The 57,671-nt window shown below is 49.5% G+C and carries 47 protein-coding genes and 1 pseudogene (2 of these 48 only partly in view); 36 read left to right on the forward strand and 12 right to left on the reverse strand.

All coding sequences use genetic code 11. From position 1 onward, the window contains the following. A protein-coding gene (locus EKM96_RS01270; protein WP_125638636.1) for an alpha/beta hydrolase crosses the window boundary here: on the forward strand, nucleotides 1-464 show its 3' portion. 358 nt of this gene lie to the left of the window's left edge; only the last 464 of its 822 coding nucleotides appear in the window; the start codon falls outside the window, past its left edge; the stop codon is at nucleotides 462-464. Between the two features lie 52 nt (nucleotides 465-516). Here EKM96_RS01270 and EKM96_RS01275 read toward each other — a convergent pair whose 3' ends face one another. After that, nucleotides 517-1,335 carry a Cof-type HAD-IIB family hydrolase gene (locus EKM96_RS01275; protein WP_125638639.1) on the reverse strand — a complete coding sequence of 273 codons (819 nt, stop codon included), beginning with the start codon at nucleotides 1,333-1,335 and terminating at the stop codon, nucleotides 517-519. A 247-nt stretch (nucleotides 1,336-1,582) separates the two neighbouring features. Here EKM96_RS01275 and EKM96_RS01280 point away from each other — a divergent pair, with 247 nt between their 5' ends. From EKM96_RS01280 to EKM96_RS01290, 3 genes are all read left to right on the forward strand, one after another. After that, nucleotides 1,583-1,966 (forward strand): MarR family winged helix-turn-helix transcriptional regulator, encoded by a 384-nt coding sequence (locus EKM96_RS01280; RefSeq protein WP_125638642.1) that lies wholly within the window; start codon nucleotides 1,583-1,585, stop codon nucleotides 1,964-1,966. Between the two features lie 151 nt (nucleotides 1,967-2,117). Then, complete coding sequence (locus tag EKM96_RS01285) at nucleotides 2,118-3,932, forward strand: GW dipeptide domain-containing protein (protein WP_125638645.1); 1,815 nt, start codon at nucleotides 2,118-2,120, stop codon at nucleotides 3,930-3,932. A 522-nt stretch (nucleotides 3,933-4,454) separates the two neighbouring features. Continuing rightward, nucleotides 4,455-4,886: a Spx/MgsR family RNA polymerase-binding regulatory protein gene (locus EKM96_RS01290; protein WP_061776585.1), complete on the forward strand. Its 432-nt coding sequence runs from the start codon at nucleotides 4,455-4,457 to the stop codon at nucleotides 4,884-4,886. Between the two features lie 58 nt (nucleotides 4,887-4,944). Here the strand turns inward: EKM96_RS01290 and EKM96_RS01295 are convergent, their stop codons facing one another. Beyond that, nucleotides 4,945-5,712, reverse strand: coding sequence for a C40 family peptidase (locus EKM96_RS01295; RefSeq protein ID WP_125638648.1), 768 nt, complete (start codon nucleotides 5,710-5,712; stop codon nucleotides 4,945-4,947). 274 nt (nucleotides 5,713-5,986) lie between these two features. On the opposite strand from EKM96_RS01295, the gene EKM96_RS01300 reads away from it, so the two are divergent. The 8 genes from EKM96_RS01300 to EKM96_RS01340 all read left to right on the forward strand — a co-directional run bounded on the left by EKM96_RS01300 (nucleotide 5,987) and on the right by EKM96_RS01340 (nucleotide 19,719). Beyond that, nucleotides 5,987-6,694 carry an MIP/aquaporin family protein gene (locus EKM96_RS01300; RefSeq protein ID WP_125638651.1) on the forward strand — a complete coding sequence of 236 codons (708 nt, stop codon included), beginning with the start codon at nucleotides 5,987-5,989 and terminating at the stop codon, nucleotides 6,692-6,694. A 367-nt stretch (nucleotides 6,695-7,061) separates the two neighbouring features. Further along, complete coding sequence (locus tag EKM96_RS01305; RefSeq protein WP_125638652.1) at nucleotides 7,062-9,161, forward strand: MucBP domain-containing protein; 2,100 nt, start codon at nucleotides 7,062-7,064, stop codon at nucleotides 9,159-9,161. A gap of 1,641 nt (nucleotides 9,162-10,802) precedes the next feature. Continuing rightward, complete coding sequence (locus EKM96_RS01315) at nucleotides 10,803-12,932, forward strand: MucBP domain-containing protein (RefSeq protein WP_125638656.1); 2,130 nt, start codon at nucleotides 10,803-10,805, stop codon at nucleotides 12,930-12,932. 239 nt (nucleotides 12,933-13,171) lie between these two features. After that, nucleotides 13,172-15,223 carry a MucBP domain-containing protein gene (locus EKM96_RS01320; protein ID WP_125638659.1) on the forward strand — a complete coding sequence of 684 codons (2,052 nt, stop codon included), beginning with the start codon at nucleotides 13,172-13,174 and terminating at the stop codon, nucleotides 15,221-15,223. 390 nt (nucleotides 15,224-15,613) lie between these two features. After that, nucleotides 15,614-15,955 carry a hypothetical protein gene (locus tag EKM96_RS01325; protein ID WP_125638662.1) on the forward strand — a complete coding sequence of 114 codons (342 nt, stop codon included), beginning with the start codon at nucleotides 15,614-15,616 and terminating at the stop codon, nucleotides 15,953-15,955. Between the two features lie 208 nt (nucleotides 15,956-16,163). Further along, nucleotides 16,164-18,206 carry a collagen-binding domain-containing protein gene (locus tag EKM96_RS01330; protein WP_125638664.1) on the forward strand — a complete coding sequence of 681 codons (2,043 nt, stop codon included), beginning with the start codon at nucleotides 16,164-16,166 and terminating at the stop codon, nucleotides 18,204-18,206. Nucleotides 18,207-18,389: 183 nt separating this feature from the next. Continuing rightward, entirely contained in the window at nucleotides 18,390-19,244 is an 855-nt protein-coding gene (locus EKM96_RS01335) for an SDR family oxidoreductase (RefSeq protein WP_125638667.1), read from the forward strand. 37 nt (nucleotides 19,245-19,281) lie between these two features. Further along, a complete protein-coding gene (locus tag EKM96_RS01340; RefSeq protein WP_125638670.1) occupies nucleotides 19,282-19,719 on the forward strand; it encodes an Rrf2 family transcriptional regulator in 438 nt (145 codons plus the stop codon). A gap of 44 nt (nucleotides 19,720-19,763) precedes the next feature. On the opposite strand, the gene EKM96_RS01345 is transcribed toward EKM96_RS01340, so the two are convergent. From EKM96_RS01345 to EKM96_RS01355, 3 genes and pseudogenes are all read right to left on the reverse strand, one after another. Then, on the reverse strand, nucleotides 19,764-22,070 hold the full coding sequence (locus tag EKM96_RS01345; RefSeq protein ID WP_125638672.1) for a CDP-glycerol:glycerophosphate glycerophosphotransferase: 2,307 nt from the start codon (nucleotides 22,068-22,070) through the stop codon (nucleotides 19,764-19,766). A gap of 10 nt (nucleotides 22,071-22,080) precedes the next feature. Further along, nucleotides 22,081-22,995, reverse strand: coding sequence for a hypothetical protein (locus tag EKM96_RS01350; protein ID WP_125638675.1), 915 nt, complete (start codon nucleotides 22,993-22,995; stop codon nucleotides 22,081-22,083). A gap of 161 nt (nucleotides 22,996-23,156) precedes the next feature. Continuing rightward, nucleotides 23,157-23,519 (reverse strand): annotated as a pseudogene (locus tag EKM96_RS01355) (winged helix-turn-helix transcriptional regulator). 124 nt (nucleotides 23,520-23,643) lie between these two features. Between EKM96_RS01355 and EKM96_RS01360 the strand changes: the two are divergent. The 3 genes from EKM96_RS01360 (at nucleotide 23,644) to EKM96_RS01370 (ending at nucleotide 28,348) form a co-directional block, all read left to right on the forward strand. After that, the gene (locus EKM96_RS01360) at nucleotides 23,644-24,852 is read left to right on the forward strand and encodes an MFS transporter (protein ID WP_125638678.1); all 1,209 of its coding nucleotides are present in this window, start codon (nucleotides 23,644-23,646) and stop codon (nucleotides 24,850-24,852) included. A 173-nt stretch (nucleotides 24,853-25,025) separates the two neighbouring features. Beyond that, on the forward strand, nucleotides 25,026-27,182 hold the full coding sequence (locus EKM96_RS01365; protein WP_125638681.1) for a WxL domain-containing protein: 2,157 nt from the start codon (nucleotides 25,026-25,028) through the stop codon (nucleotides 27,180-27,182). 386 nt (nucleotides 27,183-27,568) lie between these two features. After that, complete coding sequence (locus tag EKM96_RS01370; RefSeq protein WP_125638684.1) at nucleotides 27,569-28,348, forward strand: (S)-acetoin forming diacetyl reductase; 780 nt, start codon at nucleotides 27,569-27,571, stop codon at nucleotides 28,346-28,348. A gap of 177 nt (nucleotides 28,349-28,525) precedes the next feature. On the opposite strand, the gene EKM96_RS01375 is transcribed toward EKM96_RS01370, so the two are convergent. The 3 genes from EKM96_RS01375 to EKM96_RS01385 all read right to left on the reverse strand — a co-directional run bounded on the left by EKM96_RS01375 (nucleotide 28,526) and on the right by EKM96_RS01385 (nucleotide 30,683). After that, on the reverse strand, nucleotides 28,526-29,179 hold the full coding sequence (locus EKM96_RS01375) for a TetR/AcrR family transcriptional regulator (protein ID WP_125638687.1): 654 nt from the start codon (nucleotides 29,177-29,179) through the stop codon (nucleotides 28,526-28,528). Nucleotides 29,180-29,302: 123 nt separating this feature from the next. Next, on the reverse strand, nucleotides 29,303-29,485 hold the full coding sequence (locus EKM96_RS01380; protein WP_382336177.1) for a hypothetical protein: 183 nt from the start codon (nucleotides 29,483-29,485) through the stop codon (nucleotides 29,303-29,305). 247 nt (nucleotides 29,486-29,732) lie between these two features. Further along, nucleotides 29,733-30,683, reverse strand: coding sequence for an aldo/keto reductase (locus EKM96_RS01385; protein WP_125638694.1), 951 nt, complete (start codon nucleotides 30,681-30,683; stop codon nucleotides 29,733-29,735). 172 nt (nucleotides 30,684-30,855) lie between these two features. Here EKM96_RS01385 and EKM96_RS01390 point away from each other — a divergent pair, with 172 nt between their 5' ends. The 9 genes from EKM96_RS01390 (at nucleotide 30,856) to EKM96_RS01430 (ending at nucleotide 41,161) form a co-directional block, all read left to right on the forward strand. Further along, nucleotides 30,856-31,614, forward strand: a complete 759-nt coding sequence (locus EKM96_RS01390) for an ABC transporter ATP-binding protein (RefSeq protein ID WP_125638697.1) — start codon at nucleotides 30,856-30,858, stop codon at nucleotides 31,612-31,614. A gap of 14 nt (nucleotides 31,615-31,628) precedes the next feature. After that, on the forward strand, nucleotides 31,629-33,440 hold the full coding sequence (locus EKM96_RS01395; protein WP_125638699.1) for an FtsX-like permease family protein: 1,812 nt from the start codon (nucleotides 31,629-31,631) through the stop codon (nucleotides 33,438-33,440). A gap of 29 nt (nucleotides 33,441-33,469) precedes the next feature. After that, a complete protein-coding gene (locus tag EKM96_RS01400) occupies nucleotides 33,470-33,844 on the forward strand; it encodes a GntR family transcriptional regulator (protein ID WP_061776604.1) in 375 nt (124 codons plus the stop codon). Nucleotides 33,845-34,444: 600 nt separating this feature from the next. Next, entirely contained in the window at nucleotides 34,445-34,798 is a 354-nt protein-coding gene (locus EKM96_RS01405) for a YrdB family protein (RefSeq protein ID WP_125638702.1), read from the forward strand. Then, nucleotides 34,795-35,625, forward strand: coding sequence for an ABC transporter ATP-binding protein (locus EKM96_RS01410; protein WP_125638704.1), 831 nt, complete (start codon nucleotides 34,795-34,797; stop codon nucleotides 35,623-35,625). Before EKM96_RS01405 ends, EKM96_RS01410 begins: the two co-directional genes overlap by 4 nt. 101 nt (nucleotides 35,626-35,726) lie before the next feature. Further along, on the forward strand, nucleotides 35,727-36,131 hold the full coding sequence (locus EKM96_RS01415) for an iron-sulfur cluster biosynthesis family protein (RefSeq protein WP_125638707.1): 405 nt from the start codon (nucleotides 35,727-35,729) through the stop codon (nucleotides 36,129-36,131). Nucleotides 36,132-36,288: 157 nt separating this feature from the next. Then, nucleotides 36,289-37,578, forward strand: a complete 1,290-nt coding sequence (locus EKM96_RS01420) for a collagen binding domain-containing protein (RefSeq protein WP_225417544.1) — start codon at nucleotides 36,289-36,291, stop codon at nucleotides 37,576-37,578. 136 nt (nucleotides 37,579-37,714) lie between these two features. Continuing rightward, on the forward strand, nucleotides 37,715-39,508 hold the full coding sequence (locus EKM96_RS01425; RefSeq protein WP_125638712.1) for a heavy metal translocating P-type ATPase: 1,794 nt from the start codon (nucleotides 37,715-37,717) through the stop codon (nucleotides 39,506-39,508). 117 nt (nucleotides 39,509-39,625) lie between these two features. Continuing rightward, a complete protein-coding gene (locus tag EKM96_RS01430; RefSeq protein WP_061776608.1) occupies nucleotides 39,626-41,161 on the forward strand; it encodes a multicopper oxidase family protein in 1,536 nt (511 codons plus the stop codon). A gap of 96 nt (nucleotides 41,162-41,257) precedes the next feature. On the opposite strand, the gene EKM96_RS01435 is transcribed toward EKM96_RS01430, so the two are convergent. Further along, nucleotides 41,258-41,596, reverse strand: a complete 339-nt coding sequence (locus tag EKM96_RS01435; protein ID WP_125638715.1) for an ArsR/SmtB family transcription factor — start codon at nucleotides 41,594-41,596, stop codon at nucleotides 41,258-41,260. 71 nt (nucleotides 41,597-41,667) lie between these two features. Here EKM96_RS01435 and EKM96_RS01440 point away from each other — a divergent pair, with 71 nt between their 5' ends. Continuing rightward, nucleotides 41,668-42,273 carry a CadD family cadmium resistance transporter gene (locus EKM96_RS01440; protein WP_125638718.1) on the forward strand — a complete coding sequence of 202 codons (606 nt, stop codon included), beginning with the start codon at nucleotides 41,668-41,670 and terminating at the stop codon, nucleotides 42,271-42,273. Nucleotides 42,274-42,460: 187 nt separating this feature from the next. Here EKM96_RS01440 and EKM96_RS01445 read toward each other — a convergent pair whose 3' ends face one another. Then, nucleotides 42,461-43,492, reverse strand: coding sequence for a YeiH family protein (locus tag EKM96_RS01445; protein WP_125638721.1), 1,032 nt, complete (start codon nucleotides 43,490-43,492; stop codon nucleotides 42,461-42,463). Between the two features lie 113 nt (nucleotides 43,493-43,605). On the opposite strand from EKM96_RS01445, the gene EKM96_RS01450 reads away from it, so the two are divergent. The 6 genes from EKM96_RS01450 to EKM96_RS01475 all read left to right on the forward strand — a co-directional run bounded on the left by EKM96_RS01450 (nucleotide 43,606) and on the right by EKM96_RS01475 (nucleotide 50,840). Then, the gene (locus EKM96_RS01450; RefSeq protein ID WP_125638724.1) at nucleotides 43,606-44,478 is read left to right on the forward strand and encodes a LysR family transcriptional regulator; all 873 of its coding nucleotides are present in this window, start codon (nucleotides 43,606-43,608) and stop codon (nucleotides 44,476-44,478) included. A 106-nt stretch (nucleotides 44,479-44,584) separates the two neighbouring features. Beyond that, a complete protein-coding gene (locus EKM96_RS01455) occupies nucleotides 44,585-45,781 on the forward strand; it encodes an MFS transporter (RefSeq protein WP_125638727.1) in 1,197 nt (398 codons plus the stop codon). Nucleotides 45,782-46,926: 1,145 nt separating this feature from the next. After that, nucleotides 46,927-47,787 carry a helix-turn-helix transcriptional regulator gene (locus EKM96_RS01460; protein ID WP_125638730.1) on the forward strand — a complete coding sequence of 287 codons (861 nt, stop codon included), beginning with the start codon at nucleotides 46,927-46,929 and terminating at the stop codon, nucleotides 47,785-47,787. A gap of 131 nt (nucleotides 47,788-47,918) precedes the next feature. Then, a complete protein-coding gene (locus EKM96_RS01465; RefSeq protein WP_125638733.1) occupies nucleotides 47,919-49,550 on the forward strand; it encodes an ABC-F family ATP-binding cassette domain-containing protein in 1,632 nt (543 codons plus the stop codon). 318 nt (nucleotides 49,551-49,868) lie between these two features. After that, nucleotides 49,869-50,507: a zinc ribbon domain-containing protein gene (locus EKM96_RS01470; protein ID WP_125638736.1), complete on the forward strand. Its 639-nt coding sequence runs from the start codon at nucleotides 49,869-49,871 to the stop codon at nucleotides 50,505-50,507. Nucleotides 50,508-50,627: 120 nt separating this feature from the next. Then, a complete protein-coding gene (locus EKM96_RS01475) occupies nucleotides 50,628-50,840 on the forward strand; it encodes a hypothetical protein (protein ID WP_125638739.1) in 213 nt (70 codons plus the stop codon). Between the two features lie 60 nt (nucleotides 50,841-50,900). Here the strand turns inward: EKM96_RS01475 and EKM96_RS01480 are convergent, their stop codons facing one another. Beyond that, nucleotides 50,901-52,613, reverse strand: coding sequence for an aryl-sulfate sulfotransferase (locus tag EKM96_RS01480; RefSeq protein ID WP_125638743.1), 1,713 nt, complete (start codon nucleotides 52,611-52,613; stop codon nucleotides 50,901-50,903). 208 nt (nucleotides 52,614-52,821) lie between these two features. Here EKM96_RS01480 and EKM96_RS01485 point away from each other — a divergent pair, with 208 nt between their 5' ends. From EKM96_RS01485 to EKM96_RS01495, 3 genes are read left to right on the forward strand one after another with little or no spacing between them, the layout of a single operon-like run. Continuing rightward, entirely contained in the window at nucleotides 52,822-53,196 is a 375-nt protein-coding gene (locus EKM96_RS01485; RefSeq protein ID WP_125638746.1) for a GntR family transcriptional regulator, read from the forward strand. Then, nucleotides 53,193-54,086, forward strand: a complete 894-nt coding sequence (locus EKM96_RS01490; protein WP_125638749.1) for an ATP-binding cassette domain-containing protein — start codon at nucleotides 53,193-53,195, stop codon at nucleotides 54,084-54,086. The genes EKM96_RS01485 and EKM96_RS01490 overlap by 4 nt, the downstream gene beginning before the upstream one ends. A 14-nt stretch (nucleotides 54,087-54,100) precedes the next feature. Beyond that, on the forward strand, nucleotides 54,101-55,039 hold the full coding sequence (locus EKM96_RS01495; RefSeq protein WP_125638752.1) for an ABC-2 transporter permease: 939 nt from the start codon (nucleotides 54,101-54,103) through the stop codon (nucleotides 55,037-55,039). Between the two features lie 136 nt (nucleotides 55,040-55,175). Here EKM96_RS01495 and EKM96_RS01500 read toward each other — a convergent pair whose 3' ends face one another. Beyond that, complete coding sequence (locus EKM96_RS01500) at nucleotides 55,176-55,526, reverse strand: DUF2200 domain-containing protein (protein ID WP_125638755.1); 351 nt, start codon at nucleotides 55,524-55,526, stop codon at nucleotides 55,176-55,178. Between the two features lie 367 nt (nucleotides 55,527-55,893). On the opposite strand from EKM96_RS01500, the gene EKM96_RS01505 reads away from it, so the two are divergent. Together EKM96_RS01505 and EKM96_RS01510 are read left to right on the forward strand one after the other, a co-directional pair. Further along, nucleotides 55,894-56,334, forward strand: a complete 441-nt coding sequence (locus tag EKM96_RS01505; RefSeq protein WP_125638758.1) for a nucleoside 2-deoxyribosyltransferase — start codon at nucleotides 55,894-55,896, stop codon at nucleotides 56,332-56,334. A gap of 29 nt (nucleotides 56,335-56,363) precedes the next feature. Beyond that, nucleotides 56,364-57,671, forward strand: the 5' portion of a protein-coding gene (locus tag EKM96_RS01510; protein ID WP_125638761.1) for a cytosine permease. Its footprint extends 105 nt past the window's final position; only the first 1,308 of its 1,413 coding nucleotides appear in the window; its start codon is at nucleotides 56,364-56,366; its stop codon lies beyond the right edge, outside the window.

Here is a 57,671-nt window from a genome sequence, read left to right on the forward strand (position 1 = left end):
TGACCGGGGTGCTTAGTGACCTGTCCCAGCTATATGGTGTGACCAGCTTCAATGCGGTTGCCCACTCTTGGGGTGGGAGCGCCCTGATCCACAGTGTCTTTGCGGCTCAGTCAACCGGCCAGCTACCACAGCTTCATCAGTTGTTGCTATTGGGAGCGCCGGTAGATGAATCCCCCAGAGACGCCCCACCAGATGCAGCCTTTCGACGCCTAGCCGCGTTGAAAACCGATCTGGACCATTTGCGCGGTGGACGAGTGTTGAACGTCTACGGGACATTAGGAGGCCGTCTAACGGATGGTGCCGTCCCGGTCAGTCAGATTACGCCGCTGCGGCGAGTGGTTGCACAGAGTCCCTTGGTCTATCGGGAACACGAGGTCGTTGGGATTGGCCACAGTCGGTTACACTCTGCTCGTCAAATGTGGGTACTCATCAGTCAGTGGCTCTGGCTCTCAACGGGTGATTAACGTCAAAAAAGCCTGGAATTTATATTCCAGGCTCTAAATAATTTAGCTGACGTTAAAGTTGATCGGTTAGAATACGGTCTATCACATCCAGGACGCCATCATGGTCGTTATCGGTTGGTGTAATCAACTGAGCGACGTCCTTGACCGATTGGGTACCATTCTTCATGGCCACTCCCAGACCAACGTGAGCGAGCATTTCACGGTCGTTATCGTTGTCGCCAAATGCCGCGATCTCGTTGGGTGTAATCCCCCAGGATTCGGCTAATTGGGCAAGTCCCGTGGCCTTGTTCATGTGAGGGGCGATGATATCGATACTGCCAAAGCCGCTAGCGGTGGCGTGAATCTTACCGGGAAACTGCTGATTCAGGCGGGCGGCAATGTCTTGAATGGCGCCGTTCGGCCACTCACCGTTGACCTTGTAGATGGTGTCGTCGACCTTTAGCAGATCGTCTACGGGGACCAGATTGTTGAAAAAGTATTTTTGGCCGACGGCGTCATGGGGTCGGTCATGCCGGTTGATGTAAGTGCCGTGAGCGCCCGAAAGTCGCAAGACGTTGGGCCGAACGGCATCGTCGGTCAGCAGGGTGGTCACGACATCGTGAACCACCGGCATGGGTAGACTCGTCTCGAAGAGGGTCTTGCCGTGGTCAACGATTAGGCTACCATTTTCGGCAACGAATGTTTGGACCGCGGGGGTTGCTGCAAAGACATCCTTCAGATGGCCTAAGTGATTTCCGCTGGCTACCACAAAGTGAATGTTCTGTGCGGCCAGTTGGTTAAGTTGCTGGGCAAACCGAGTGTTGTTGTATGTTCGCTGTTGCGTTAAGAATGTCCCATCAACGTCGGTTGCAATCATTTTAATTGATGTCATAACGTTCTCCTCCGTGTTTAGAATTTCTTAATCTTAATGATAAAGGCTTTATTTAGGGAATTCAATGCACCCGTTTACAGAAAATATGACAAAAAGGTGTCTGATCACTAGTTTTTTCATTTACAATGCTATAAACTATTAATGAATCGGTAACATAAAGACTGAAAATAAGGGCTATAATAAATGGTTAGCGGCTAAGAATAGTAACAGTTTCGCCGAAGCATAAGTAGAAAGGAAGAAAGATTAAATGACGCAAACGAACGATTTGAACCAATCCTTGGAATGGTTCTCCCAACTACAGAAAATCATGCGGCCGGTAACGACCATTAAAACGGAGGACATTACGATCTCCTTGGAACAATTCAATTTACTGCACGCCATCACGGACCAACGTGAAGATTTTACACCGACCAAGTTTGCTGGCCAAATCGGAGTTTCCAAGTCAATGATCTCCGGGCAAATCTCCCGGTTGTTACGGGCTGGCTTGATTGAAAGCATTGCCTCACAAGTTGACCGTCGTCAACACAACCTGAAGTTAACGCCAGATGGTGTTAAGGTTTATACCCAAGTTCGCGGCCAAGTGGTGGACCGGTTACAAGGCCTTCACGATGACATCGCGAAGTTAATGTAGAAAAGTAAAGTTAATTGACAATTTAAAAAGGGATCCCGTTTACGACCGGAATCTTTCAATCGTGTGACAATTAGATTAAGATGACCCAACGTTTCAAAGTCTTAGTTTATAATGAAACTGATGAAAGATTTAGGAAGTGGAGGGGATTTTTTTGCGTTTGAGAGTAAAGATGGGTTTGATAGCGTTGGTGGCAATGGGGATTGCCGTATTGGGACTAAATACAGTTTCAGTAACACCACACCAAGCCAGCAATTCGGTGGCTTATGCCGCGACGGTCATTAATGCCAAGCATCAAGGGATGGTTGGCAATGCCAAAAAGGTTAACAATGGTGCCTTGCAAAAAATAATTAACAAGTGGGATGGTGCGGTCACGATTCACGTGCCTAAGGGGACCTACCTGTTTGATACCGGGAACATTAAGCTACATTCGAACATCACCTTTAAGTTCGATAAAGGGGCCGTGTTCCGGATTACCGCGGGGCATCGGGTGAACTTCTTCTATCCGAGTCCCGAGGCCGGTTACAACGGTGGGATTAGCAATGTCAAGTGGGAAGGTGCCACGTTCCAAGGGGACCATACCGCAAAGGGCCAAAGTGTCTTCACCCAAAGCATCCATCACGCCAAGGATGTCAGCTTTAACAAGTGTGTCTTCGACAATGCCGAGTCACCAACTGGGCATTACATCGATATCGATGGGAGTCATGATATTACGGTCACGAACTCTGTCTTTACGGGGTTCAACGGGTCGGTCGATTACAAGGAAGCCATTCAGGTGGACTACTCGAACTACAAGGCCATGTCATATAAGCATCCAGGTGATCAATACGATAACTTACCAAGTTATAACGTCCGGGTACATAAGAACCAATTCCTGCCGGTTTCACGTAAGTCCGGCCAGGTCCAATCCTATGCGCCGAATCCAATTGGCCAACACGCCGTCTATGATCACGGCAAGGCGGGGATCATCCACAATGTTTACTTCACCAATAACACCGTGGTTGACCCCAAGCCTTTGATGGCCAAGACGGGTGTCGCAACGATTCACTTCAAGGATGTTTCGAATCTGTGGATTACGGGCAATAAATTTATCAATGAACACGTCTTGGGGTCGGGAAACTATATTTATCTGTTAAATACTGAACCCGATTACCACATGACCAACTTAAACATTCAAAACAACACCTTTACCAATGTGCGGCCGACACAGCAATACATCTTCTTAGATAGCAGTGCCGCTACGGACCCGATGGACCATGTCAATATTACCGGGAACAAGGCCACGACGACTAAGAAAAAGAAGGCGGCCTTCATCAAGGCCAACTTTGCCTTAACCGGCGATACGATTAATATCGCACGGAACTCGGTCAAGACCACCAAGGCGAAGAAGACCAACGTGAAGCCGCAACAGACCATTACGCATACGTCTGTGGCCCAGAAGTTGAAGAAGCGTAAGCAGACCAACAAACATGAGACGTATGTCAGTGGTTTGGCGTCACAACATGCCCAATTCACCAAGAACTATAAGAAGTATGCGGTCTACAATCATATCCGTGGGCATAAAAACTGGAATGTCTTAAACCTTAACTTGAAGAAGTATAAGGGTAAGCGGGTCTACATGGACATGCGGGCGAAGGCCGATACCGGCTTATGGTACCGGATTCGTTTCAGCAAGAAGACTTCTGCTAAGCGTTACTGGATTCGCAAGGGCGCTTTGACCTTCGATAAATTCAAGAGCGAGTCCTTTAACCGGAAATTTAACTTGATGAAGATCTACCCACTCTTTACGCATCCATTCAACGATCCAGCCTTGGCGAAACAAAAGGGCACGACCGCTGATTTGAACAATCAACGGGTAACCATTACCCATCGCGTACGGCGGACGGATTCCAATGGCAAGGTGACGACCTATTACCAATTAACGAATGGTTTATGGACGCGAGCGCTGGCCTTCGACACCAAGTCATAATAGTCATTATATGGAGAAGACATCACCGATGGTCAATGGTGATGCCTTTTTTAGTGGTCGCAGATTAATCGTACAGGGGTTATTTAATTAGCCATTAAAATGCTATTGATCATTAATCAAATGACGCCTATTCTAAAGGCATAGACCTGACCATGACCCAGGGCACTAACCGATGCTGGGTAGTCAACCGCGCTAACTTGACTTGCCTCAAGGACGTGAGCACGCACCTGTGTTAATCTGAAAATACCTGGATGAGGGGATCTTCAAGAAAAATTCAACTTTCAGGCGTAAAACGTTTGCATTCGCCTGTTAGAGTTAATTGTAGGCCCGGCGGATAGGCTTTCTGGTAGCTTAAGAAAGCCTGGAGAACCTGAAGAAATTGTTAAATGGTGGCCTAGACCGAGAGTAATGGGTTTCATCATTTTCCGTTGTGGTGTACAATGAAAAGCATAAATTAGCACTCGTGTTAAAGAGTGCTAACGTCTAGTACCTCATCGAAGGCAGACATTGGAGGGCGATTTTATGATTAAAATGTATTTCCATGCAAAAACGACGGCGGTAACCAAGGCAATGAAATGGTTAGCCAACCATGACGCCATCTTTACGGCCCGCGATATTAAAAAACAACCCTTAACTCGGGATGAAATTTTATACATGTTATCCTTAACTGAATCCGGAACGGACGATTTGATTTCCACCCGTTCCAAGGCTTACAAGTCACTCCCAGCCAACGTGCAAGATATGGGGATGAACGAATTAGTTGATTTACTCCAGACTAATCCGGGCATTCTTAAGAATCCGATCGTGGTTGACCGCAACAAATTAGCCACTGGGTTTGACCTTGAAACCATCCGTGAGTTCGTACCCGCGGCATACCGGAAGCGTGAGTTAGCTAGCTTCTTCAAGATTTTAAATGGCGGGAACAAGAATACCCTCGGCGTATCACCAGCATAATAGAAGACAAAATAACCCCGCAGCCGATTGGCTGCGGGGTTTTGTTTATCCTGGCGAGTTAACTTAAAGTGGCGGGACGGGAGTAACCGACCGTGTGCCACCAGGAAACATTGGTGGCCTCGGTGATGACCCCGTTTAATTGGGCATCGATCATCTGGTTGTTGCCCAGGTAAATCCCACAGTGGGTAATGTTGCTGGCACTGGTGCCGAAGAAAATCAGGTCGCCGGCCTTGGCATTCTTCGCACTGACGTGTTGGTAACTGTTGTATTGCTCCTGAGCGGTGCGGGGTAAGGTCTGGCCGATGGCCTTGTTGAAGACGTATTTTGTGAAGCCTGAGCAGTCAAAGGAGCTAGGGCCATTGCCACCGTAAGCGTAAGGTTTTCCAAGCTCAGACTTGGCGACCTTTAGGAGTGACGCATAGTTACCGTTACCGGTTGTGGCGGTGCTGGTGTGGGCATAGTTTTTCTTTTGCAGGTAACCATGCCAGATCCAGCCGGAAGCGGTCTTACGGCCATTGGTGACGTAATAATAGAGGTATTTCACGCCATTCTTTTTAATGATGTACCGCTTCTTGGTGGCATGCCAAGTCGTGTTGGGGTAGTTCTTGAGATAATGGGTCTTCTTGCCAAAGGTCATGTTAGTGGCCGAGCCACCCAGGTTGTAGGTCCACCCGGTGGCGCTCTTACGAACGTAGGCGGTATCGGTCATGTTGCTCGTGCTAACGATGGTGTTGGTGCTGTTGGCATGGGCGGTGGTGCTGTTAAATACGGGTATTACTGCGGCGGCAAAGGCGACCGCTAGGCTAATCTGTTTGAGCGTTGTCATATCTATCCATCCCTCATATGTAGAATCCGTTTAAGTACAACTCCTAAGATAGTCTACTTAGTTTACAAACGAATTGCGGATAAATATCATTGTGATGACGCTTTCAGCCCGGGACGTAATAATTCAAGGATTGGAACAATAGTTTAAGATAAGACTATGATTTGTAAGCGCATCCATATAATTTCACCCATTCGTGGTGGGCTGTGGTAGACTGTTAATGGCTCAAATGATTGTTTATTTCATACATAATAATGACGAGGTGGGTGTAACAGTTATGAATGGTTTTATTGGTGAGTTCTTTGGCACGATGATTTTGATTATCTTGGGTGCCGGAACTGGCGCTAGTATTAATCTAAATAAGACTTACGCAAAGGGGTCCAACTGGACGTATGTCAGCGTCGCCTGGGGTATGGCCGTGACAATGGGGGTCTATGTTGCCGGCATGTTAGGTTCCGATGGCCACCTGAATCCGGCCGTTACCATTGGCTTTGCGGCTTTTGGCTTCTTCCCATGGGCCAATGTTGTCCCATACTTACTGGGGCAATTCTTAGGCGCCTTCGTTGGGGCGGCGATTGTGATCCTGCAATTCTACCCACACTTCAAGGCGACGCCCGATGAGGCCTCTGGCAATTCCGTTGGGATCTTCGCGACCCGGCCCGCGATTAAGAATCCCACGTTTAACTTTCTCTCTGAAGTGATTGCCACCTGGGCATTCATCTTCATCCTGCTGAATCTGGGCGACTTCACGGATGGCCTGAAGCCATTCATCGTGGGGATGCTCATCATGATTATTGGGATGGGTCTAGGGACAACCACTGGGTTTGCCCTGAACCCAGCCCGGGACTGGGGGCCACGTTTGGCCTACTCAATCCTGCCAGTGCCGCATCGTGGTTCGGCCGAGTGGAACTATGCTTGGGTGCCAATGTGTGGGCCAATCGTTGGGGGCTTGTTAGCCGCCGGACTTCAGGCAGTGATCAAATAAATTAATGACCCATTTTTGGAAACGGTTAGCTGCGGCTGACCGTTTTTTTATTGGCCGAATTAGTTAAATTTATTTATTTATTTTTTTGAGATGAGTTTACCGAATATAAACATTGAAAATGGATTGGTCAGGACAACGATAACGAAAACGGGCCAACTAGCCGACGGCGGTGGCGGTTTTCTTATCAAATTGGTGTACCATAAGTCTTTTCACGTAGAGCATACTGTGAACTATTAATAGGAACTTAGACAAACAAAAGGCATGACGCTATGATAAAACTGTCAGAAGGACTGGCGCATTATTGATTTCATAATACCTAAGAACAACAATCGATTGATGATTTTTTTTTTTTAGAGGAGGAGCTCTATTGAGACGGACAGATGTGACTGGGACATATGGCAAGTTGTATAAACACGGTAAAGCTGCGATTCTAACGGGGATTATCACGACTTCCTTGGCGGTGGGGGTAACCAACGTTTCCGCCAAGGCGGATGAGTTCGATGGCGATTCCGTGGTGACGGAACAGGAAAAAACGGGCACGATAGTTGATGAGCAAGAACAGAGCACGCCAAACCCAGAGACAAGCCTTGCGCCACTCGATGAGACAGCGTCAGTCACGGAAACGATTACTGGTAAGACACCAGAACTCGGGGGGGATGAAGCTGCTTCGCCAGCGCCGGTAGAAAAACCAGCTGAGGAGTCGAGTCTAGACCGGCCGGTACCGACCAGCTTGGTTTCGGGCATTGATGGACAGACTAAACAGGCCGCAGGTACGGAACGGAGGGGTGGCCAGGCAAGAGTCAGGGCCAGGTCCATCCCAGCGGTATCGACGCCGACGCCAAGATCTACGGCGCGAGCGACAACCAGTATTGATGAATGGATGCCCGATAAAAATTTACAACAGTTAGTGTTGTGGCAATTGCGGCGAGGGCTGGACTATGGTCAGGCCACTTATCCTCAGCTTCATGGATTGGACATAAAAACGGTCGATGAGATTACCCCGGAAATGTTGCGAGATAATCTTTACCGTTTGGATGCAGATATTAATCAACAATATGCCGACCGGGACTTTTTCAACATGTCATTGTCGATTAATTCACTTAAGGGATTAGAGTATGCCACCAATTTGGGAGCAATTTCAATCTTTCCAGACCTATACTCGGTCGAAAAGTGGGATGGCATCGTGGGTATTGAGTATGGACAAGTTGAAGATATTAGTGCGCTCAAGGATCTTAAACATTTGACCAGTGTCATCTTTCACTTGAACCAGATTACTGATATCTCTGCGCTTGCTAACAAATCACTAAAGGAAGTTGACCTGACCGAGAACAATATTACTGATCTTTCACCTTTGAAAAGCTCAATTAGGCCAGATACTCAGTTGACTGCGAGTCGTCAGGCTATTTATCTCTCAGGAATCACGCTTGGCAAGGATGATAATTTTGTGTTTGACCAAATTACAATTAAAGATGTAGATGGAACTATTATTCCGCTAGAGGGACGTTTACATGCAACTGGCGGTTACTGGACCAGTGATGGGACGCCAAATAATGTGAGTCCAAATAAAATTATTTGGTCAGGGTTTCCGGAAGCTGACGGTTCTGACAAATATCTGTTTATGGATTGGGATGTCCCTGAGGGATCTGGTCAATCCTTTTCCGGCGAAATTACGCAGGAGTTCACGATCGACCCGAACATCGGTCGCGAGGAAACGGCTACCATTCACTATAACTATGCCGATGGGAAAAAGGCAGCCCCAGACAAAACCGTTACGGGTAAATATGGCCAATCGATTAATTTCCCGGCGTCACCAATTATATCGGGATATACTGCGAGTCAGTTACCCGTTGCCAAGTATGGCGCTACCAAGAATGAATTTACGGTGACGTACACCAAGGCCAAGACGCCCGCGGTGGTGAGGCCTGAACCGATCACAACGGTGACGGTTCACTATCAGACGTTGGCAGGACAGCCATTGGCGGATGACCAAACATTGACGGGACATCCGGGTGAGTCGTACACGACAACGGCGGTGTCGGTGCCAGGGTATACACTGATCGCCACACCGGCAAATGCTACCGGGACCTTTGGTAACGCTGATGCGGTGGTTAACTATTATTATGAGGTGACCCAGCAGCCTTCAACGAATGAACCAGGCAACGGGGCCGGCGACCATGGGGTTGAGCAACCCGAGATGCCTGCCGTGGTCACCCCCGATCCGATACCGGGAAATGGCGGTGCGGGGGCCAATATTGTGGATGAAATGGCCACTGGTGGTAACACTATTCAGTTCGGCCAGCCTGACAAGCGGCCGAATAAACCAACCAAGGGTCAGGGGACCCTTGCTACCACTCAGCAGGTGTTGCCTAAGACGGGCGAGGCTAAGAGTTCTCCGATCCTAGGGCTGGCCATCGTCAGTGGCCTAATTGGACTCATAGGATGGCGGGCGTCCTCAAGGAAAAATTAAATCATTATTTGAAAAGGTCATTGTACTATAGTTCCCCTTAAAGTTAACAGATGAAAGACTACTATTCATCTGTTAACTTTGAGGGGACTTTTATTAGCGAATAGGCTCAATAGTTTTCTGCATACCAAGTGGTTGTGCGAATACCATATCGTATTCATTCCAAGCTATAGGAAAAAATAACTGATAATCATATCGATGTGATTTAAAGAACGATATTTGTTTGTGGCGTTAGTATAAAAGAGTTCAGATTTTGGAAGGGAGTATGATGCCAGATCATGTTCATCTGTGTTGGGACACGGTTGCTTTATTATAAAAGATTGTAGAACTAACTTTCAAAACGCTTCCAACGAATAGAAACAGAATGTAAAATATCGTCTCCATATCAAAGTACGATCCAATTAGCGCACTGTATGTGAACATCCCAATAGCGCCAACTAGTGCAGCAGTAATGGTTATCGTTGTCAATCTATTAAAGAAGCAGCCAATTGAAAAAACGAATATACCAAAAGTGCCAATGGCCCAGACATAATTTGTGCTTGCTGGTAGATCACCTGTTTCAACAGCGCCAGTATTAATTAAATATCCCAAGGCTAGAAATGCGGTAAGTAAAATGCCTAAAACGCCAATGAAGATGAGAAAAGCCTTAATAGTTCTTTTCAAATTAAGTCACCTCTAAAAAATTGTGAATGCTCTTAGAACGATATGAGCTATGAGTTGTTTGTTTTATGCTTACTCGATTTATCTGGCATTTCTGAGGACCGTCCTTTGAATGGCTTCAACTGTTCCTCCACCAAATTACGCTCCCAATCCCAAATTGTGACTGGATTCTTGGTACGAAAATGTTCCGTAGTCGCAGGATAAGAGGTGTGATGAACTTGGTCTCATTTGATAACTTCAATTTTAAAGGAATAGTCATAGAAAGTCTTCTCAGAATAATTCTGAAGGCCTTGAACTCCGAATAACTTACAGCTCATTAGTCATTGATACATGGCCGCATTACCCTTGATGCCATACGGTCTCATGAGTGAAAGGGCTACGCATTTTGAAGCTGTTTTTTTAGATTTGTTGTTTAATCTTAGCCGTTAATATAATGGAGCCCCCAAAATTGGAAAAAATCCAGTTCTGGGGGCTCACTGTCGCTCTAGGTAAATGAGTTTTGTTACTTGTTTGTCTACCGAGAGAGGCGTATAGCCTGGGACACGGTCCGGTGACTATTTTGAGTTGGCAGCTAAAGATGAGAATAGGTTAAATATCTTTAGAACGTCCTGTCTGACTATCAAATCATTCATAGAAATATGGTTAGTTGGACTGACCATCTAAAATGAGTGTGTTATATATCTGAAATTGTGTAACGTCACTTATGGGCCATTGATTTGCCGATTCATGTGAAAGAGTTAAACCGATATACCTTCTATAACCGGCGTAACAACGGCAATTATTCACAAGTGTTCATGACTCATCCAATAATCTTTTAAACATAAAAACGCAAAAATCTTTGCGGGTATGGACTAGATTTTAACCAACTGATTAGCTATAATTGATATTATAAAGGGCTTACATTTTTGAGGCTAACAATCGGGTGGCCGCCACACGACAGACCATTCTGTAACGACCATAACCTGTTTTGGAGGGGTGTTATTTATGTTTAATTCGATGAATACCAGGGAACATTATAAGATGTACAAGAAGGGAAAAACCTGGATTTTTGCTGGCATCGTGACGGCTTCCTTGGCGTTGGGCGTGGTTGGTGGTCAAACGGCCCATGCGGATACGTTGGCACCGGATTCCACGGGAGAACAGGACCAATCAACAGTTTCGGATAAATCGGCGGCACCAGATAAGCAGGTGGTGTTAGATACAACGAAGACCGCTGGCAACGTTGATGACCAGAAGTCCGATGGGGATAATCCAGATGCGACCGAGTCAGCTGGCGATAAGACCGGCGATCCGGCACCGGTTGATAAGCCGGCAGGTGATGCTGACAAAAAAATTGCTGACAATACGACTGATACAGGGGCGGTCGTTAACAATGACGACTCCTCAAAAGTAGTCAACAACCTCAGTCGCAAGGCGCCGGCCGCACCGGCCGCACCGGCTGCACCAACTGCTCGTATGGCAGCGCCAGTGGTTAAGGCCGATGAGTCGATTGATGCTTGGATGCCTAACAAGACGTTGCAAGCAGATATGTTATCGTACTTTCAAGGGGCGTACATTGCTGACAACCCTTCGATTGCGGCATCGGGTAAGACATGGTCAACGGCCGCAGATATTACTCAGGCCGACATGTTGCTTCTGAACTACGTCTTCTTCAAGGATACCTACATTGATGGCAAGAGCTCGTTCTCGCTAAAGGGGTTAGAGTACGCGAAAAACTTAACGCACCTGATTATCTCTGATGAATTGAATTACGCACCGTACATGATTCGCGCGGATGTTACGGACCTCACGCCATTACAGGGTTTGACGAAATTAACCTCGTTGGAAGTCGTGGGCCAACGGTTGACCGACATTACGCCGATCGCTGGACTGAAGAACATTACTAGCCTGTCAATTGCCCAGAATTGTATCGCAGACTTCTCTTCGCTAAATGCCGCCCAATATTCAGACTTGAGACTGGATCAACAACTCATTGAGAACAAAGTTATGTATATCCCTAAGACAAATGAATATGTCTTAGTTAGCCCAGTCAAGGCGCCACAAGGATTAACTTTTACGCTAGATGACATTCCAACAGCAATCGGTGTCCCAATTACCGCGCCATCACACCCTGAGTCCACCGTCCGTATCTTTTGGAACGGCGCTACCGGTTATTCACTGGATGGCGAAAAGATTTCTTTCACAGGGATTAAAGATCAAATTATGCCGGGACAGACGGAAAATCCTTGGACGCAAATGTATCCAAACCTGGTTGCTGAAGATTACACTTACTTCTTGGACGTTCTTTATACCACGACGATTAATGGCAATAAGGTGACGGCTGTTCAAATGGTGACGCCATACATCAAGGCCGATCAAGCAGCCGACGTCACCGTAAATTACGTCGATGACAGTGGCAATCAGGTGGCCGATCCCGATACCTTGACCGGGTTTATCGGTGAAGACTACACGGCGGTGGCCAAGACCATCGATGGCTATGAATTAACCAAGACGCCAGACAATGCTACGGGGGCCTTCTCCGATACGGCCCAAACCGTAACCTTCGTCTACAAGAAGGTTGGTGGCACGGTAACGCCACCGGTTAACCCTAGTCAAACGGTGACGATGACGGTCCACTATGAAACGTCTAATGGGACTAAAGTGGCACCGGACGTGATCTTGACGGGTAAGGCGGGGGACAGTTACACGTCCAGCCCGGCTACGGTTGATGGCTACAAATTGGTCACGACGCCGGCCAACGCCAACGGCACTTTTGGCAACGCAGATGGGTCAATCACCTACGTTTACGCCAAGACCGGCGGCGATGGCGACCTGGTTACCGATGGTAATGGCGGCGACAAGCCAAGTACCAACAAGCCTGGCAAGCCCGCAACCAAGCCAGGTAGCGGCAAGACCCCAACGACTAACAATGGCGGTCAAGCGGCGACGGTAACCAGTAATCTGAGCGCTAAGCCGGGTGCTGTTCACGCGGCCAGCCTGGCCAACACGGTTGATGCCGACAAGACGACCTTGCCACAAACCAATGATGAAACAACGTCACCACTTTGGGGATTGGCTGTTCTGGGGTCACTCCTTGGATTAGTGGGTTTTAAGCGGCGTAAGCACAACAACTAAAAAGTGATTTGATGGGGTCCGATTCCGTTGGGAATCGGACCTTTTTGGCGTTCTGAAATTGGATGTTACCGTAATACATGGTACATATTAACTACTATAAGAATAGTTTAATCTATACTAGCTTTTTAAGAGGTAACCCGATATAATTGGCATTGTAAAAAGACATTAATGACTTCACACCAATTTAGTTATGGATCACTATTGTTGGCCCTGATAGGAACTATTTGAGGAGGATAATTGTGCTGAAGAGAACGGAAACCCACCAACACTTTAAGATGTATAAGCAAGGCAAGCACTGGCTGTTTGCGAGCATCACCACGGGAATTTTAGCAGTAGGATTCGGGGGCGTGACCGCCCAGGCGGATGATCAGCTGACCACCGATCAATCAGTGGTTACCACGAGCGCCGAGGAGACGAAAAACGAGGAATCGACTGTCACCCTGATGCCACCGGCTACCGCAGATGTGGACAACAATGTGGTGGTCGATCAGGACCTGACGCCCCCGGTCACGGCCGATCCTGCGCCTGAACGAGAGGCTGCAAATGAAAGCGTTCACAAAAGTAGTGATACGAAACCGACCCCAACCACCACGGCCGTGGCCACTGAAGAGACGGTCACACCTTTACCAGCACCGACCGACACCGAACTAGGTGCAACGCCGAAGATCAAGGCGGTGAAGCTGGTTCACGCTGAGTTGACCCGCCTGAGTAAGGCCGACCAAACGATTGACGATTGGATGCCCAATCAGCGCCTTCAAGAGGTGGTTCTTGCGGCCTTACGGAAACAGAATCCCGGGCAGTCGTGGGCTAACGCTCAGGCGATTACCCAGGCGGATATGTTGTTACTGACCAGTATCTATGCGGACGGCCGTAACGGCATGGGGACCTATATTGACGGGGAAACCGAGTACTCCTTGGAAGGCCTACAATACGCGACGAACCTGACATCATTAACGTTGACCAATAGTTTTAATTATGCTCCAGGCGCTTACTACGGTGACATTGTCGATGTGAGTCCACTGAAGAATCTACAGAAGCTCACCAAGGTTGACTTGCAACATAATCGGATTGAAGATGCCACGGACCTGGCTAATCTGGAGAATGTGACGACGATGCTGGTCAATTACAACCATATCCGAGATCTATCGCCATTTGGTAAGCGTGACTACAAGGAATACGGCGATAGCTCACAGGTGATCTATCTCGATCCGATTGTGATTAATGATGCCACGCGAGAGGGGCATCTGAAGGTGCAATGTATCCGGCGCGATGGCACCGTGGTGCAACTCGAGTGGTCGGAACGCGTCTTGGTTCCAGTATTCTTCTATAACAGTTTCACCTACATGTTCCATTACAGTGCGGGTGAGGCGGTTTCTGACGGCGAAGGTGGGCTGTACTATAGTCATATTCCCGACCAGAAGCCGGGGCTGACGACCTATCCCAATGTCACGGTGAAGCCCCTTAAGGACTATTATTTCCTGACCGGGAAATATTCATCGGTTAATCCATCCGGGACCCAAGACTTTGCGGTGATCCAACCCTATACCATCGCGGCCGCCGCGGAGAGTGTCACCGTGCACTACCAAGATGAGCAGGGCAAGCAGGTTGCGCCAGATACGGTGTTACCAGCCGGAGCGGTTGGTGAGGATTACAGCACGGAACCCCTGAAGATTTCCGGGTACACGTTGGTTAAGACGCCGGACAACGCCACCGGTCAATACGGGACGGACCCCATCGAGGTCACCTATGTGTACCGTAAGGATGCGGGAACGGTGACCCCGCCGGTCGTGACGCCGACCGAGGAAACGACGGTGACGGTGCATCATCAGCTGGCCGATGGGACGGCGATTGCGGCTAACCAGGTCTTGAAGGGCCAGGTTGGGAGTGCCTATCAGAGTCAGCCCGTTCAGATCGCCGGGTACAAGTTGGTCAAGACGCCTAGCAACGCCAGTGGGGTCTTTGGCGAAGTTGACACCGAGGTGACCTATGTCTACGAAAAGGTGGAGACCGGCGGCGGTGGTGACCTGATTACCGATGGCGGCGGGGACGACAATGACGGGGATTCCGGAACTGGTGGTCAGCCGGGCGGGATTACCACGACGGCGCCTTCCGATGATAATGGATCGACCCCGCTTTCCACGGGTAATGCTGGCGATCAAGGAGTGGCGGCAACCACTCTGCCACAGACCGATGAGGAACAAGTCTCCGGATGGTGGGGCATTGGCGGCCTGATCCTAGTTCTGACGGGAAGCTGGTGGTTACGGCGCCGGCGGACGTCACGTCGGGAGTAAGTATGACTGGCAAGATTGATTGGTAATTGAACGGTAGAACGATCAAGCGACGACTGAGCCCGTGGACCACTCACGGGCTTTTTTGGTGCCAGCAACCAGTGGCTTTTGGATAATTGGTCTAGGTACAATCGTTCATCGTTATTATAGAATTGTTCATGCACAAATTAGCTGGATGAAACTTTGTACAGTCACCGATTTAGGGCCTCAATTCCCTTGTAAAGCGTGGAAAATATGAGACAATGACCTTGAAAAGAGAATCGTACACAGTGTTTAAAGTATGAGTGTTCCATGGCAATGGTGATAAGATTCTCAGAATTATGACGAACACTTATTAAGTGAATCTGATCTAGTAGGGGTTCTGAGGAGGACCCGCACGAGGAGGAAGCTATCATGACAAGAGCAGTTTTAAATGGAACTAAGTGTATTTATGCTACCCTAACCGTTTTGGCAGTGAGCATGGGACTAACTGGTATTGGTGTTTCCGCAAAGGCCGACAGCACACCAGCAAGTCATGTTTCAATTACCGCCGTCAAGACCAGCAACAAGGCAAGCCATGTGACCAATCTCGATGCTAAGCCAGCAACGGATGTTAAGCTAGCTTCAGCACATAAGGCAAACCTGGCACAAGACAATTCGACTCGTTCACAACCAGCCGACTGGTTAACGGCCGGAATCGCTGTGGCAATGGCCGTGTTAGCTCCTGCCGGTTTGATTACCAAGCGTCAACATTAATTGCTATTATTCCAGCACTCCCGATGATTGTCGGGGGTGCTTTTTTTGTTGGTCCGGCTATTTTCACCCCAGATTGGTCAAAGTGGTAAATTAACCCGTCATAAACTAGTTTGTTACTAAAATAATTTTACAAACGTTATTGATTGTTGGGTGAGATAGGGCGAAAATAAAGGTGGAGTTTTAATTGGAAAGGTAGGGACCAATTGATATGGAAACTAAACGGACGCATTACAGGATGTACAAGGCTGGCCGTCGCTGGGTATTTGCCTGTGCCATTGTTTTGGCTTTAGGTGGTGGTGCGGTGACCGCCCACGCCGATGCTAGTGATGCTGGGATCGACAATAATACTGATAGTTCGCTAGTTAAGTCGGGGAGCGACTCGGATGGAACTGGCAGTGGTGCCAGCGATGCTGATAAAGACAATGAATTGACTAAAACCGACGTCAAGTCTACTGGTGACTTGACTAATAAAGACAGCAATACCGGCACGAATTTGACTGGTGGTACCAAGGTTGTCACCAATGTTAAGACGGCCGTTGGTTCAAGAAAAATGTTGGCTTTACAACGGCCTCAAGGCCGGATGGGGGCCGTTGCGGCAACGGATAAAGGCACAACCACGCCATCCAGTAACCCTGTGACGACACCAACGACATCAACGGTAACGCCAACCGCTACCAAGACTTCGGCGACCGTTAAAGCAGCATTGGCTCGATTAGCTGCTGCCGCCAAGAAAACCACGGTTACCACGGCCTTAACGCCATATGCCGAATCTGGTATTCAAGCCGGTGGAAGTGTCTACGATGACTATCCCGACTTGGATAATATCTTAGGGGTCTCTTCCGTCTTCCATATCTTTGCTCGTGAAGCTGAATTGAACGCCCATACGAATGGGAACGTGGCGGTTCAAAACTTGATTGGGAACGTTAACTTCGGGACCAACATCATCGAAGAACTGCTGGACAAGGATATTTCTTACATTCAAAACATAACGAACATCGCCGGAAGTTCCTTCGTTTCCGGTGGGGACACCCGGGAAAACAAGGTCGTCTTTGGGGATGGTATCGACATTGACATCAGTAACCCTAACCGGCCAATGGTCAACGGGGTCTACATCGACCACTTATTAGCACAAGAAGTTTACCAGGACCAAATAGGTCAAACCTACATAGATTTCGATGCCGAATTTGCCCGTCTGAAGAAGGTTAACCAACAGTTGGCCGAAAGCTCAAGCACGGCGTCCTACGACGTTAGTGACTTCCCTGATCAAAACAATCGGGTCATCGATGTTAGTGATTTGAAGCCTAATGCGGACAACAAGATTATCATCAATATCACCGCGGACATGTTGACGGGGAACACCCCATTGACCATCGCCGGGCTGTCGCCAGAAGAATCTGGGACAACGGTGATCATTAACGTCGATACACAAGGTCAATCGGACCTCGATTTGAAGTCACAAATCAAGATTAAGTACAGTGATGGTAGCGATCGGGACAACCAGGAAACCGAGGACTTCGGGGACAACCATCTGTTGTGGAACTTCTACGACAGTACGGCCAGCGACAAACAATATGGTGGAACCATCACCATTGACGCCCCATTCCAAGGGAGTATTCTGGCCCCATCTGCCGAAATTGTCGCCAACCAAAACCTTGACGGAAACATCATTGCCGACAAGGTCATTATCAATGCCGAATCTCACCGGTGGGACCTACAAGATCACACCGATGAAGAGGAAGATGGCAATGAAAATGAGTTTGAAATTGGCGTGCCACTTCCCGGAATTGATGTTCAATTCCCTGAAGAACCCGAAGGCCCAGATACCGAAACACCCGGGACGGAGAATCCTGACACGGAGAAGCCTGGGACCGAAATTCCTGGGGAACCAAACGAAGGCACGGATGAAGGTGACGAGGATCTCTATGAACACGAACGGCCTGATTACGAAGATAACTTCGAAGACGATCTGATCGACTTCGAAAGTGAAAGTCCTAGTGAGGCTCACGCGGATGAAGAGGCCCTATTGAATCGCGTCGATGCGGCGATTGCCCAAGCACGGGCGGACGGCAATTCTGCGCTAGTGGCCCGGTTAGAAGCCATCCGTGGGGACATTCTGGCGGCCTTAGGTCTATCGGACGGGTTACCACAAACGGGTGAAGCTTCAGACAATTGGCTACGAGTTGTTGGCTTGGCCTTGGCCGGTGGCGTCTTAAGCACCTTGGGCATTGCCCGTCGGCGGCGTCATAATTAGCCTCACCTTAGCTTTAACTGAATGAGAATGACAGGTATCGTCAGCCTTCTGGTTGGGGATGCCTGTTTTTTTGTGATCAACATGGTCACACATGATGTTTAAGAAATTTGGGCTATTCGCTGGCTTTAAATGAGCGAATGGTGTAACTTATAAAGTAACATCAAATGAACGGGAGTGGATGATATGAAAATTGTTGTAACTGGAGCGACGGGCCACTTAGGCCAACAGATTGTTGAGGCAATGGCCAAGTTGGTTTCACCTGATCAGATGACCTTAGGGGTGCATACGCCGGCCAAGGCTGCCAAGTTTGCGGCACGGGGAATGGGCGTCGAAGCGTTAGACTATCAGGATCCGACAAGCGTCGCGGCCGTCTTGAACGGCGCCGACGTGGTGGTCTATGTCCCTAGCAAGAGTCATGACAGTTTCAGTCGGGTGACGGAGTTTGAACATATTATTCAGGCGGCCGAAACCGCAAAAATCGGTCATTTAGTGGTCATGGGATTCATTGCCGACCAAGCGACTAATCCGTTCGACCTGTCCGCCTTCTATGGTTACGTGCCCCGGCGCTTGGCGGCTAGTGACCTGTCCTACACGATCCTGAGAAACGCGCTGTATGCGGATCCGTTGGTGCCTTACTTGCCAGAGTTGATTGAACGTCGGAACGTGATTTACCCAATGGGCGATGCGTCCCTAAGCTTTATTAGCCTGGCCGATAGTGCTGCGGCCTTCGCTAAGGTTGCGGTTACCCCGGCCCTGTGGACACAAACGATGTACACGTTAACTCAGGAACGGTCCTACACGATGCCAGCCTTGGCGGCGGTCCTGAGCGAGGCGGCGGGTGCACCAATTGGGTATGCGCCGGTGACGTTGAAACAATTTGGCGAGCTCTATAACGAAGGCAATGAAGGGCACATGCTGTCATCGATGTATGCTGGTGGTGCGCAAGGACTCTTGGCGACGGTCACCGATGACTTCGAAAAAATCATGGGTCGGCCGGCACAGAGCCTGCCAGACTTCTTACGGCAGTCGCTTAAATAGTCGCGGGCCTGAGCTTAACTGGTAAAGGAGGGGCAACTTGCGATATTCACATAAATTGAGTGATGCTGTGCATATCTTGGCATATGTGGCTATTTATCACGATGATGATTTATCGAGTGCGGCCATTGCTGCAAGTATCGAATCCAATCCGGCATTGGTTCGGCGCCTGATGGGGGCACTGCGCCGGGCGGAACTCCTGACAACCCAACAAGGATCGGCGACACCCCAGCTGGCACGCCCGGCAGATCGGATTTCTCTGCTAGACGTTTATCACGCGGTAGAGGCGGACACGCCGTTGCTTCACGTGGATGATAAGACGAATCCGGCCTGCATCGTGGGTGGCAACATTCAAGCAACTTTGCGGGGCGCGTATGCCGAGGTTCAGGATGCCGCCGAACGGCAGATGGCGGCGATTACTCTGGCGAGTCTTATCGTCGATATCCGCCAACGGGAGCAGCAAAGAAATCACGCATAAGCAAATAGGCTTTACCACGAATTTATCCGTGGTAAAGCCTATTTTTAGTTGGTTAAATCTTCATCGAAGAAGGCGTCAACCACGCGTTGCGTGGCATGGCCATCTTCCCAATTGTTGAAGCGTTCGCTGAAACGCTGGTAGGCCGCCGCATAGTCCTTGGTAACCGCGGGTAGGTCATGGAGCGCTGCGAGTACGTCATCATTGGTCTTTAACAGGGGACCAGGTAAGTCCTTTTCCATATTGAGATAGAAGCCCCGTAGGACACTCCCATACTTTTCGTAGTCATACACGAAGTATAGGATCGGCCGCTTGAGGATGGCATAGTCGAAGAAAACACTGGAGTAGTCAGTGATGAGCACATCGGCAATCAGATATAATTCACTGATATCATCGTAACTCGATTCATTGTAAACGAAATCGCCGAAGCCGGTCGTATCCAAATGCTCCGTGATGAAGTAGTGGGTCCGTAAGACTAACACATACTCGTCACCGAGTTCGCGACGTAACCGGTCGATGTCTAGCTTCAGGGTGAACTTGTAGTCTCCCACGCCATAGTAATCATCGTCACGCCAGGTTGGTGCATACAGGATGATCTTTTTATCTAATGGAATGCCCAGCTTGATCTTAATCTGCTTGGCCTGTTCATCCCGGTCGGGCGCGCTCAGGATATCGTTGCGGGGGTAGCCCGACGGTAACATTTGTTTCACGGGATACATGAAGGCATGTTCGAAGACGTCGACCGAAAATTGGTTCGCGGTAACCAGATAGTCCCACTGACGAGATTGTTCGTAGAAGATCTCCTTGTATAGCGGATTGGCACTGGCCACGTTATCCATATCGAACACCAGGTGCTTCAGTGGCGTCCCGTGCCAAGTCGCCAAGAACTTGGTGCCTGGGCGCTTGACGAACCATTTTGGTTGGCGCATGTTGATGACCTGGAACTTGGCGGTTGCCAAATAATACATGTAACGCCAACCAAATCGTTTGACGACAATGGTATTGGGTTGGCCGGCGGGCGTTTCTTCCACGCCAGGATTCATGATCCAGACGTGTTTGAACCGCCCCGGATAATTAGCCTGCAGGTAGTTGTAGATGGCCTTAGGACTATCGGAGAAGTTCCGACCTAGGAAGGATTCGTATAGAATCGTCCGGGGCTTTACGGGCATCTTGGTAAACCACCACCCATAGGCCAAACGGGTGACACCGCGGCCGTGGTGATGAATGACCCGGTTCAATTGCCGGAGGCGCACGATGACGTTAATTGCGGTTTGCGGAACCTGGGCCTGACGGCGCAGCTTGTGTAGGATGCGACGGCTAAAGTGCGGCACGGTCTTGAAGGCAGCCGGTTCGACCATTTGTAAGTAGTCGTGGAGTTGCTCAATTAGGGCGGGGACATCATCGACCTCGGTCGGCGTGCTGGTTGCCAATGCCTGATAAAAGAAGCGATGCAGTCGTTGCAGGGTGTAGGCACTAAAGGCAAGGTGTAAGGAAGGGTCCTTCAGGTCGGCTAAAGCCTCTTGCCAGGCAGCGATTCGTTGTTGCCATCGGTCGGGAACCGTTAATTGGTGAACGGCTGGTTGGTTGATGGGGTCGTTATGTTTAACCCGAATATAGCTGGGTTCGCTGAGTCTTAGGTAGCCGGTGGTCAGGCCCATGGCCTGCGTCATGAAGTGAAAGTCAGGGTATAACTCGCGGTCTTCGGCAAATTGGAGATGATGTTCCTCTACCAAGCGCCGATCGATGACCTTACCGGCAATCTTCAATTGACGGTTAAAGAGATCCCAGCGCTGGTCGCCATCGATATAGAAGTAACGGTGGCTCAACCAGTTGGCCGTTTCGGGGTCGACATCAATCTGAGCCGGAAGCTGATCGAGTAGTTCTGGTGGCAAGTTCAACGACCGATTCTTCGGTTCCCGTTTCTTGGGCCCGCCCCACTTGGGGAGACTGTCATGAACGGTGGTTTGTTCCAGACTATTGGTAAATGATGAATGTGGTTCATATGTAGGGAATTGATTGAGATCGCCCATGATATTGGGCTGTAGCCGATCGATGGCGTCCATGTCGGCCAGCGCATTCGGCAACAGATAGTCGTCGCTATCGACGAAGACTAGCCACTCACCGGTAGCCAGGGTCATGGCCGCATTACGGGCAGCACCCAATGTTTCCGGGGTATGTTCGACCTGCTGAATGGTGTAATCGGCCTGCCACTCCGGTTGGGAAAAATCAATCTGGCCATTTAGTGCAATAATCCATTCGAAATCATGGCTGGTTTGGCGATCTAAGTTCTTCTTTAAGCTGAGTAATTGGGGGAACTCGGCTGGTTTACAAGGGGTAATGAGAGAGTATTTCAAGATGGTCCTCCTAATAGAACAGCTGGTGAGCCATTTGTGGCGACAACAACTGGAGTAGGCCTAAGCGAGTCCACCAATGAGTGGGGTCGGTGTTCAGGTCTTTAATCCGGGTTAACAGCTGGCGATGATGGCTAGCAGAGACGTGCCGACGACCGGCCACACCTAAGAGTGTGTTGAGTTGGTTAGACATGAAGTCGGCGTAGATTGGGGCCCATTGAACGTCCAGCGTTGAGGTGTCCACGGCTTCCAATTCATCTAACCAGGCTAACGGCGTCACCTCCGGCCAGTCGCGAGTTTGGACCGTTGGGACGTGGAGTCGAATCACGTCATTTTCCTTTTGTAGGCCAGATAGAATCTGACTCAGACTAGCCAAAGGCCACTGCGCATCGTATAGGGCAGCGGGAATGAGGATTCCCGTTGGGCGAAGTCGCTGGGCCAATTGTGCCTGACTCTGGAGATTCGACTGTACGCTGTAGCTTTGGAGGCCCCACAGGGCGATCCACCGTTCATCGGCTGTTTTTGGCTGTGTATTAAGGGGTGTCCCTTCTGCCGGGTAGTTGGCAAGGTAGGTCGTTATCTGATCGTCTAAGGGGGTCCTGTCGGCAAAGGTTGCCAGGCTGATGAGGCTGTCTGGATGACGCTTGCTGACCTGTTCCCATTGCAGAAAGGCACCGGGTAACACGTGATCGGTTTCCCGCAATGTCAGATAATAGCTTTCAGTGGTGCTTGGGAGCTCAGATTGATTGATCATTAAAGACCAGGTTGCGGCTGTGCTGGCCTGGTCGACAGACAATGTTTGGTCCGAGGGTAATTGTAAATTAAGTTGTGTTGATGCAAACCCTTGGGAATTAATTTCGCCAATGAGGGTGGTTAATGCCGCCCAATTCAGGTGGGTTTGAGGCACTATGTTGATAAATAACTGCATAAGTTGTCCTTCCCGATAAGCTCGTAAGATTAATAAGCCTATTAATACGTAACCCATTTTACTAACAACAGCTATTATACCTGTTTCCGTAGCCCTTGTCAGATTCATTCTAGCTGGTGTTCAAGAAGCTTAAGCTTTGATAATCATATTAATTTCTGTGGTTAAACGTCGTCACGACTCAACAAGGTAATCTTTTCACCCTCTGCCTGCCGGCGGTCGATGTTGTCTTCACCCCAGACACACAGCTGATGCAGGATGGTGGAAAGGGTCTCGCCATAGTCGGTGAGTGAGTAATCGACCTTGGGGGGGACTTATTTGTAGACATGGCGGGCGATGATGCCCGCGGATTCTAGCTCACGCAACTGTTGCGTGAGCATTTTTTGCGAGATTTGGGGAATGGCCCGGGAAAGTTCACCGGTCCGCATGGTCCGGTGACGCAGATGACAAAGAATGATGGATTTCCACTTGCCACCGATGATTTCCATCGTGGCCTCGACGCCAATATGATAAGTTTTTTCGGGCATAAAAACCGCATCCTATTCAATTATTACCTTTTGGTGGGTATCGCACTTTAAAGTGGGTTCTTGTTTGCAGGTTCCTTGCAAGTATAATCATTACTTATCACGTTAGCAAACAAGGAGGGACATCATGTCTAAGAAAATTTCACCTACATTTACGTTATTGGCTTTGGCTATCAGTGCCTTTGCCATCGGTTCCACGGAGTTCATCAGTGTTGGGTTAATTCCCATGCTGGTCCAGAGTTTCCACATTAGTCTGGCACAATCGGGGTTAACGGTTTCCGTTTATGCCATGGGCATCATGGTGGGGGCGCCATTAATGACGCTCCTTACCGGGCAAATTAACCGGCACACGTTGATGACGATTATTATGTTGTTATTCATTACCGGGAATTTGGTGGCGGCCTTCGCCCCAACCTTTGGCATCTTACTGGCTGGTCGGGTGATTGCGGCCTTAGCCCACGGAATCTTCATGACCGTTGGGTCCGTGATCGCTGCGGACGTGGTGGCCCCATCCAAACGGGCCTCTGCCATTGCCGTTATGTTTACTGGTTTAACCGTTGCCACGGTTACCGGTGTGCCAATGGGGACCATGATTGGTCAACTCGGCGGTTGGCGCTGGTCATTTATCTTTATCAGCGTCATTGGTCTATTGGGCTTAATCGCCGACTACATCTTGGTACCACGGAACCTGCCATTACCAAGCAAGGCCACGGCGCGTGGCATTATTCGGGTGTTAACTAACCCACAACTGTTGCTGGCCTTGTTGGTCACGGCCCTGGGTTATGGTGGAACCTTCGTGGTTTACACTTACCTGTCACCATTACTGGAAAAGAAGATGGGCTGGTCCGCCGGTGCCGTTGTTGTTATCCTGGTCGTTTATGGGTTGATGGTTGCCGTTGGGAACACCATGGGTGGTCGTTGGGCTAACAGCAAGCCGCTGACGGCCTTGCTCAAGATGTTCACGGGTCTCTTCGCAACGTTGGTGGTGCTAACCTTCACGGCTAACAGTCACTGGCTAGGCCTGATGACGGTGCTGGCAATGGGCTTCTTTGCCTTCATGAACGTGCCCGGGTTACAACTCTACATCGTTCAATTGGCCGAAAAGAATACGCCGGACGACATCACCATGGCCTCTGCCCTAAATATCTCGGCCTTTAACGTTGGGATCGCACTGGGTTCCGGGATCGGTGGTCAGGTCACGAGTCAGCTGGGGTTGGGTTGGACGCCAATCTTTGGCGCCGTCATGGTGGCCATTAGTATTGGTCTCACCTTTGGCCTGATTCGTTTGGCCAAGCCGGTCGCAACACGACTGGTTAAGAAGTTTAATCGTAGTTAAAGGTATTACGGTCGGGAGGAGACTCTCGACCATTTTTAATTTCCGAATGTAAGCGCTAACATAAAGAGTGGAATAATCAATTCGGTTCAAAAGAAGTGTTTTGACTGACCAGACCAATCGGCTTCTGTATAATCCGAGAAAGTTAAGGAATGATGCTCAGAGGGGGAGCGAACATGAAACGATTCATATTAATTTTGGGGATTATTGGGGGCTGCCTGTGGAATGGTGTGGTGACGGTCAGTGCTACAGATAATGGCGATCTAAAACAGGCCATTGCCGCTGCACCAGCCGGAATTCCCTTAGACCAATTATTAACGGGGAGTCAGGTTCCGAAGAATTCGGGGCGATTAATTGACTCGAATACGCTGGAACAGACAATTGGTCAGTTAACCCATGAAAATGCGGTTGGGGGTGAACAACAGGTTGGGGCCCTGTGGTCCTTCGATGGCGAATCAAGTGAACAAAAGACCAAGTTGGATTTGAAGAAGGACAAGGCCATTTCGGCCTGGCTGTATTTTGGCAACCGGGGGTCCGAGGCCGCCGATGGTTTAACCTTTGTGCTCCATAATTCACCGGCCAAGATGGCTGCTGGTTCAGGTGGAGGCCAGTCGTTGGGGGCTTGGGGCACCAACCCTGATCCAACGGTGACGGATCCGCTGAAGTTGGCAATGACGGGTATTCAGAATAGCTGGGCCTTAGAGTTCGATACCCATCCCAACCGGTTGGCACGGGCGGCTGTGCCGGACTTTTTCGATGGGGCGGCGGTGGTTAGCGAGGGGATGCACGTGGACAGTGGTTATCCCGGCGATCCGGCCGAATATCAGGTGAATACCCATCCGGAAGTCCAACCGGCGTTGAATTTTTTTAATCTAGCGACGACTAGACCACAACTAACGGGGAACCTGGCCGATGGTCGTTGGCATCATTTGACGCTGAACTGGCTATCGGCCAGCAGTCAGGTGCGGTATGCGCTAAATGACCGTGATCCAGTGACCAAGCAACCCCTCATGACGGGGGCAATCATGGATACCATCGTGATTGATCAAAAGAAATTAGGGATTGAGGCCGGTAAGCCTGCGAGCTTATATTGGGGCTTTACGGGCGCGACTAACCCCGAACGGAGCGAAAATGGCCTGGTTGTGATTGATAAGATCAGTGGGGGACCGGAATTCAATACCAAACGGAGCGTTCTTCGAAATGAGGAGACCAATCGAACTATTCTGCCGGGAACAGTTGTGAATCCAGGAACAAGACTAAAGTATGTCTATGATCTGACCTATTCGGGCGATGCAGTGTTAGATGGTATGAAGTTTGATGTTCCCTTACCACCGGAGATTGAGTGGGACTCGGGAAAGCTTATCCAACAGAATGCTAAAGATATTACTTTTAGTCAGCAAGACCTTAAAGAAGCGCGATTGAAAACCCAGCTGGATAAACCCTTAAAAAACGGAGACAGTAATCGTGTCCTGGTCGTTCTGAGGGGCCGGGTCAAGCAAACGGGGCGTCACGTCAAGATGGCAAACAATCCCGGTAGCTTCTACGGCCCGAATTACCGACAAGTCATCAATACACCGGAGTTCTTCATTAACGGTAAGCTGGATCTGAAATTGGAAAACCTGGGTGCGGATACTTTAAAGGTTAAGCATCATCAGCCGGCCGTGATCAAGGGCAGACTGACGAATGGTGGGGAAGCGTTGACTATTGAGGAGTGGCAACACAGTCAGGTCAATGTTATCTTGAATGGCCACGAACTCCCGAACCCGGCCATCTTGGCACCCAAGCAAGACGGTGAGTTCCAGCTGACGATACCCGCGGACCAACTCAATGTTGGGCGAAATTTGGTCATCTTGCGGGCCAAGGATAACCCGGGGCACCCGTCGAATGACCTATCGGTAGTAGTCGAGAAACGAGCCGGTCAGTTAACCTTCTCGAAGGTGCCCAAGACCACGGCATTTAAATCAGCTAAGCTTACCGGGCAACGCCAGCTCGTTGCCCGCCAAGATGATTGGCAGATTGGGGTGCAAGACGATCGGGGGGCCGGGAGCACCTGGAAACTGACGGTCCAGATGTCCCAGGCGTTTGCCAACGTGGCTCGCGAGCAACTGGCGGGTGAGCTGGTCTACGTCAATGGTAAGAATCAGCAGCGGGCCACGGCTAATCAGTCGATCTTGGTCATGGAGAATGAATCCCAGCACGATTCGGAACAGACCTCGGTGACCAAGGGCTGGACCGATGATACGGGGTTGATGCTCGCCATTCATAGTGGGGCCAAGGCCGGTAACTATGCCGGCCGGCTGACCTGGCAACTGGAGAATGTGCCAAAGTCGTGATTTTAACGAGTTAGGCGAGCATTCACCTATGAAACACCGGCGGTTTAAGGACAATAGATGAAGGGTCTGGGACAAAAGTCTCAGACCCTTCGTGCGCTCCGAACGTATATTGCGGAAACGTGCGACAAAAGGCAGTCAACTCCGCTTAACCCCGATAGACAAACAATCCAAAACCGGGATTATTCGTCTATCGACGTTAATGCTCATTGACTAACCGCCTTCTGTCCCACTCTCGTTTTTATATAAAGCGCCCCCCGCGCAAGCGGTTATGCCGGTTACTGAGCGGGGCAAGTCTTTACGTGTGAAATCGCTTTCAATGTTAAACCTTTTCCGGTAAGATGTAGGTGTATTAAGAAATCTACTTATTCTGAAGGAGTGAATGGCACATGGCATCAAATGGTAAAGTAGCAATGGTTACTGGCGGCGGACAAGGAATTGGGGAAGCCATTTCCAAACGCTTAGCTCATGACGGATTTGCGGTTTCAATTGCTGATTTGAACTTAGACAATGCCAGTAAGGTCGCCGCTGCTATCGAAGCTGATGGTGGCAAAGCGGTTGCTGTGAAGGTCGATGTTTCCGACCGTGACAGCGTGTTTGCTGCGGTTAACACAACTGCAGACAAGCTCGGTGGATTTGACGTGATCGTCAATAACGCCGGCCTTGGCCCTACGACGCCGATCGACACGATTACCCCAGAACAATTCGATTTAGTTTATCACGTTAACGTTGCCGGAACCCTTTGGGGTATCCAAGCAGCCCACGCTAAGTTAAAGGAACTCGGGCACGGCGGGAAGATTATCAATGCGACCTCTCAAGCCGGTGTGGTTGGGAACCCTAACTTAGCCCTTTACAGCGGCACCAAGTTCGCCATTCGGGGGATTACCCAAGTGGCTGCCCGTGACTTAGCCGATGAAGGCATTACGGCGAATGCTTACGCACCAGGAATCGTTAAGACCCCAATGATGTTTGACATTGCCCACAAGGTTGGTCAAAACGCTGGTAAGGATGACGAATGGGGCATGCAAACCTTCGCCAAGGACATCACGCTCGGCCGTCTGTCAGAACCAGAAGACGTTGCCGCTGGTGTGGCCTTCCTGGCTGGCCCAGACTCCAACTACATCACTGGTCAAACACTGGAAGTCGATGGCGGGATGCAATTCCACTAGACCTTTACATTGAATTGATTTGAATGACCGGACGCCGTGATGATGACGGCGTCCTTTTTGGTTGTTCTAAAGGCGATGAGTCGTCAATCAACGGCCGGCGACGTCAATTTAACCGAAAAAAAACAACCCAAGTAGCGGCTCACAGACCGTTATTTGGGTTCCTTTTTTAGCAATTATTTAAGGTTCGGGCCGAAGCACTTTCTCCAGTTCTAAAACCAGGTAGTGGGCCTCATGATCGTCGTCCCAGTCACGATCAGGGAAGAGAATATAGCGATCGATGATGTACCCCAAGACCACGGCGACAATGAAGCGGAAGATTTCCGAGAACGGCCAATCGACAATCAGGCCACGCTTACGGAGGTCCAGGACGGCCGCCTGGAAGGTCGTGATGAGTTCCTGACGGGCGGCCGCGATGAAGTCTTGCCGCAGGGCCTCGTTGTACAGAATTTCACTGAGGAAAACCTTGATGGCATCTTGGTTGGCAGCGGCAAAGGCCATGCGGTCTCTGACTAATAGGGTCAAGAAGGCATGCAGGTCAGGGATGGGCGCTTGCGTCTTTTCAATCAGTTCCGTCGATAACTTGGGAATGATCTGAGTAATAACGGGAGCCAAGGCCGTTCGAAGAATATTCGCCTTGGATTTAAAATGCTTAAACATGGTGCCTTCGGACTGATGAGCCGCCACGGCAATCTGGTGTGTACTGGTATTGGCGTAACCTTGTTCTGCGAAGAGCCGAATGCTGGCGATAAGGACATCCTTTTGCTTTTGGGTCAGTTCCTCATCTGCCTGAATGGTAGCAGGAAACGCCGCCAGAATGCTTTTATTACTCATAGTGTGACCACCTTTGTCTGACAATTTATCTCTATCTTACCAGGGTGAACCAGAAATACTAGCCTAAAAAGCCGGCCGTCTTCAGGGAGACGCACCGGCTCTTGGGGGTGTGAGGAGGACAGATTAACTGTTCCGAGTGGCAGGCATGTGGCGGTAGGCCAGGTAGAATTGGCAAATGGCCAAGACAACGTTGACCCAGTTAACCGTTGTGAACCAACCGGTCAGGCTGGCAACGCTGACGGCACCGTAGAAGGCCCAGAAGCCCCAGACGATCGCAATCACGTTGATCCACCCGAACCATTTCATGAGGTCTTGGTTCCTCGTAGCAAAACAAGTCCAAATTCCGTTAATAATCAGCCATACGGCTAGAATCCAAAATGATGTGGTAAACATGATCAAAATCCCCTTTCTGCTTTGGCGAGCGAGTAATCACTCGCCCTCAAGAACAACTTCAGTTTACCACCAATTTAGACAACGTCAACCCCTTTTTAAAAATATTTTCACACAAAAAAGCCGGACATTTCTGTCCGGCTTAACCGTGTTACACCAGTCTTTATGGTAGGTAATTGCCCGCAGCAAAGTACAGGTCGTACCATTCTTGTTTGGTTAAGGTGATGTCCGCACCGGCGGCACTGTCCTTGATATGGTCGGGATTCATCGTCCCAAGTAAGACCTGGATGTTGGCTGGGTGGCGGAGAATCCAAGCGGTCGCAATCCCGTTCTTGGAGACGCCATATTTGTCGGCTAATTTCTGTAATTCGGCGTTTAGCTTAGGGAATTTCGGATCGTTAATGAACATCCCTTCAAACAGACCGTATTGGAAAGGTGACCAGGCCTGAATGGTGATGTTGTGACGCCGAGCAAATTCCAACATACCGCCATCGGTGATGGCTGGTGAGTCGTCCATGTTAACCCGTAAGCCAGCGGTGACCATTTGGGCATGGGCGGCGCTGAACTGAAGTTGATTGAACATTAACTTCTGATCAACGGCGTCTTGAACCAGTAGGTATTGTTGGACATTGAAGTTAGAAACCCCAAAGTGCCGAACCTTGCCAGATTGTTGGAGGTCGTTAAAGGCATCCGCAACTTCTGCGGGCTCCATCAGGGGATCTGGCCGGTGCAATAGGAAGGCATCGAGGTAATCGAGGCCCGTCCGTTCAAGAATGCCATCCACGGCATCCAATAGGTGTTGCTTCGAGAAGTCATAGCGTTGGCCAAAGACTAAGCCATCGTGACTCCGTTCGGGGTCTAAGACGATGCCACCCTTTGATTGAATGTAAAAATCATCGCGCTTCAGGCCGGAAGCCTTGAAGGCCTCCTTGAAGATCCGTTCGGATTGGCCGTCGCCGTATATGTCAGCAGAATCAATGTAGTTGATGCCAGCCTCGTGAGCTGCTTGTAAGGCCTTCGTAGCATCCGCAACGGATAAGGTACTCATGCGCATAATTCCTAAGGCAACTGCGGAAGCCTGCCAGTCGGTACCGCCTAAGCGTCGTTGTTTCATTAGAAAAAACTCCTTTGCTGTCAAATTTATAACTCCACTTATTAGTTTACACGTTTTTGGTGGGCAAGGTCTAACGGCCGGCTCAGAAAAAAGAGTTGACTTTTTTATGGCAACCGTTATAGTTAATTACACAAGTAACTAACCAATAAACCAAAGAGCGAGGGAATTTAAAATGACAACAAATACTGTAGTTAGCGTCAATGGGTTGGAAAAGACCTATGGCAAGGCAAATGAGCGTCAGTATCGGGCATTAAAAGATATTAACCTGACCGTCGAACAAGGGGAGTTTGTCGGCATCATGGGGGCCTCTGGTTCCGGGAAGACAACGCTGCTGAACATGCTTTCAACCCTAGACGTTCCCACTAGCGGCGACGTTGTGGTTAATGGTCATGACGTGACGCAGATGCGAGGGAACCAGTTGGCAGACTTCCGGGCTCAAGAGGTTGGGTTCATCTTCCAAGACTTCAACTTGTTGGAAAGCCTGACGGCCGAGGAAAATATTGGCCTGCCACTGGCATTACAGGGCACGGCCTCACAGGTCATGGATCAGGCGATTTATGAGGTCGCCGCAACGTTATCAATCAGTGATTTGTTGCAAAAGTACCCCTCAGAACTATCTGGTGGGCAAAAGCAACGGGTCGCTGCGGCCCGGGCCATCGTTCATCATCCAGCCATTCTCATGGGGGATGAACCAACTGGGGCCTTGGATTCCACGAGTGCCCGGGAACTGTTGGATCTGTTAACGACGATTAACCGTGAACAGGCGATGTCTGTCCTGTTGGTTACGCATGATCCGTTCTCGGCGAGCTTCTGTCAACGGATCTTGTTCATCAAGGATGGGGAGATTGGGTCGGAGTTACGGCGAGGCGATCAGGACCGGCGAGAATTCTATCAAGAAATCTTGAATGAACTTGGCACGTTTAACGAGTAGGGGGAACGGCATAAATGTTAGGTAAATTAGCACTGGCCGGGATTAAAAACCGGCGGCGAGACTACTTGGTCCTGCTCGCGGGGTTGACCATGTCTGCAGCCATCTTCTATATGTTTGCCAATCTGGCAACCAACCAGGCCTTTATCAAGGCCAATGCGGCCATTCGTTCAGCCAATATTATCTTTGGCTTCGGGGCCGTTCTGTTGATTATTATCACGGTCGTTTACTTGATGTATGCGAATAGCTTTTTGCTGAGCATGCGGCAACACGATTACGGTTTATTCATGATGTTAGGGGCAACCCGTAAGCGGGTTGGCCAGTTGGTCTTCTTGGAAACTTTAATCTTGGGGACAGTCGCGACAGCGATTGGGATCGGGCTGGGACTACTGATGAGTAAGTTCCTGGTGGGATTTCTCTTGGATCTGTTGGGTCTACACCTGGCGCATCTGACCTCGTTTTACGTGCCCGCCATCCTGGCGACGGCCGTCTTGTATGTGGGACTCTTCATCCTGGCATCGGTCTTTAATCTATTCCGGTTAACGCGAACGACCGTTTTGAAGCTGTTACACAGTGATTCCGAGGCCAACCAACCTCAGGTTAAACCGGGACGCCAGTTTATTCAGGCAATCTTGGGTATTCTGAGCCTGGCGGTAGGGTACTGGGCCCTGGCCAACATTAAGATGTTGATGATATCAGCGATTCCGGTAGCTCTGGTGACGATTACGATCGGGACCTACCTATTATTCAAAGCGACGATCCTGATGGTCATCCGCCAATTACGCCGGACGGCTTGGTCAAAGAAACACTTGAATGGGTTCCTCTTGGGCCAACTGAACTTCCGGGTCTATAACTACACCAGGATGTTAACGATTGTTTCCTTGTTATTTGCCATGGCCTTGGGGGCCATCACCGTGGGATCGGGCTATCATCGCCAACTCCCACGGGTCGTTGACCACTTTAGCGGCTACTCCGTTGCCTTACACAATGTGTCTGGCAAGGAGGAAAAGTTAATCGATCAGCTACACGTTGCTCATCAGGCGACCTATACGCAGAAGCGACAGGGCAAGGTCGTGGCCTATAACGCGGACGAGTTTGAACGGCAACCGTTCGAACAACAACGTTTTTCAAAGAACGGTCAAAAGTTGATTGGTTACGACACGCAGTCGCTGAAGGCCTTCAAGAAGTCCGGGATTAAGGAAATGGACTTTATGGCATTAGCGTTGACTAGTGCCGGTCCTTACGCCCCCCAGATCCTGTCTGCTAGTCAATTTAAACAGCAAAAGGGGACCAAGATGACGGTCACGGTGATTCGGGTCACCAACTTTACCCGTGACATGGCCGTGCTAAAAAAATTGAATAAGATTGAAACGTCGCGGTTTGCTCAACCATCGTACATGACGGTGGGGAGTTATCAATCCTTTGAGATGATGACCGGCTTTTTCGGGGGCTTCGAATTCATTGGCTACTTCCTGGGGATTGCCTTCTTAGCAATGCTCGCCTCATGCCTCATGTTCAAGATTCTTTCCGGCGCGCCTGGCGACAAACAACGTTACCGGATGTTGTTTAAGATCGGCGTGCGGCAAAGCAAGATGCGCCAGGGGATTGCAAAAGAAATTGGGATTTTATTCCTGATTCCTGGTATCATGGGTGTAATTGATGTTTTGTTCGGGTTGCAAATGTTTAAGCCGCTGATGGCATCACCGATGAGCCCTTATCTGGGAATTGGTAGTACGTTCCTGATTTTTATTGGTTTGTATGTGATCTATTACTTCATCACGCTGGCTCTATATTGGCGAATTGTGTTACCACAAGCCACGAACGACTAACTGAGTTCACAAAGAATGTGGGAAATTGTATGAATTTTAACTTTGATAGTCCGGAACCCATTTATCTGCAGGTGGCGGAGCAGATGGAAGACGCCATCTTTATGGACATTTATCGTGCAGGTGAACAGGTTCCGTCGACGACGGAAATGTCCAAGGAATTTCATATTAATCCGGCCACCGTTTTGAAGGGGATCAATCGGCTAGTTTCTGCTGGTATGATCGAGAAGCGTCGTGGTGTGGGAATGTTTGTGACGACTGAGGCTGCCGATATGATTCGGGAGAAACGGCGGGCAGAATTCTTCGACCGCTACGTTAGTCAATTCACGAACGAGGCCCGAAAGCTCAACCTCTCAGAAGAAGATGTTGTGGCTTTAATTAAACGTGGATACGAGCATGATTCTTAGGAATCATGCTTTTTTCTTTGAAAAAATACGATCCGAGATGGTTGGAAAAAGCTGAATTTTATATGAGTTAGTTTGTTGGATAAGGCGATTCAAGAAAAATGGAGGTCTATCGTAGAGGAAAGTGGCTCGCGAAGTTATAGTTCCGGTAAAATGCTAAGAGTCCATCGTGAGCCAACGAGGTGATAATGTGGCGAAGCCGTTTATACAATACAAAATTAGTCAAAACGTTCATTGGTATTTAAAGAAGGTCAACACCCGATTCCCTTTTCTTAAATATTGGCTACCCACTGATTTAATCATCCAGTTGGTCATTTTGATGTCGGGCAGCGTTGTCCCAGCATTTATTGTTTGGGGGATGACATCAACCTGGAAATTTGACCGATACGCCTATACGGTTATGTTCCTTTGTTTCTTTCTAGGCGTTGTCATGTGGATTGGAGCAGTGGGCAAGGTTTGGATGAAATGAGAAAATGCCAATTTTAGAATTCAATTGCTGGTGTCAATAAAAACGTTAAAGATATGTCTAAAAAGATGCAGGAATCTAACGGGTTCGAGAATGGTAGAAAACAAATCTTGAATTTTTTAAAGGAGTTGAGCTAAATGCATATTCTTTTTCAAATTAATGCGCTGTTAAGATTCTTAGTAGAAATGATAACCCTAATAACAGTAGCTTTTGTAGGTTTTACAAAATATAAGTTACCACTTAATTTACTGATGGGGATTCTAGTGCCGATTGCAATTTATGTGATTTGGTCTATTTATATGGCTCCTTTATCACCAAACAGAGTTGGCCTACTTTTGAGAATAATGATTGAGATTATCATTTTTGGCCTCTGTGATTATATGATACTAACTAAAATATCAGTTCGTGTAGGGATTGTATATGGAGTTGTTGTTGGTCTGAATGCAATAATGGCACACATTGGAGATGGAATATATGGCAGTAGTTTATGAAATGGAAAATGTTTATCAAAAATACAAGGGCGAAAAAATATGCAAATAAAAATATTAGCTTGGATATAAAAGATAATCAAATTGTTGGTTTCTTTGGTGAAAACGGTGCAGGAAAATCAACATTAGTTGATGCAATGGTAGGGTATCGCACCATCGATAAGGGAACCATATTATTTGAAGGGAAGAGTGTACAGGATTCATTGGAGTATATTCATCGTAATGTTTCATATTCAACCCAAGCACCACTAACTCTTGGATTTATGAAAGTTTATGATATCTTAGTAACTACTGCAAGATTACGTGGAAAGGATAAACGCGCCGCAATAGAGCAAGCTGATCTATGGTTAAATCGCCTGGGAATATCTGCAATTAAAACCAGCAGATTGCAAAACGTCTCTGGCGGTCAGCATCGCTTAGTAGGTTTTGCTACGGCCTTGATGGGGGACTTTACAACGCTAATATTAGATGAACCTACAAATGAACTAGACCCAGAGAAGCGAAGATTGCTTTGGTCATCCCTAGTTACTTTAAAAAAGGAACTTGGTATTACGATTATTGTTGTCACACATGATGTGGATGAAAGTGAGGAGTTTATTGACAATGCAATCTTGTTTAGCCACGGTCAGTTAGTTGCACAGGGGACACCAGCATATTTTAGTGAGAAGTCTAACAATTCTCATCGAATGAGTTCGGCAAAATTCAGTTCACGAATCGTGGTTTTGAATCATGGAGAAGTCGACGACATGGGATCGCATCGAGAATTAATGGCACGTCGAGGACTATATCAACAACTCTTCACAGCTCAGGCACAGTACTATCAAGAATGAACGGATGAGTTGAAAGTCAATCTGTTTACTTTGACGGGTAGCCGTGGTTAAATTGAGTTGTGCACAATTTAATAACAACTAGTAAGAAAGAAGGGGTTGTTGTGAAGTTAACCTTGAAGGATGTTGCTTTACATTACTTGAAGGCGACTGTTTCCCCCAATGCCGTGTTGTTACTAACCACGGACGATGGGTCGAACCGGTACTCGACCATTGGTGGGACCTGCGCCATTGGCGATAAATTTCAGTTTGTGGCGTTGACCGCCGGAGACCCGGACTATGATTTGCCCATCGAAAACAATGCCGGCCTAACTATCTGGACGAATGCCGATACGGCACTCTACCTGGGTAACGGTTTAATCCTTGACCGCGTCTTCAATCAACTGGCGTTGCGTGATGATAGTGGTGTACTGGATAGTGCCGTGGGTCTAATCACGTATACCGCCGCAGAAAAGTCTGATCTGGACCTGAAAAAAGAGATGCAGACGTTAGGAACGCGTATCTGCTAACCCAATATTTCCGATGATGTGGTGACTCGCTTCAGAGTTGCCACTTTTTTTAACAAAAAAACACATCAACCCTTAGGAAATGTCCCATACAGTATTGCCAAGCTAAAACGGATACGCGTATACTCAGGGTATGCAAAAGTTGTGGGAGGGGATTTTTTTGAGTAAAAATAGTAAAGTCTTACGACTAATAATCGGACTTGTTAGTTTGATTGCTTTGTTAGTTGTGAGTCAGGTTGCCACGCCTGCCGAGGCGGCCACTAATTATAAGGGGTCAGACTTCACGACGTCGGCTAGTGTCACGAATGGACCCGACTTTAAGCACGCGGATACCATTGATATTCAGTACAATCTGAATTTTGGGGAGACGCCGATTAAAGACGGGGACACGATCACGTTGGATTTCCCAGAAAACTTGAAGGGGAAGAAGCCTGGGGACACCTTTGACGTAACCGATCAGGATGGTACGGTGATTGGTAAGGCCGTTGTTTCTGATACCGGCGTGGTCATCACGATGAATGACAAGCTGGAGGGCAAGACCAACGACAAGTTGACCTTGAATCTGGCCACGAAGTATCGTTACGAAGATACCGGCGAGAAGGACGTTGTTTTCCCATTGGAAAATAACGGCAGTAGCACATCAAAAATCAACATCGTTTCAGACGATGCCAACCTTTCTAAGAAGGGGACACTGCAGGATGATGGCACGGTCAAGTGGACCATCCTGGTCAACCGGAACGAATTGAAGTTAGACAACCTGGATATCTCCGATACGATTGGTGACAACCAAGAAATGATTCACGGCGTCACCGTCAGCAACGGGACCTGGGTTAACACGACCACGTACAAGCGTGAGAAGCCAGAAATCTCCTCTGATGAATACAAGGTTACATACAATGATAATGGGTTTGACCTGTCTTTCAACGATCCGGTCAGCAACCTGATTGTCATTGACTACTACACGAAGGTTACCGATCCTTCGCTGATTCATTCCGGTTACAAGTTTAGAAACAATGCCGTGATGGAATGGGGCGCAGGTAACTCCGGTGATCGGAATTCCGAAGAAGCCAATGGGAAGGTTTCCTCATCGACAGGTAACAGCGGTTCCGGTGGCGGGGACACCAACGAAACCGATGAAGAAGAGGAAGAAGAAAATACTGGGACCATTGACACCGATGGGGGCTCTGAAACGGACAAGGAAGAAAAGGACCGTGAGGGTGCCGAACAAAATGCCAAGAATGAGGCTGACGAGAAAGCCGCCGCTGCCAAAAAGGCCGCTGCAGCTGCCAAGGCCGCAGCCTTGAAGCCTAGGGCCGCTAGTGTCACTAAGCATGCGGGCAACACGAAGTTACCACAAACCATTGACAACAATGGTTGGGTAACGACTGCCTGGGGCTTGAGCATTGGCTTATTGACCCTTGGTGGTGCCGTCATTCGGCGTCATTTCTAAATAGAACGCTTAAGGCTCGGAGCAATCCGAGCCTTTTTTATGACCCAATTATTAGCGGGTGAATGATCAAGAAGTGCATTAAGTCACAAGCATTGGTATACTCGAGGTAAATTGATGGGATGAAGGAGACGATGGGATGCAACGACTTAAACAGTACTGGCGATTCTGGTTCGTGATCGTGCTTGGGACAATTGCCCTGTGGCTTCAGTTTGTTCAGCATCAGGGACGGATTGCCCAGTGGATTGTCACTGGAGTGGGTATTTTGTTAGCTATTTTGATGTTTATCGAAATGGTTCAGACCCTGCGCTCTGGCAAATTTGGGGTGGACCTGTTGGCCATCACGGCGGTTGTGGCAACACTGGCCGTTGGTGAGTACTGGGCCGCCTTGATTGTTCTGCTGATGTTGACCGGGGGAGATGCCCTGGAAGACTTTGCTGCCAGCAAGGCGAATAGTGAGCTCCAGGAATTGTTGAATAATTCACCGCAAACTGCCCATCGTTTGGTCGATGATCAGGTGACGGATGTGCCGGTGGCTGCCGTCAGCGTTGGCGATCAACTGATGGTCCGTCCGGGTGAAGTCATGCCGGTTGATGGAACGTTGATGACCGGCCCAACGACGGTTAACGAGTCCTCACTAACTGGTGAGGCTCGCCCCATCGATAAGGCTGCTGGTCAGACGGTTATGTCCGGTAGTGTCAATGGCGAGGCCTCGGTGGTTTTGCGCGCGGATCAAACCGCCGACAATAGTCAATATCAAAACATCGTTCGTTTGGTGAAGCAAGCCGAAGCCCAGCCGGCTAACTTTGTTCGGATGGCGGACCGGTATGCTGTCCCATTTACCTTGCTGGCCTACGTGATTGCAGGCCTGGCCTGGTTCTTCTCCGGTGATCCCGTTCGGTTAGCAGAAGTATTGGTCGTGGCCTCTCCTTGTCCACTGATCTTGGCGGCGCCGATAGCGCTAATTTCCGGGATGAGTCGGGCCAGTCGTAATGGGATCATTGTGAAGACGGGGACCACGCTGGAAAAATTAGCTCAGGTCAAGACCTTTGCCTTTGATAAAACCGGGACGATTACGCAGGGCCAATTACTGGTCGACCAGGTGGTTCCGGTGACGGCAATCACCGCCGATAAACTGTTACAGCTTGCGGCTAGTACCGAGCAGCATTCCGGCCACGTGTTGGCCCAGTCCATGGTCGCGGCCAACGAGCAGCCACTGTTAACGGCAACGGATGTTCAGGAGACCACGGCCCGGGGGGTGCAAGCCACCATTGACGGCCAATTGGTTAAGGCGGGGAAGGCCGACTTTGTGGCGGAAACGTCGATTGAACGGCCCGACCAGACGGCTGTCTTCGTGTCGATTGCCGGCATTTACCAAGGGTACGTGAGCTTTAGTGACCGTGTTCGGCCGGAGGCGGCCACCACGATGCGGGCGCTTCACGAGTTAGGTGTGTCCAACCTGTTGATGATTTCTGGGGATCGCCTGGCTATCGCTCAGGCTATCGCCAAGGAAGTTGGCATCGATCAGGTGCATGCCGATCGGTTGCCGGCAGAAAAAATCGATGTTTTGACGGAGCTCCCTAAAGAGCAACGGCCGGTCGCCATGGTTGGGGATGGGATCAATGATGCCCCTTCCTTGGCAATGGCCGATGTCGGGATTGCCATGGGCGCCCATGGGGCGACTGCGGCGAGTGAGTCCGCCGATGCTGTGGTGCTGAAGGATGACCTGACGCGAGTGAGTGTCGCCCGTAAGATTGCCCAGGATACCATGCGGGTTGCCAAACAGGCGGTGTTGATTGGGATCTTTATCTGTACTGGGCTGATGATCATTGCCAGCTTCGGAGTCATTCCCGCGATCATTGGTGCGGTCTTCCAAGAAGTGGTGGATACCGTGACGATTCTCTATGCACTACGGGCGCGGAGCGAACGTTAACCTTTTCAATCAATTAAACTAAACGAATTTTTCCGGCCGAAACTTTTCGTGTTCCGGAATGGATGCGGTATCATGGACATGTAAGATTTTTCAATAAATCGTAGGGGAGCCTTAAAGATGACAAAATCAATTAACACCGATTATTTCTTTGATGAAGCGGCATATAACACCCATGACGGGGGCTATGTGCCACTGGCAGAACCGAAAACGCCACAACAACCGTTGCGGATTCCGCCCTTATTGAAGCCAGACAAGGAAACGGCAACGGATACTTATTACACGGTCGAAGCCCAGGCTGGGGAAACGCAACTTCTCCCAGGTAAGAAGACGAAGACCTGGGGCTACAATGGGTCGTTACTGGGCCAAACGGTGGTCTTTCCTAAGGGGAAGACGATGCATATTGATTTAAAAAATAGTTTGCCAGAGTTGACCACGTTCCACTGGCATGGTCTGAACGTTCCCGGGCCCTATACCGATGGTGGTTGTCACGCCCCAGTTTACCCCGGGAAGACCCGGCACATTGATTTCAAGGTTGACCAACCGGCCGCAACCTTGTGGCTCCACGCCCATCCGTGTCCATCGACGGCCGAACAGGTTTGGCATGGCCTAGCTGGGTTGGCATTGGTTACCGACGAAGAGGAAGCCAAGTTACCATTCCCACGGAACTATGGGGTCGACGACATTCCGTTGGTTTTGCAAGACCGGCGGTTCCATGAAGATAATCAATGGGATTACGAAGCAGACTACGATCCAGACGGTGTGCAAGGCCCAACGCCAATGATTAATGGCACGATCAATCCATACTTTGACGTCTCGACCCAACGGATTCGTTTGCGGATTCTCGATGGGGCGAACCGGCGTGAATGGCGGTTGCACTTCAGTGACGATCTCCCATTTACCCAAATCGCCTCGGATGGGGGCATCTTGCCTAGTCCCGTGAAGTTTACCCACCTGATGTTGACCTGTGCCGAACGGGCCGAGATCATCGTTGACTTTGGCGATGTCACCCCTGGACAAACGGTCACCTTGTATAGTGATGACGTGCCAATCGTCCGTTTCCGGGTTCACGACTTTGCCGCGGACGATGTGACGTTGCCTAGCCACCTGGTCGACATTCCCGATCCAAGTGTGACGCCCGATATGCCCGTCCGGAAGGTCGTCATGTCCGGGATGGACGAAGCAGTTATGATGGATGGCAAGAAGTTTGAAATGCAACGGATTGATGCCAGACAAAAGGTTGGTAACGTTGAGCTTTGGGATGTTACCAACACGAATGATATGGAAGGTGGCATGGTCCACCCATTCCACATGCATGGGACACAATTCCTAGTGATCTCACGGAATGGGCATGCGCCATACGCCAATGAACATGGGTTCAAGGATACCGTTGGGGTTAATCCGGGTGAAACGGTTAGACTGAAGGTTTGGTTCGACAAGCCCGGCGTCTTCATGTATCACTGCCATATCATCGAACACGAAGATGGTGGGATGATGGCGCAAATCGAGGCCTTTGACCCCGACCATCCACAAACATACAAGCTGATGGACATGGATACCTTGATGAAGGCGGTCGCGGAAGAACGGGGCATCGACGTCAAGGACCTCCATCTGGCTGGGATGAGTTCATATGAGAAGATGGGGATGAAGATGTAAGCATCCAACGAACCATGGGGTTCCTTGCGACTTCGTTCTAGTTAAGTGAAAATGAGTCACAAAAAAGCTGTTTGGAAGTAAAATTCCAAACAGCTTTTATTGACCATGCTTCTTGCCTCGCAGCACGTGGTCAACGTGGGCCAACGTTTCATTCACGATATCTAAGATATGGGGATCGTCCAACTCGTAAAAGTTTTGCTTGCCAACCCGTTGGGCGGTAACCAATTGTTCCTTCTTCAGCAAGGCCAATTGGTGGGACACCACCGATTGTTCGACGTTAAGCAACTCGCTGAGTTGACTGACATTGAGTTCCTGTTGTTCCAGCAAATAGAGAATTTGGAGGCGGGTGGTGTTACTGAGGAGTTTAAAGATATCTTGTGAGGCCATCAAGGATGGCTGAGCAATCAGATGTAGCTCTTTTTCAGAATCTGCCATAAAAAAGCTTGCTCCTTTCATATGTACATGTTAACATATGTTAAAGATAACATACATAGGGAGATGGGATGATGTACAAGACGATTTTGACCGGAGTCACGGCATATATCTCTACCGGACTTGATTACCTAGTTATTCTAATGGTAATTTTCGGCCGCGTAAAGCACCAAGATCGCTGGTTGGTCTTGATTGGAGACTTTTTAGGGACCATCGTTCTGGTCGGCAGTTCACTGGCCCTGGCATTCTTCCTAGGATTCGTGCCGGCACCCTGGTTGTTAGGCTTGTTGGGACTCATTCCCATTTTCTTAGGAATTAAGCTCTGGGTGCAAGGGGATGACGATGACGAGGCAGCCATTGCGTCGAAGGTGACGGACCCCAAGAGTCTGATTGGCAGTGTGGCCCTCATCACAATGGCCACGTGTGGGGCCGACAACGTGGGGATTTACGTTCCCCTGTTTACGACGGTCGCCACTAACGAAATTCCGTTAATTCTGGTGACCTTCGCGGTGATGGTCGTGATTTTCTGGGAACTCGGTTATCGACTCGCCTGTTTACCTAAGGTCGCGGCGGTGTTGGACCGGCAGGGACGGTATATTACGGTGGCCGTGTATATTCTATTGGGGCTCTATATCCTTTGGGATAACGGCACCGTCCAACATCTATTAACAATCAAATAAAGAGAGTGGGACGAAAGGCGGTTAGCCGGCGAGCATTAAGGCTGTTAACCAAATAATCCCGGTCTTGGATTGTTTGGTTAACAGTTTTAAGCGGAACCGGGTGCCTTTTTTCGCACGTTTCGGCCATATAAATGGGTACACAAAAACAGAGTCTGGGGTTTTGTCCCAGACTCTGTTTAGTTGGCGATTAGAAGAACCACTTACTGGCCAGCGTCACGCCAGTTAACAAGACTATTGAGGAGAGGGTTGCGGCTAGGAAGGCATTACCGCCGCGCTGAAAGATGACCCGGAAGTTGACACTCATTCCCAAGGCGGCCATGGCCATGCCAAGGAAGAGATAGGCCAACTTAACCAGTCCAGCAATCGTGGTGGCCCCTAGTGGTAACCAGGTTCCAAGAATACTGGTTAGGAGGAAGCCCGCCATGAACCAGGGGATGGGGAGCTTGGTGTGCTCATTGGTCGTTGAGGCAGAGGCCGTTTGTTTCTGATACCACCAGCCAATGATTAAGGCGGCTGGGGCTAATAGAAGAACCCGGGAAAGCTTGGTGATGATGGCGGTATCCAGGCTTACCGGGCCACCGGCACTGCCGGCGGCAACGGCGTGGGCAATTTCATGTAACGACCCACCGGTCATGACACCAAACTGAACCGCGGAGAGATGAAGGAGGGGCTTGAGGCCGATCTCAATCAAGGTGAAGACGGTCCCCAGAATAGCGACGATGGCGACGGCCAGGACCTCATTTTCTCGTTGGCGTTCTGCCTGTTCAGGGGCCACTTTAATTTGTGGCGAAACACCCATCACGGCGGCGGCCCCACAGATGCTGGTCCCGGTTGCCGTCAAGATGGCCAGCTCGCGGTCAACGCCTAGCTTGCGGCTAAGGTTATAGGTGAGTAGGACCATCCCAGTCACCACAACTGCTGCCAACGTGATGGTTTTGACGCCGGCTTGGGCGAGTTGAATCAGATTAAGCTTGAATCCCAGCAGAATGATGCCTAAACGTAGGAATTTATTGCTGATAACGCCAATACCGGCCCGGTTAGTCGCAATGGCGCGTGGGGCAACTTGGAGGGCCATGCCGAGTAAAAGGGCGATGACCAATGCGCCGACCAGGTTGAGGTAAGGGAGCTGAGCCAAGGTGCTACCAGCAACGGCGCATACCAGTGTGAGTGCGGCGGCACCCCAGAAGCTACGGGTGATTAAGATGGTTCGACTATTCATGATGAGTCTCCTTCACTAATAATTGATGGTTTAAGTTTACTGGAATGTGGTTATAAGATAAAATTGGGATATTTAATAACGTTATAAATATGACTTATGAAGGAGATCCGATTATGCTTGATGCTCGTTATCAGACGTTCCTGGTGTTATCACAGACCCTATCCTATACCCAGACGGCCCACAGGCTTTACATCACTCAGCCGGCCGTGACCCAGCAGATTAAAAGCTTGGAAGCTGAGCTTGATGTACAATTGGTCAGCTATCAACGCCCTCATTTGACCGTTACCTCGGCGGGAACCGAACTGGCGGCATTTGTGCAGCGGGTTCAAGTTGAGGCCGATAAATTGGTGACGGGGCTACGGACGCCGCAGGGGCGGCAGTCCTTAACCTTTAGCACCACATTGTCTCTAAGTGAGTTTCTGGCGCCGCGGTTGATTCAAACTATTCAGGCGGCGACGGCCCTCAGGCAGATTAACTGTCAGGTGACGAATACGCGGACGGCGCTAACCGCCATCGATCAAGGAACCAGTGACTTTGCCCTCATCGAGGGTAACTTTGATAAGCAACGTTACGATTACCGGGTTGTGCGCCAGGAACCCTTTGTTGGGGTGGTGGCGAGCACAAGTGACCTCGTCGGACAAACGATGGTCTCTTGGCGAGACTTGATTGACCAGCCATTATTGATTCGTGAACTGGGTTCAGGAAGTCGCGACATTTTGATTAGTCTGGCTCAGGCGGCCAACGTGGATCTGGCGGACTTTAAACAGGTCATCACCGTGAACAACCCCGCGGCAATTCGCCAATTGTTACTGCGAAATGTTGGGGTGAGCTTTGTTTATCGGTCGGTTGTCGCCGATGAATTGGCCGATGGGCGGTTGCATGAATTGCCGTTGGCGGCCGGAACGGTGATTCATGATCTGGCGTTGGTCTATGCTAAGGACAGTTTCTTTGCTAGCGATTATCAACGCTGGGCCCAGAAGTTGTAAGCGATGTTGCCCATTAATAGATAAGCATATGATTAGACATTCTAGCCTGAATATTGGTACACTCATAATATTGTTCAAAAAAATTTATGAGAAGGGGTGAGCCATCGTGACGAAAAAAACGAAACGGGCCATTTTTATCTTAATATTCAGTGAATTTCTAGTCTGCTTGGGAATTAGTTTAGTTATACCGGTAATGCCATTTATCAAGAATCAACTTCATTTAACCGCAACGGATATGGGGATCATGAACTCGCTGTTCGCTTTTGCTCAGTTCGTGGCGTCACCCCTGGTGGGCCGGCTCTCCGATAAAATTGGTCGGAAGCCAGTCCTGACCACCGGACTGGTTCTATACATGGTGTCAGAGGTACTTTTCGCCCTGACCAACCAGTTATGGGTTTTCAACATTTCACGGCTAATTGGTGGTCTTTCCGCCGCAATGGTGGTGCCGACTGCCATGGCCTTGGCGTCAGATATTACGACGAAGCATCAGCGGGCACGGGTCATTGGCTGGCTCTCGGCCGCCTTTAGTGGGGGCCTAATCTTAGGACCCGGCATCGGGGGCATTTTGGCCGGAATTAGTTACAAGACCCCATTCTGGGTGGCCGGTGCCTTGGGCCTGCTCAGTGCCATTGTCTTGGCAAGCCTCTTACCAAGCGATGCCGAGACGCGGGACACGGTGACGGAAACAACCGAGTCCACCACACCGACGGCCCATCCAATGAGTCGGGCATTCTGGACGGTTCCCATTATTATTCTCTTTACGATGATTTTAGTTTCGTCGTTTGGTCTTCAAGGATTCGAAAGCATTTATAGTATCTATGTTAATGAGGTTTTCCATTTTAGTTTGAGCAACATTGCGATGGTCTTAACACTGAATGGTTTAATTTCATTATTCCTTCAGGTTGCCCTGTTTGATACGTTTGTGAACCGGTTCGGTGAACGGCGGGTCATTCGCGCATGCTTCTTCTTGGGCGCCGTTGCAGTCATCTGGATAACTCAGGCTCATTCCAAATTGGAAGTTATGATTGCGACACTGATCATCTTCTCAGCGTTTGACCTCTTGCAGCCGGCGATTACCACGCTGTTGACCAAGGCGAGTGAATCCAACCAAGGGCTCATCAACGGGCTCAACATGTCGTTGACGAGTGTTGGTAACATTGTTGGACCCATCATGTCGGGGATGCTTCTTGATATGAATACCCACTACCCATACCTGGTAGTGGCCGTCTTCTTGGTTATCTCTTACCTGATGGCGTTCATGTTAAAACAACCAGACCAGGCTAAACCACAGCGAGTGGAATAATCCGGTTTTTAATCTTATATTGGGTCGCCGAAGGCGGCCAGACGCCACCCCATGTGGCAGACCTGAAGCCGGAGAGGCGGTCTTCAGGGCAACTTTGAACCGCACTAAAATCGTGTGGTTCAAAGATTGGCCAAGGGCCTAAGCTAGGAATATCACCCAGCTAAGGCCCTTTACACGGGGTTCTGTCTGGCCGCCTTCGGCTTGGAATCGACCGTTGCATTCACACAACCGGTGTTTGATTGGTTGAGGTTAGGCGATTAGCCAGCATTTGGCAATACGATAAGTATTACTGAGAAAAGATGATGGCCATGTTGTTAGCCAATGACCGAGTGGTAGGCGTGCTTGACTCTTTAGTCGTGGTTCTTACTAGATTCGGGTCGCTCTTTTAGAAATGGTTAGTTAAGTTATCATCATAACGTTCCGGCATGGCTGGTGACGGACGGTTGTTTCACAATGCTGGATTGGAGCCAAAGGCGGTTAGGAGCGGAGTCCTGTGAAAGTGGTGTTAGGACGGTGGGCTTACCGGCCTTACAGCACGGGCCGACCTTCGAGCTGTCCGTTTCTTGGACGGCTTGAAGGCGAGCTGGGAGACCGGTCTGTGGCTCCCGGCGGGCCCCATAGGACGCAGCTCCTAACCGCCGTCGGCGGTCATTAATGAGGAATAAAAGCAACTTAACAAAAAGACGTCCGGACAATTCCGAACGTCTTTTTGCTCCCCCAAGGCTCCAATGGCCATGGACTATTCTGCTGGTCGTGTGTCGCTCATCCGGAGCCCCAAGCGGCGGACGAGTGCAGAACGATTGTTAGTTGAAAGTGGGTGTTGCAACGGCCGATTCCCCCAATCGACCGAAGACCACGATGATTGTTTAGTGAAACGCTGACTAAGATTACGGCTCCTAATCAGCGGGCAACGGCCAGGATGACCTCACTCCCCCAAGCGAGATGGCCTAACTTGATGTTGCAAGTTCATTGTACCGAGTAAATGGTAAATGGGTAATCCAGTAATATAGTAATTGGATTACTAAATTTAACCATCTTCAAGATGGATGTGGTACGCTGTGGGTACAAGGAATCAGAAATTGGTCTATTTGGGGTTGAGCGAAATGTATTCGCTTACATAGACATCGAATTGGGAGGGATAACAGATGCCACGTCCATATCACGAGCGATTAGACTTTACTTTGGCGCTACCACTACGGGTGATTGCGCACGGGACGTGTGGACCAAAATTGGTTTTACCACATTGGCACCAGGCTGTCGAGTTGGCCTATCCGTATCGCGGCCATCCTGGCACGGTACACATTGGGCACTCAACTTTTGAGATGCAGGAACGCCATGTCTATGTGGTCAATTCGGAAGTGGTCCACAGCTACGAGACATTCTTGGATGAGGATAATCAGATTGTCACCCTGTTATTGCCAGCCGCTTGGCTACGGAACGTTGTGGCCGATAAGCAACTGCCAATCTGGGGGCCATTAGATCTTGACTTGAGTTTACCGGCTTATCAGGAACTTGGTCAGTATGTCGATACCTTGGCGACAAATGCCGTGACGGATCCTGATGACCGGGCCGATTACCTGGCCAGCCTGGGAGCAGAGTACCAGCTGGTTGGTCAGTTATTGAAGCATCTGACGGTGAATGGCCAGGTGACGACCGACCAATTACCATTGCCGGAACCGCTGCGTCAGGCGGTTGGCGAGTTGCAACAAAATTACGGGTCGGCCGTATCTATTGCCGATTTAGCGGCAAGCTTAAACTATTCCAGTGTCTACTTTTCCCGATACTTCAAGGACTACATGGGCATTTCACCCAAGGCTTATCTGGGGCAGATTCGGCTGGAACGAGCGGCAGAGCTCTTGATGACGTCGGATGAGTCGGTCCAAAACATTGCGATGAAGACGGGCTTTCGGACGGAGAAAAACTTCTTCGTGACCTTTAAGCAACGCTTCCAAATGACCCCGAAGACTTACCGTGAAAGATATGCGGCGCAACGGGCTTGGAGCTAGCGCGATCATTGCTTAACCCTGTTATTTATGGTAAACTATGCCAACATGTCATAACGAATATGAGTTGAAACCAACGTCGCCGTTAGTCAGACACGTTGGTTTTTTACGCAAAAAAACAGGAGGTATCGTTCATGTTAACCGTCAACAATGTCAGTATGCAGTTCTCCGATCGGAAACTCTACGACGACGTTAATTTAAAGTTCACCCCGGGTAATTGTTACGGGGTCATCGGCGCCAATGGGGCCGGTAAGTCAACCTTCCTCAAGATTATTGAGGGTAAGCTCAAGCCAACGACGGGGACGGTATCCATGGGTCCTAACGAGCGGATGTCCAGCCTGAACCAAGATCACTTTGCCTTTGAAGATGAAATCGTCATGGACACCGTGATTCGTGGACATCAGAAGCTTTACGACATCATGACCGAAAAGAATGCGCTGTATCTGAAGCCAGATTTTAGCGATGCCGATGGGATCCGTGCCGCTGAACTTGAAAGTGAATTCGGCGAAATGGGCGGTTGGGAAGCCGAATCCGAAGCCAGCCAAATGCTACAGGCCCTGGGGATCGACGAGTCTTTACACAACGTCTTGATGAGTGAATTAACGGAACCCCAAAAGGTTAAAGTCCTTTTAGGCCAAGCGTTGTTTGGTCATCCCGATGTTCTGCTTTTGGACGAACCAACCAACGGGCTTGATGTGCAATCGATCAGCTGGCTAGAAAATTTCTTAGCCGACTATGAAAATACCGTTATTGTGGTTTCCCATGACCGGCATTTCTTGAACCAGGTCTGCACGAACATGTGTGACGTGGACTTCGGTAAGATTACGCTGTTTGTTGGGAACTACGACTTCTGGATGGAATCTAGCGAGTTGGCTGCTCAATTGAAGGCCAACGCTAACGCTAAGAAGGCCGATCAGATCAAGCAGTTACAAGAATTCGTGGCAAGATTCAGTGCTAACGCCTCCAAGTCTAAGCAGGCCACTTCGCGGAAGAAACAACTGGAGAAGATCACGTTGGATGACATCAAGCCATCCTCACGGAAGTATCCTTACATTAACTTCACGCCGGAACGAGAATTGGGGAATGACCTGGTTCGGTTGGAACACGTGTCGAAGACCATTGATGGGTCAACCATTTTGAATGACGTGAGCTTCACGCTTCGTCCTGGTGAGAAGACGGCGTTCATCAGTCGTAACGATGTGACGACGACCACTTTGATGCAAATCATTGCGGGCGAGATGGAACCCGACAGTGGCACGGTCACTTGGGGTCAAACCACCAGCTCCACTTATTTGCCACGTAACGTGAACGACTACTTTGCTCACAATGAATTGAGCGTTCTCGACTGGTTACGTCAGTTCGCTTCTAAAGAGGAGAGTGACAATACCTTCTTACGAGGGTTCCTTGGGAAGATGCTGTTCTCCGGTGACGACGTGAACCGTGAAGTCGACGTCATGTCCGGGGGCGAAAAGGTCCGGGCAATGTTATCTAAGATGATGTTGAGTAAGGCTAACGTTTTGGTTCTAGATGATCCAACCAATCACTTGGATTTGGAATCTATCACGGCCCTGAACGACGCGTTGGTTTCTTTCAAGGGAAGCATCTTGTTTACCTCCCATGACCACGAGTTCATTCAAACGATTGCGAACCGGATTATTGAAGTGACGCCTAATGGAATTGTCGATCGGGCCGACACGACCTATGATGAATTCCTAGGTCATGACCAGGTTCAGGATCAGGTTGCCGCTTTATATGACGCCAAATAATTAATTAGTTGATGAAGCACTGTGCTCGTCGCTCGCTGACAGCTGGTGCTTTTTTTGTGGGTTAGAACCCCATTAAGGCAAAATCGGTTAATAAACGCAGGTTGTCAAAGATGAAATAATCAACTATGATAATTGATGAATATTTTAAACGTTCATAACGGCGTGTTTCTGGTCGTTTAAGGACCGTCCATACTAGGTGATGGCGACGTTGGCTGACCCGTTAGGTGTTGGTTAGTCGCGATCAATTCATAAGAAATCAGGAAAACTCGAGATGTTCGCTGATCGCGGCATCTCAATACATAAGGTGGTAAAAAGAATATGGCAGAAAAATTTTGTCCCAATTGTGGGGCCTCAGTCCCAGTCGGTGCAGCCTTTTGCCGGAACTGTGGGCATCAATTCAAGACGCAGGTCGACGCTCAGGCCACTGGCGCGACAGATAACGCTGACAGCACGGAACCGGTGACGACGCCGGCGCCAACGCCACAGACCCCGGAATCACCCCAGCATAAATGGTTAGTGATCATCGGCGCCGTGATTGGTTTGGCGGTTGTGATCGTGATTACCATGTCAGTTGTCTTCCAGAAACAACAGGAAGCGAAGCAGCGGGCCGAAGAAGCCTCTGTGTCTCGTAAGAGTAGCAGTAAGGCTGCCAGTGAATCGCGTGTTCAGAGCCGGGAGAAGTCGTTGGCCACCGATGCAGTCGATCCCGTGACGGATGTGGTGCAGAACCAATTTGATCTCGATGCGAAGTGTACGGATGTCACGATTGAAAGTAAGAGCGGCAATCAGTACATGGGTTACGCCAAAATTTCGGATGATTATGATGATGAAACCAGTGTGGATGTGACCGTTACCGACGTTAAGTACGACAAGTCGGTTTCCGTTTACATTGATGGTGATGACCATACGAAGTTGACGGATACCTTTACCAGCAACGATGATGATGACGATTATTAAATTGATGATTAGGATGGGCCTAGTGCTCATCCTTTTTTGGTTTAGTCCACGTTAAGCAAGGGCGATTATACTGGAATCAACCTTAATCAAGGTGACCCTAGTGAAAGGCGGTGGAAAACCGTGCAACCTGTTCGTGGACCAAAACGTTGGTTGGGACTGCTGGTTGTCGGCATTATTTTATTTGCCGGTGGTGGCGGAACGGGCTATATGTTGGGGCAGCAACAAGCCAAGGCCCAACAAACGTCGCAATTGAAGAATGCTCCCAAGGGAATGACGGGTAAACGCCCTAGCAAGCCGGGCAATGCCCCAAGCAACGATAGCAGTAGCAATTAAGTCGCGGCCTAAAAGCCAGAAAAAAACGCTAGACGGTGAAAACCGTCCGGCGTTTTTTCGCTACTTAATGGCTGTTAACTGTAGATTGTTTTGTGGATAGAGGGTCATCCGTTGGGCGCGGTAACTCCAATCACCGTGGGCGAACTTCGACCGATCAACATCGAAAACAACGCGGTTGGACTTTCGGTTAACCTCAACGAATTCACTGCGTTTACCGGCATCGGCATAGCCAAAGCCAATCAGGGTGTTACCCTTACCGACGGCGTAGCTACTGCCGACAATATTCGTGAAGTTTCGTTTGCCGAGCGACTGCCCGAAGCTCCAGGTCTTAGTAACCGTGCGGTTTAGTTGGTCAATGTTTACGATAGTTCCGGCAGACCATTGTCTGGACTGCTTCGTCTGACCACGAGTCACGGGGACGTTGTTGTCGTAAAATTCTAGGGCCAACCGATGCCCCTGATGGGTGGCCGTTTGAATGAGTCTTACGGCATGTTGGCCGCCGTTATATTGATAATGCTTTGTCGTTGGCTTAAGCAGGTAGTGGCGATACGATTTCGGTAATTTCGCTGGTGCGGCGAGGATCCATTTGATCTTGGTTGTTCGGTAATTAATGGCGAAGATCATATCTTGATTTCGTCCCGAAACGATGAGCTCGTCACGCTTAGCGTCGTAGTACATGGAATTTTGATGGAACCAATCGATCTTGCCATCCGGGCGGGTTGTGCCGGTGTAATCCTCATAAGCTGACTTGGGTAAAATACGCTTGAGATCGATGACTTTGACAATTTTCCCGGTCTGAAAATTCAATTCAATCATGGTGTCCTCAACGAATTTCTTACTACCATCGTCCACCGTTAGGAGTAAATGATGATTAGGGAGCTCGATAGCATCGTGATGGATGACGGTATTGGTGGCCAGTTTGTGGGGATCTTGTTTGGTTGGAAACAGACCGCTAAAGTTAACCTGACGATACACACGGCCATAATAATCGGTTTCGCGTAAGGCATTGTATTTGTGTGAGTTAGGCGAGATTTTGGTCAGGACCAACAAATGATCGTTGCTGAGGCGCTTGAACACATGGGAAATCTTGGCGGTGCTATACCAACGAATCCGGCCCCGGGCATCGAGGCCATAGGTGATGCCCTGACTGCTAACGGCAAAGGTGAGTCGGGCATGCCCCTGACCCAGTGCCATTTGTTGCGGATGACTGGTCTTGAGCTGATTGTGGCCGATAGCCTTTGGTGCGGCGGCCGTGGTTAGATCGTATGTAGAGGTTGACTGATGTCCATTTTTTTGAGTAAAGGTCAAGCGGACGTGGTTGGTACGCCCGGCGTATAACCCAAGTACCCCAACGCTATGAGCCCGGCGATAGCCTTTGATTTGGTGGGTGATGGTCGATGCCGTCGTGTCGCCGGGAACCGTCACCGTTACGCGGGTCGCCTGGTTGGTCTTAACTAGAATGAGCCCGGAGAGGGGACTGGTGCGATAGGGGTTGATCATGGTTTTGGCGTGGTCGATTCCTGGTGTCAGCCGCCGCAGATTCGACCGGTATTGTTTGGTGAGTTGATTGGTGGTGGCAGTATGCTTGGTGGAGACGCCCGCTCGTAGGTTCACCTTAATCTGATTGGTCGAGAGCACATCGGTTCGTTGATATCGTTGATGGACCAACATTAGGCGGCGAATGTTATGGCGCTCGTGATAGGCACCCAACCCGCCAATTAGCAAAACGACGAGAAGAACCGTCAAGCCAATTTTCCATTTTCGTTGTTTCAAAATAAAGAACACTCCCTTGAATAATTCATGCTGCAATGAGTTTACTATGGTTGATCTTATCAAGAAAATTATTACTTGACAACCGTCGATTTGGGAACGGTTACACAAAATTTAGCCTAATTTAATTGGTAAAAGGGGTTGTCAATTTCAGTGTACTAGGTATAATAGTACACACAGAACACAGGCAAACACCTGGGAGGGATGAAGCATGCAAGTCAGCCATGCGTCGGGATTGGCCTATTATGAGCAATTGGTACTACGCGTTAAACAACAGATTGTGCAGGGAATTTTACGACCGGGCGACAAGCTGCCGTCGGTCAGAGAAATGGCTCGTCAGGAACAGCTGAATCCCAACACGGTCAGTAAAGCCTACAAGCAATTGGAATCCCAGCACGTGATTACCACCGTTCACGGACGGGGGACCTACGTGGCAGATGCCACGACCACACCGGGTGATAATGCCCAGGTTGTGGCCACTAAGAAGCAATTATTAACACTACTCACGGAAATCCGGTACCTTGGCGTGCCAATGGATGATGTGGTGAGTTGGATTAAAACGGCCTATGAGGGGGTAGAAAAGTGACATTACAAGTGAAGCAGTTGGCAAAGGAAATTGATGGACGGACGATCATCGATCAGATCAGCTTTGATTGGGCACCGGGCGAAATCATTGGTTTGGTTGGCCGGAACGGTGCCGGAAAGACCACCTTATTTCGGACGATGATGAATCATTACGTGGCGGATACCGGAACGGTGACCGTGGATGGGGTTGATTTACATAAGGTCCCAGCACAGCAACGCCAGGTCTTCTTCATCGATACGCAATATAACTTCCTGGATAATTACCGTCTGCGTCAGCTGCCAGACATGTACGAGCTGGTTTACCCTAACTTTGACCGTGAACGCTATGCAGCATTACTCGTGAAGTTTGAGCTTAAGGAAGCCGACCAGTATCGTCGGTTGTCCAAAGGGATGCGGGCTCTGGTTAACCTGATCTTGGCGTTAACGTCGAATGCGACCTACATTATTTTGGATGAACCCTTTGATGGATTGGACGTTATCGTTCGGGAAAACATTGCCACGATGGTGATTGACGAGATTGCTGAGGAGAAAAAGGGATTCCTGATTTCCTCACATGATCTGAATGAGCTGGACGGTCTGAGCGATCGGGTACTGCTTTTGAAGGAAAACCGATTATCGCAAGATTACAACCTGGAAGAGGTTCGGGAACATGCCAAGAAGCTTCAGCTGGTCCTGAAGGATCGCGAAATTCCAGCGGTTTTGAAGGAACACAGTCATCTGATTCGGGTTTCTGGGCGGGTGCTTGTGGTCGTGATTACCGATTATACCGATGAGATTGATCGGCAATTACGGGCATTAGAGCCAGTCTTGTTAGAAGAATTGCCATTAACCTTGGAAGACCTCTTCCGGGCTAACCTAGCCCATGACACCGGCTACCAAATGATGAAGTAGGGGGACGCGAAAACATGAATAACTTAGTTAAATTAATCTGGCGTCGTCAGCGAAACACCCTGTGGTTTGCCTTTGGCTTCACGTTGTTGGCAATCGGCATAATGACGGGGATGACCGTTAGCAATTTAAGGTCCACTGATGTCCTTGAGCTAGTGGGGGATTCGATTCAACGTTGGGAAATGTATAGTGGTGATTACTTCAATGCCTATTCGAATATTCTAATCTTTATTTACTGGTTGGTTGGGTTGTTACTGATGAATCGCGATTTGAAGGATAACTTCAACCAGTTCCTATTCACCAGTGGCTATTCGCGCCGCCGGGTATATTGGACCAAATACTTCTTGGCGCAGGGCTTCTTGCTAGTCACAACCGTGGCTGGGATTGCCGTTCAGTATGGCGTTGCCGCTGTGATGTTACCTAGTGGCATTGGGTTTCATTTGGCCTGGGCCGGGGTGTTAACCTCCTGGTTGGGGGGCCTGTTGATATCCTGGCTATTCTTCGCCATTACCTGGTTTGCGGCGCTAATCGTTGGTCAGACGGCGTCCTTGTTGGTCACGGCGGCTGGGTTTACCCTGTCTTCGTTCGGCACTTTGCCAATTTATCTTAAATTGGTCAACAATAAGTTTTGGCATTTATCTGAAGGGCAAACCCTAGTCTTGGGATTTGTCTTGATGTTCCTGGCCACGGCTATTCTGATTGTCTGGGGATCCTGGTTGTTCCAACGCCTGTCACTCGAACATAATGGCGAATATCTGTTGTTCCCCAAGCTACGGGTTCCGGTCTACATCGTCTTTGTGGCCTACCTGACCGGGTTAGCGGCGGTCAACGGGTTGCCAATCACCATCGCTATTACCTTTATCTTCACAGTGGTATTCGGCTATGCTTGGCTATGGCGGCCAAAATTGGGTGAAAAATGGCATCAGTATCAACAACGGCATTCGGCTAGAGAGTAGGATTGAAACGCATCACATGAAACGGTGATGACGGCTTGGGGAAGCCGCTTGTTGCCAAAGGGGAGCGTCACGATCGTTGGGGAATGAGCGTGATGACAATAAAGAAGGTCCGGCCGATTGGCCGGACCTTCTTTATTTAGTGTCGTAAGATTTTGACCAGCGGTCGTCCCTTAGCGAGTTCATCCACAAGTTTGTCGAGATAGCGGGTGCGTTGCATCAGGGGGTCGGCGATCGTTTCGACCCGAACACCACAAATTGTGCCGGTGATGAGGGTCACATTGGGATTGATTGTCGGGGCCTGGTCGAAGAATTCCGCCAAGGTCACGGGTTCCGCTAATTGGCGATTCAGCTCGGTGGGGTTATAACCGGTCAGCCACATGATGATCGCGTCTAGATCGTCAGTTGAACGTTGCTTCTTGGTAATCTTCTGCTGGTAGAGGCCATATATCTTGCTGAATGGCATCTGGAAAAGCTTGGGATTGGCCATGGCGGCTCCTTTCGTTAAGACAGTTCTAGCAGGACAAGGTTAATTTAGGTCCAGTTTAGCAATTTAATCATAAACAAACAAACCGCAATTTATATGATTTTTTTTAAAAGCTATTTTGTCGGCAGGTTAACCGATTAACGTCGGCTGCTCCCACGTTACGTGGGATTGACGGCAGATCTTGAAGTCCGTATAATACCGAATAAGTTCAAAGACACCCTTTCAAATTGGTCCCGTGAGGCTAATAAAGGTTCGATAGCAAGTCCATCCCGTGGGATGGATCTAGCGGCCTGCATCCAAACGGGATGGGGCCGCTTTTTTTGCGGGTCCAGGGGGTTAAATACTAGTTAATTAAAGGAGTTTTTCGATTATGGCTCAGATTTATATTGCAAGTCCGTTCTTCAGTGATGAACAGGTCGATCGTGTCCAACGCGTTGAGGCCGCCTTGACAGCCAATCCAACGGTCGTTGATTTTTACTCGCCCCGCTTGAATCAGGAAACGGCTAACGATCAGTTCACCAAGCCATGGGCAAAGGAAATTTACGAACGGGATATGACTCAGATTGCGGCTGCCAGTCTGATTGTGACGGTGCTCGACTTTGAAGCCGCCAATGTTGATTCCGGGACGGCGTATGAACTTGGCGTGGCCACGATGAGTCACAAACCGATCATCGCCGTACAGGAAAAGACGGAACGCGTCAATCTGATGATTTCCGAGAGTGTTCACTGGTACACCCAAGACGTCAAGACACTTGAAACGTATGACTTTAACGACTTACCTGCCAACGAGTTTAATGGTGAAGTTCTGTAAATAAATCGCATTGAGAGAAGGATGAGGGCATGGCTCAGAGTGTCAAAGCGACTGGTCAACCGGCGGAGAAGGAATTTGGCAAGGTCGAATCGATTCCGTTATCGCAGCGCCGGATGTCAAATTGGGATATGTTTGCCACTTGGATTGGCGCAAATGCCAACAACGGGACTTGGTACATTGGTGGGGTGATTGCGGCTTGTGGCTTGGTGACGGCCTCAACAACCCTGGTGATTGTGGGGATTATTTCCTACGCGTTATTAGCGGTGGCCAGTTACATGGGTTATCGGACGGGACTACCGGCCATGGCGTTGACCCGAGCCTCGTTTGGTCTCCGTGGGAGCTTCATTCCTTCGGTGATTAACTTGGTTCAGTTCATCGGGTGGGCCGCGGTTAACACGTTTATTGCCGCGACCTCTATCAGCTATATTTTTGGCGAATTGTTCGGTTGGCCACTGTATGGCAAGCCGGGCGGCACCTTTGGCCTGATTGTCGGTATCCTCATTATGAGTGTCTTGCACTTGTTGAGTATCTCTGTCGGTGAACGATCGGTCCGGTTGATTGAGCGGGTCGGCATTATTCTGGTGGTTATCTTTGTTCTATGGGAATCCATTGTGGTCTTTCGGACCGTTTCCTTCCACCAGATTTGGCAGTGGCAACCGCCGCAGAACTTGCGGATGTCTTCGGGCGTGGCTGCGGATACCCTGGCCGCCTTTAATCTGGCTTGGGTAACGGCAGCATCCGACTTTAGTCGCTTTACGGCGAAGAAGTCAGCGGCCACAACGGCCTCGTTTGCGGGGGCTAACTTCGGGTTGTTCTGGTTTGCCTTCATTGGCTTGTTCGCAACGATTGGCACGGCCGTGACGCTGAATCATTTTGACCCTAATAATTCCGATCCCAGCACGATTGCCGCCAAGCTGGGCCTGGGCATCATTGCTTTACTGGTCATTGTGTTGACCAGTACCACGGCGAATGCCGTTAACCTTATGTCGGCAGGTTCGGCGTTGACTAACATGACCCATCGTCTATCCTTAAATGTGAGTCTTTGGATTGTGACCATCGCGGCCACGGCGGTGACTTTTATTCCAGTCTATCTGGCTAGCTTCCTAGACGTTTTCGAAACCTTCTTGGATGGCATTGGGATGTTTCTGGGACCCGAGATTGCCATCTTCCTGGTGGATTACTTCTGGCTGCATCGACGCCAGTATAAATTGAGTGAGTTTACCAAGGTTCGGGGGGACTACTGGTACACGCGGGGGATCAATTGGGTCGCCGTGACCAGTTGGCTTCTCGGTGTTGTGGCCTACTGGGGGTTGAAACAGATTTCGATGATCGCCAAC

The organism is Levilactobacillus tangyuanensis, from assembly GCF_003946545.1.
Taxonomy (GTDB): domain Bacteria; phylum Bacillota; class Bacilli; order Lactobacillales; family Lactobacillaceae; genus Levilactobacillus; species Levilactobacillus tangyuanensis.

Coding starts and splice junctions, on each gene's coding strand:
- EKM96_RS01450 (WP_125638724.1), top strand. CDS start 43,606: ATGCTTGATGCTCGTTATCAGACGTTCCTGGTGTTATCACAGACCCTA.
- EKM96_RS01410 (WP_125638704.1), top strand. CDS start 34,795: ATGAAATGGAAAATGTTTATCAAAAATACAAGGGCGAAAAAATATGCA.
- EKM96_RS01435 (WP_125638715.1), bottom strand. CDS start 41,596: ATGGCAGATTCTGAAAAAGAGCTACATCTGATTGCTCAGCCATCCTTG.
- EKM96_RS01280 (WP_125638642.1), top strand. CDS start 1,583: ATGACGCAAACGAACGATTTGAACCAATCCTTGGAATGGTTCTCCCAA.
- EKM96_RS01405 (WP_125638702.1), top strand. CDS start 34,445: ATGCATATTCTTTTTCAAATTAATGCGCTGTTAAGATTCTTAGTAGAA.
- EKM96_RS01440 (WP_125638718.1), top strand. CDS start 41,668: ATGTACAAGACGATTTTGACCGGAGTCACGGCATATATCTCTACCGGA.
- EKM96_RS01335 (WP_125638667.1), top strand. CDS start 18,390: ATGAAAATTGTTGTAACTGGAGCGACGGGCCACTTAGGCCAACAGATT.
- EKM96_RS01370 (WP_125638684.1), top strand. CDS start 27,569: ATGGCATCAAATGGTAAAGTAGCAATGGTTACTGGCGGCGGACAAGGA.
- EKM96_RS01385 (WP_125638694.1), bottom strand. CDS start 30,683: ATGAAACAACGACGCTTAGGCGGTACCGACTGGCAGGCTTCCGCAGTT.
- EKM96_RS01495 (WP_125638752.1), top strand. CDS start 54,101: ATGAATAACTTAGTTAAATTAATCTGGCGTCGTCAGCGAAACACCCTG.
- EKM96_RS01395 (WP_125638699.1), top strand. CDS start 31,629: ATGTTAGGTAAATTAGCACTGGCCGGGATTAAAAACCGGCGGCGAGAC.
- EKM96_RS01500 (WP_125638755.1), bottom strand. CDS start 55,526: ATGGCCAATCCCAAGCTTTTCCAGATGCCATTCAGCAAGATATATGGC.
- EKM96_RS01380 (WP_382336177.1), bottom strand. CDS start 29,485: ATGAAATGGTTCGGGTGGATCAACGTGATTGCGATCGTCTGGGGCTTC.
- EKM96_RS01295 (WP_125638648.1), bottom strand. CDS start 5,712: ATGACAACGCTCAAACAGATTAGCCTAGCGGTCGCCTTTGCCGCCGCA.
- EKM96_RS01390 (WP_125638697.1), top strand. CDS start 30,856: ATGACAACAAATACTGTAGTTAGCGTCAATGGGTTGGAAAAGACCTAT.
- EKM96_RS01360 (WP_125638678.1), top strand. CDS start 23,644: ATGTCTAAGAAAATTTCACCTACATTTACGTTATTGGCTTTGGCTATC.
- EKM96_RS01430 (WP_061776608.1), top strand. CDS start 39,626: ATGACAAAATCAATTAACACCGATTATTTCTTTGATGAAGCGGCATAT.
- EKM96_RS01460 (WP_125638730.1), top strand. CDS start 46,927: ATGCCACGTCCATATCACGAGCGATTAGACTTTACTTTGGCGCTACCA.
- EKM96_RS01300 (WP_125638651.1), top strand. CDS start 5,987: ATGAATGGTTTTATTGGTGAGTTCTTTGGCACGATGATTTTGATTATC.
- EKM96_RS01325 (WP_125638662.1), top strand. CDS start 15,614: ATGACAAGAGCAGTTTTAAATGGAACTAAGTGTATTTATGCTACCCTA.
- EKM96_RS01465 (WP_125638733.1), top strand. CDS start 47,919: ATGTTAACCGTCAACAATGTCAGTATGCAGTTCTCCGATCGGAAACTC.
- EKM96_RS01330 (WP_125638664.1), top strand. CDS start 16,164: ATGGAAACTAAACGGACGCATTACAGGATGTACAAGGCTGGCCGTCGC.
- EKM96_RS01315 (WP_125638656.1), top strand. CDS start 10,803: ATGTTTAATTCGATGAATACCAGGGAACATTATAAGATGTACAAGAAG.
- EKM96_RS01275 (WP_125638639.1), bottom strand. CDS start 1,335: ATGACATCAATTAAAATGATTGCAACCGACGTTGATGGGACATTCTTA.
- EKM96_RS01400 (WP_061776604.1), top strand. CDS start 33,470: ATGAATTTTAACTTTGATAGTCCGGAACCCATTTATCTGCAGGTGGCG.
- EKM96_RS01470 (WP_125638736.1), top strand. CDS start 49,869: ATGGCAGAAAAATTTTGTCCCAATTGTGGGGCCTCAGTCCCAGTCGGT.
- EKM96_RS01350 (WP_125638675.1), bottom strand. CDS start 22,995: ATGCAGTTATTTATCAACATAGTGCCTCAAACCCACCTGAATTGGGCG.
- EKM96_RS01505 (WP_125638758.1), top strand. CDS start 55,894: ATGGCTCAGATTTATATTGCAAGTCCGTTCTTCAGTGATGAACAGGTC.
- EKM96_RS01375 (WP_125638687.1), bottom strand. CDS start 29,179: ATGAGTAATAAAAGCATTCTGGCGGCGTTTCCTGCTACCATTCAGGCA.
- EKM96_RS01290 (WP_061776585.1), top strand. CDS start 4,455: ATGATTAAAATGTATTTCCATGCAAAAACGACGGCGGTAACCAAGGCA.
- EKM96_RS01445 (WP_125638721.1), bottom strand. CDS start 43,492: ATGAATAGTCGAACCATCTTAATCACCCGTAGCTTCTGGGGTGCCGCC.
- EKM96_RS01485 (WP_125638746.1), top strand. CDS start 52,822: ATGCAAGTCAGCCATGCGTCGGGATTGGCCTATTATGAGCAATTGGTA.
- EKM96_RS01365 (WP_125638681.1), top strand. CDS start 25,026: ATGAAACGATTCATATTAATTTTGGGGATTATTGGGGGCTGCCTGTGG.
- EKM96_RS01425 (WP_125638712.1), top strand. CDS start 37,715: ATGCAACGACTTAAACAGTACTGGCGATTCTGGTTCGTGATCGTGCTT.